This is a genomic window from Kosakonia arachidis (assembly GCF_900116535.1).
In the GTDB taxonomy this organism is placed as follows: domain Bacteria; phylum Pseudomonadota; class Gammaproteobacteria; order Enterobacterales; family Enterobacteriaceae; genus Kosakonia; species Kosakonia arachidis.
Genome location: NZ_FPAU01000001.1, coordinates 458,655 through 511,676, shown reverse-complemented (window position 1 = coordinate 511,676; position 53,022 = coordinate 458,655). Strand labels below are relative to the sequence as shown.

Genomic DNA, 53,022 nt, shown 5'->3' with positions numbered 1-53,022 from the left:
TTGGGGTATCGCCAAGCGGTAAGGCAGTGGATTCTGATTCCACCATTCCGAGGTTCGAATCCTCGTACCCCAGCCACTTAATGCAAAAAAGCTCGCTTCGGCGGGCTTTTTTGCATTGTTGCCCCCCGGAATTGGTAGCAATTATCCTGCTAAAATATGTGGTAATTTAAACTATTACTCAGCAGGGATGACATCATGAACTACCAGACAACAGCCTTCCCGGTCTACTCTCCGCGCTACATCCTGTTAGGCGTATTTTGCCTGGCGCTGGCTTTTTTCGGCCTCTCTGCCCCCTTTTTGTATGTGCTGCTAATGGGGATTGTGTTTCCGGTGCTGGTTTCGATGCGACTGCACACGCTCAGCCAGCATGACCAGGCCACGCTACTCAGGGAAATATCCGACTGGAAAGTGTACATGCAAGGCATTCCGCTGCAAGAGCAACGTGCTTCGCTTAAAAACCCCTGTTTTCATAAGCCAGAACGTCTTCAGCAGTTCTACTGGCGAGGCTTTATTGCCCGGTTCATTTTGCAGTTAATGACCCTCGCGCTGTTGATACAGCAGACGCGGGAAATGGAGTGGACAAGCTATGCAGGGATCGCAGCAGTGGCGGCATTTATACTTCTGCTACTGCCGATCTACCATACCCTGACAACAATGCGTGATATGCGCGCCGGTGCATGGGCATTACAGCGTGTTGAAGCGGCTGATGGTTACCAGGCGTTTTTCCAGCAGAAAATGCGCGTGCGCACCGCGCTGGACGTACTGTTTTCGTTACACTAATGCGAACGAAAGGCCGCAAGCACTGGATACTCGCGGCCCAACGTTAACGTCTATAACCCTAAAGCATATTTCAGCGCCTGACGTTTCAGCACTCCGGCATGTTCCGCCGCCATCAGACCAATATTACGCAACAACCTGACTGGGCCAAGGTTATTGCTGAACCCGGCATAGAACAGATCCATACCGCTTTGCATAATAAAGTTATCCGCCATTCGACGCGTCTGATAACGTTTTAAAATCGTGTAACTGGCCCAGGCTTCACCGTGTGTACGCGCCCCGGCAAGCACTTCCAGCAAGGCATCAACATCGCGATAGCCCAAATTGACGCCCTGCCCGGCCAACGGATGAATGGTATGTGCCGCATCGCCCACCAGCGCAAGGCCAGGGCGAACATATTGCAACGCATGACGGCGCGCCAGCGGGAATGCCGCCGCCACAACCGGCTTCACACGCCCCAGTCGTGGAGGAAAGTTGTGGGTGATCTCCCGCTCCAGTTGCACCATAGAGAGCGTCTGTAACTGGCGAATACGCGCAGGTGTGTCATACCACACCAACGATGCCCAATTGCCAAACAGCGGTAAAAAGGCATGCGGCCCGTCGGGAGTAAAATGTTGCCAGGTACTCTCGCCTGCTTCAGCTTCGCACTCCACGGTAATCAACATACAGGATTGCTGATACTGCCAGGCGTGAATGCCAATTCCGGCTGCCTGCCTAACACGGGAGTTCGCACCATCCGCGCCGACCACCAACTTCGCCATTAGCGGCTCGCCCTCTTCAAAGGTCAACTGATGATGATCGCCATCCGTATGCAGTCCGCTGAGTGCCGCAGGCACACGTAACGTTACCTGCGGATGCGCCTCCAGCGCGTCCCATAGCGCACGTTGCAGGACATTGTTTTCAACCATATAACCGAGCAACGGCAATTTCAGTTCGCGGGCATCAAATATCACATGCGCGTTTTCCCACTCCCATGTTTCCAACTGGCGATACGGGTGGCAGCGCATCGCCTGCACACGTTCCCAGACACCCAACCCGCGCAGTAACGCCACAGATGCGGCGCTAATCGCCGAAATACGCACATCCGGCTGCGCCGTCGCATCAAACGCAGGCGGAGCATGCTGTTCAATCACCGTAACGCTAAATCCATGTTGTGCCAGCCCCAGCGCCAGCGCTCCGCCGACCATGCCACCGCCAACGACGGCGACTTCAGTGTGATGTGTCATGGCTAATTTTCCTTAAACGAGAATCCCTTAAGTTTACCGGATTTTCTCTCTCTTGCGTCTGACATCGGTCATACTGGTCAGCACGCGACCAAAGCATTACAATACGCGGCCTGCAATCCTGGCTTATACCCGTCATACTCGGTGTATATGAACTTAAGCAAGAGCAAGTCAATGACTAAAAAACTCCACATAAAAACCTGGGGCTGTCAGATGAATGAATACGATTCATCAAAGATAGCCGATCTGCTGGATGCCACACACGGCTATCAACTGACCGAAGTGGCGGAAGAGGCGGATGTGCTGCTGCTCAATACCTGCTCGATCCGCGAAAAGGCTCAGGAAAAAGTTTTCCATCAGCTGGGTCGCTGGAAGCTGCTGAAAGAGAAAAATCCCGATCTGATTATCGGTGTCGGCGGCTGCGTAGCTTCACAGGAGGGCGATCACATTCGTCAGCGCGCCCACTACGTTGACATTATTTTTGGGCCACAAACGCTGCATCGCCTGCCGGAGATGATCAACTCCGTACGCGGCAACCGTAGCCCGGTCGTCGATATCAGCTTCCCGGAAATTGAAAAATTCGATCGACTGCCGGAGCCGCGCGCCGAAGGCCCGACCGCTTTTGTCTCTATCATGGAAGGCTGCAACAAATACTGTACGTACTGCGTAGTGCCTTACACCCGTGGTGAAGAAGTTAGCCGCCCGTCTGACGACATTTTGTATGAAATCGCGCAACTGGCGGCGCAGGGCGTGCGTGAAGTGAACCTGCTCGGTCAGAACGTTAATGCCTGGCGCGGTGAGAGCTTCGACGGCAGCACCGAGACCTTTGCAGAACTGCTGCGTCTGGTCGCCGCGATCGACGGCATTGACCGTATCCGTTTCACCACCAGCCACCCGATTGAATTCACCGACGATATCATTGATGTCTACCGTGATACGCCGGAGCTGGTGAGCTTCCTGCACCTGCCAGTGCAGAGCGGTTCCGACCGCGTGCTGAACATGATGGGCCGTACGCACACCGCACTGGAATATAAAGCAATTATTCGCAAGCTGCGCGAGGCGCGCCCGGATATCCAGATAAGTTCCGACTTTATCGTTGGCTTCCCTGGCGAAACCACCGACGATTTCGAAAAGACCATGAAGCTGATCGCCGATGTCAATTTTGACATGAGCTACAGCTTTATCTTCTCTGCACGTCCGGGGACACCGGCCGCCGATATGGTGGACGATGTGCCGGAAGAGGAGAAAAAACAGCGCCTCTATATTTTGCAAGAGCGCATTAACCAGCAGGCGATGGCCTGGAGCAGGCGTATGCTCGGTACTACCCAGCGCATTCTGGTAGAAGGCACCTCACGCAAGAACATCATGGAGCTGTCCGGTCGCACCGAAAATAATCGCGTGGTGAACTTTGAAGGCTCGCCGGAGATGATCGGCAAATTCGTCGATGTGGAAATCGTTGACGTCTATCCAAATTCCCTGCGCGGCGTACTGGTTCGCACCGAAGACGAAATGGGTATGCGCGTCGCGGAATCCCCGGCATCGGTGATTGCACGTACGCGTAAAGAGAACGACCTCGGCGTCGGCATGTACCAGCCGTAATGCCACTGGCCTGCCATTTCTGGCAGGCCTTGCTTTTCCCCTGCCTGCCCCAACATCATGCGCTATGCTTGCGACTTCTTACTATGCCGTGAATAATTCCCTGATGGGCAGAACCCGCGACACACTGAAAAGAGGAACAGTTTGAACATAGATACGCGTGAAATTACCCTTGAGCCAGCGGACAACGCACGTCTGCTAAGTCTGTGCGGCCCGTTTGACGACAACATCAAACAACTGGAGCGGCGGCTGGGCATCGAAATCAACCGTCGCGATAATCACTTCAAACTCACCGGACGCGAAATCTGCGTCAACGCAGCGACCGACATTCTGCGCACGCTGTATGTCGATACTGCGCCAATGCGCGGTCAGACGCAGGATATCGAACCGGAACAAATTCATCTGGCAATCAAAGAAGCCCGCGTGCTGGAACAGAGCGCCGAGAGCGTACCGGACTACGGCAAAGCTATCCATATCAAAACCAAGCGTGGCGTTATTAAACCGCGTACGCCAAACCAGGCGCAGTACGTCGCCAATATTCTCGATCACGATATCACCTTCGGCGTAGGCCCGGCGGGTACAGGGAAAACCTACCTTGCAGTTGCAGCGGCGGTAGATGCACTGGAACGCCAGGAAGTGCGCCGTATTCTGCTAACACGTCCGGCGGTTGAGGCGGGGGAAAAACTGGGTTTCCTGCCTGGCGATCTCAGCCAGAAAGTGGATCCATACCTGCGCCCGCTGTATGACGCGCTGTTTGAAATGATCGGTTTCGAACGCGTGGAAAAACTGATTGAGCGCAACGTTATTGAAGTTGCGCCGCTGGCCTACATGCGCGGGCGGACATTAAACGACGCCTTCATTATTCTTGATGAAAGCCAGAACACTACCATCGAACAGATGAAGATGTTCCTGACGCGTATCGGCTTTAACTCGAAAGCGGTAATCACTGGCGATATTACCCAAATCGACCTGCCACGCAATACCAAATCCGGTCTGCGCCATGCGATTGAAGTGCTGGCGAATGTCGATGAAATTAGCTTTAACTTTTTCCATAGCGAAGACGTGGTCCGCCATCCGGTCGTTGCCCGCATCGTTATCGCCTACGAGGCATGGGAAGAAGCCGAACAGAAACGTAAAGCAGAACTGGCTGCCGAACGTAAGCGCGAAGCACAGGAGCAGGAACAGAAATGAGTCAGGTGATCCTCGATTTACAGTTGGCGTGTGAAGATAACAGCGGCCTGCCAGAAGAAGCGCAGTTTCAGAAATGGCTGGACGCTGTTATCCCGCAGTTTCAGGAAGAAGCGGAAGTCACCATTCGCCTGGTCGACAACGCGGAAAGCCACGAACTGAATCTGACTTATCGCGGGAAAGATAAGCCGACCAATGTGCTGTCATTCCCTTTTGAAGCGCCGCCCGGCATCGAAATGCCGCTGCTCGGCGATCTGATTATTTGCCGCCAGGTGGTGGAACAGGAAGCGCAGGAGCAAGGTAAACCGCTGGATGCACACTGGGCGCACATGGTTGTGCATGGTAGTCTACACCTGCTTGGTTACGACCATATTGCGGACGATGAAGCGGAAGAAATGGAAGGGATCGAGACAGAGATAATGCTTGCTCTGGGCTATGAGGATCCGTACATTTCCGAGAAAGAGTAACCGGAAAGCCTACGCCTCCACTCTTAACTGCCGTCCGGCGCTGAGTTTACGCGTGACGAGCGACAAATTAACCAACATGAGAACCCACACGACGCCATGAGCGACGATAACTCACACAGTAGCGACACAACCAACAGCAAGAAGGGATTCTTCTCCCTTTTACTAAGCCAGCTTTTCCACGGCGAACCGAAAAACCGTGACGAATTACTGGCTCTGATCCGAGACTCAGGGCAGAACGAGCTTATCGACAACGATACGCGCGACATGCTTGAAGGGGTGATGGATATCGCGGACCAGCGCGTGCGCGACATCATGATCCCCCGTTCACAAATGATCACTCTGAAACGCAACCAGACGCTGGACGAATGCCTTGATGTCATTATCGAATCTGCACATTCGCGCTTTCCGGTGATCAGTGAAGACAAAGATCATATCGAAGGGATTCTGATGGCCAAAGATTTGCTGCCCTTTATGCGCAGCGATGCCGAAGCCTTCAGTATGGAAAAGGTGTTACGCCCGGCAGTGGTGGTACCGGAAAGTAAGCGTGTGGATCGCATGCTGAAAGAGTTCCGTTCCCAGCGCTACCATATGGCTATCGTGATTGATGAGTTTGGTGGTGTTTCCGGTCTGGTGACGATTGAAGACATTCTGGAGCTGATCGTCGGCGAAATTGAAGATGAGTACGACGAAGAAGAGGATATCGACTTCCGCCAGCTCAGCCGCCATACCTGGACGGTGCGCGCACTGGCACCGATTGAAGACTTCAATGAAACCTTCGGCACCCACTTCAGCGATGAAGAAGTGGACACCATCGGTGGGCTGGTGATGCAGGCGTTTGGTCATCTCCCGGCGCGCGGAGAAGCGATTGACATTGATGGTTACCAATTCAAAGTCGCTATGTCCGACAGCCGACGTATCATTCAGGTCCATGTCAGAATGCCGGATGATTCGCCGCAACCAAAACTGGATGAGTAATGTAAATGGTATTTGCCTCACTGTTTGAGCGCCAGCGCGTGCGTCTGCTGCTGGCACTGTTATTCGGAGCCAGCGGAACGCTGGCTTTTTCTCCTTATGACTTCTGGCCCGCTGCCCTTATATCTCTGATTGGCCTGCAAGGATTAACCCTCAATCGTCGCCCGCTGCAGTCAGCCTGGATTGGCTATTTCTGGGGGCTGGGGCTGTTTGGTAGCGGCGTACACTGGGTTTACGTCAGTATTGCGCAGTTCGGCGGTATGCCTGGTCCGGTCAATGTTTTCCTTGTGGTATTGCTGGCCGCCTATTTGTCGCTGTATACCGGTCTGTTCGCCGGAATTTTGTCACGCCTTTGGCCGCAAACCAGCTGGCTGCGCGTAGCTATCGCCGCACCTGTGGTGTGGCAACTTACTGAATTTTTGCGCGGCTGGGTACTTACCGGATTTCCATGGCTGCAGTTTGGCTACAGCCAGATTGACGGTCCGCTGAAAGGGCTGGCACCGGTAATGGGCGTCGAAGCCATCAACTTCCTGCTGATGGTAGTTAGCGGCCTGCTGGTTCTGGCACTGGTGAACAAAAGCTGGCACCAGTTAGTAATTGCGGTACTGCTGTTCGCCCTGCCGTTCCCGCTGCGCTATATCCAGTGGTATCAGTTGCTGCCACAGCGCACCACGCAAGTTTCGCTGGTACAGGGGAATATTCCCCAGGCGCTGAAGTGGGACGAAAAACAACTGTACAACACGTTGAAAATCTACAGCGATGCCACTGAGCAGGTGATGGGTAAATCGCAGCTGATCATCTGGCCGGAGTCCGCTATTCCGGACCTGGAAATTAATCAGCAGCGATTTTTAACCGCCATGGATGACCTGCTGCGGGCGCATGACAGTACGCTTATCACTGGCATTGTCGATGCGCGGCTGAATAAGCAAAACCGTTACGATACCTACAACACCATTATCACGCTGGGTAAAGACAGCGCCTACAGCTACAGTTCCTCCGATCGCTACAACAAGAACCATCTGGTACCGTTTGGCGAATTCGTACCGCTGGAGTCGATTTTGCGCCCGCTGGCACCGTTCTTCGATCTACCGATGTCTTCATTCAGCCGCGGAGCCTATGTGCAGCCGCCATTGACGGCGCACGGCCTGAAACTGACGGCGGCTATCTGTTATGAGATCATCCTTGGCGAACAGGTACGTGACAACTTCCGCCCGGATACCGATTTCCTGCTGACCATTTCTAACGATGCGTGGTTCGGCAAGTCTATCGGCCCGTGGCAGCACTTCCAGATGGCGCGTATGCGCGCGCTGGAGCTGGCGCGTCCTCTGCTGCGCAGCACCAACAATGGTATCACCGCAGTGATCGGCCCGCAGGGCGAGATTCAGGCGATGATCCCGCAGTTTACCCGCGAGGTGCTCACCACCCGCGTCACACCGACATCCGGTTTGACACCATACGCACGCGTAGGTAACTGGCCGGTGTGGATCCTCTCCGCCCTCTTCGGCTTTGCTGCCGTAGTGATGAGCCTGCGCCAGCGCCACCGTTAATCGCCTTCCCCTCCCTCTTTTCCAGGCCGGATAGCGCTGTGCTTATCCGGCCTGGAACGGCTATCCGACACAATCCCGTTTTGGCATGCCATTTGCTTATACATATCAGGCAGCTATGAAATCTGCTTATGTGCAACAGAGTCGCACCGGCAGGGAACATTAGCAGCACCAGTTTGGTGCAATGGAAGATTTTTGCCTTTAAACGGTGCGGCGCGCCTCGCAAAAATAAACAATACCGCAGCAAAATCTTTACATTAAGCCAGACTGAATGTAACAAACACACACGACACTGCACAAAGATGTCGCAGTCTATAAAAAACACAACATACACAATGGGTATCAATGCGTCTCTGGCGCTGACGATAAAGGAGTCTGGATATGCAATTACGTAAACTGGCCGCCGCGATGCTGGTAATGGGAATGTCCGCCGGTCTGGTTCATGCTGAAGATGCAAAACCTGCCGATGCGGCTGCGCAACAGCAAACGACGCTGGATAAAATTGCCAAAAACGGCGTTATCGTCGTGGGTCACCGTGAATCATCCGTACCGTTCTCCTATTACGACAACGAACAGAAAGTGGTCGGCTACTCACAGGATTACTCCAACGCTATCGTTGAAGCGGTGAAGAAAAAACTGAATAAGCCGGATCTGGCCGTTAAGCTGATCCCCATTACTTCGCAGAACCGTATTCCGCTATTGCAAAATGGCACGTTCGATTTTGAGTGCGGTTCTACCACCAACAACCTTGAGCGCCAGCAACAAGCGGCTTTCTCCGACACCATTTTCGTGATCGGTACGCGTCTGCTGACCAAAAAAGGTGGCCCGATCAAAGATTTCGCTGACCTGAAAGGCAAAACGGTCGTCGTAACCTCGGGAACCACGTCCGAAATTCTGCTCAACAAACTGAATGATGAGAAGAAAATGGACATGCGCATCATCAGCGCGAAAGACCATGGCGACTCTTTCCGTACACTGGAAAGCGGCCGTGCAGTAGCCTTTATGATGGATGATGCTCTGCTGGCAGGCGAACGGGCGAAAGCGAAGAAACCAGACAATTGGGAAATCGTCGGTACGCCGCAGTCCCACGAAGCGTACGGCTGCATGCTGCGTAAAAACGATCCTGAGTTTAAAAAGCTGATGGATGACACCATTGCTCAGTTGCAAACCTCCGGCGCAGCAGAGAAGTCCTACGACAAATGGTTTAAAAGCCCGATTCCGCCAAAAAACATGAACATGAACTTTGCGTTGTCTGACGACATGAAAGCGCTGTTCAAAGCACCGAATGACAAAGCTCTTAACTAATTAAAACCATTAGGGGCGGGTTTACCTGCCCTCTCGATTGTCGAAGTAGCACGGACAGACTATACGTTGAATGGTCGTTCCCCACTCAGCGCGAAAACTCGCTCTTCATACAATCTTTGAGGGTAGCGCTGCTACCCTTTTTTTTTCCGGAGTAGATTTATGTCCATAGACTGGAACTGGGGAATATTCCTGCAACAAGCCCCGTTCGGCAACACCACCTACCTTGGCTGGCTATGGAGTGGTTTTCAGGTCACCATCGCACTTTCCATCGCGGCCTGGATTATCGCTTTTCTTGTCGGTTCACTGTTTGGCATCCTGCGAACTGTCCCTAACCGTTTCCTGTCCGGCATTGCCACCTGCTATGTCGAACTGTTCCGTAACGTTCCGCTGATCGTGCAGTTCTTTGCATGGTATCTGGTGGTACCGGAACTGCTGCCGGAAAATATCGGCATGTGGTTCAAACAGGAGCTCGATCCGAACATCCAATTTTTCGTCTGTTCAATGCTTTGTCTGGGGCTGTTCACCGCCGCTCGCGTATGCGAACAGGTTCGAGCGGCGATCCAGTCGCTGCCGCGCGGTCAAAAGAACGCCGGTCTGGCCATGGGGCTGACGCTGTCGCAAACCTACCGTTATGTGCTGCTGCCAAATGCATATCGCGTGATTGTGCCGCCAATGACGTCCGAAATGATGAACCTGGTGAAAAACTCTGCTATCGCTTCCACCATCGGTCTGGTTGATATGGCGGCGCAGGCAGGGAAACTCCTGGATTACTCCGCGCACGCGTGGGAATCCTTTACTGCAATCACCGTAGCCTATGTCCTGATTAACGCAGTCATTATGCTGGTGATGATGCTGGTAGAACGTAAAATTCGCCTGCCGGGCAATATGGGAGGCAAATAAACATGTACGATTTTGACTGGAGTTCTATTGTTCCTTCACTGCCCTATCTGCTCAATGGTTTGGCCATCACGCTGAAAATTACCGTGACTGCCATCGTGGTAGGGATTGTCTGGGGCACCCTGCTGGCAGTAATGCGTTTGTCGACGTTTGCGCCGCTACGCTGGTTCGCCAAGAGCTACGTGAATGTCTTCCGCTCCATTCCACTGGTGATGGTGTTGCTGTGGTTCTATCTGATTGTGCCGGGTTTCCTGCAAAACGTTCTGGGGCTGTCGCCTAAAACCGATATCCGTTTGATTTCGGCAATGGTGGCGTTCTCAATGTTCGAAGCGGCTTACTATTCGGAAATTATTCGCGCCGGTATCCAGAGTATCGCGCGCGGGCAATCCAGCGCTGCGCTGGCGTTGGGTATGACGCACTGGCAGTCGATGCAGTTAATCATCCTGCCGCAAGCGTTTCGCGCAATGGTTCCGCTGCTGTTAACGCAAGGAATCGTACTGTTCCAGGACACCTCTTTGGTGTATGTCCTGAGCCTCGCGGACTTCTTCCGTACGGCATCTACCATTGGCGAGCGTGATGGTACCCAGGTCGAAATGATCCTGTTTGCCGGCGCCGTGTATTTTGTTATCAGTCTTAGTGCTTCGCTGTTGGTCAGCTGGCTGAAGAAAAGGACCGTCTAATGATTTCCCTGAAAAATGTTTCTAAATGGTATGGTCACTTTCAGGTGTTGACCGACTGCTCCACCGAAGTGAAAAAAGGCGAAGTGGTGGTGGTGTGCGGCCCGTCAGGTTCCGGTAAATCCACACTGATTAAAACCGTTAACGGCCTGGAGCCAGTACAGAAAGGTGAAATCATCGTCAACGGCACCCAAGTAAACGACAAGAAAACCGATCTGGCAAAACTACGCTCACATGTCGGCATGGTATTCCAGCATTTTGAGCTCTTCCCACATCTGTCGATTATCGACAACCTGACGCTGGCACAGGTTAAAGTGCTGAAGCGTGATAAATCCGCCGCGCGGGAAAAAGGCTTAAAATTGCTTGAACGTGTTGGTCTGTCGGCACACGCTAACAAATTCCCGGCGCAGCTCTCCGGCGGTCAGCAGCAGCGTGTGGCAATCGCTCGCGCTCTGTGTATGGATCCGGTGGCAATGCTGTTTGATGAACCGACGTCAGCGCTCGATCCGGAGATGATCAACGAAGTGCTGGACGTGATGGTCGAACTGGCAAACGAAGGGATGACGATGATGGTGGTAACCCACGAAATGGGCTTTGCCCGCAAAGTGGCAAACCGCGTGATCTTTATGGATGAAGGGAAAATCGTTGAGGATTCAGAGAAAGACGCTTTCTTCAATAATCCAAAGTCCGAACGGGCAAAAGATTTCCTCGCCAAAATCCTGCACTAACAAATTAACGCCTGCCAGTATTGGCAGGCGTTTCTGCCTTAAGGTTCAAAGGGGCGTCGCTGGAACTGATCGTGTCCGCATTTCGGGCACAGCGGCAACACATCCGGGGTATATACCGCCAGGTGGAAGTGGCACTTCTCACATACCAAATTCCCCAGCCCTACCACTTCACCACTGTGGTAGACGCCGTGATGATTGAGATCCTGGAAGACTTCGCGCCATTCAAGCTGCGTTTTATCAGTGATATCCGCCAGTTCCTGCCAGATACTCTCTTTAATTACCCGCATAAAAACGCTGTCCGTCACGTCTTCCTGACTTTCCTTATAGCTGCGGGCAAATTCTTCGAGATCGCGGCGGATAGCCCGCATCAGTTCGTCGATCTCGGTGCGAGTTAACTCACCGGTCTGTGAGACGCGCTGGCGCGCCTGATCAACCAATGCATCAATATCGCGCTCTCCATTGCGCAAACGTTCGGTTAACGTCGCTACCAGTTCACGGTAAAAATGAGCAACCTTGTTCATCGTTTCGCCTCCCGGCTCAGTAACTCTCTCTAATGATAGACGTTATTTACCGTGTGTAGTGCTAACTGCGCCGCACTGTTGGCAAAAAGCCAACGGCAAAAGCGCCGGGCTATTTCATTCCCGGCTCGCGGAAAGGCTGTTTTGAGGCTGACGTTTGGGCTATGCTATGCCGATCTGAAAAACCACGTAACAACGCTACATTTGTAGCTGTAGCAAAAACAGGACTACTGGCTGCCATGCAAGAGCAATACCGCCCGGAAGAGATAGAATCCAAAGTACAGCGTCACTGGGAAGAAAAACGCACATTCGAAGTCACTGAAGACGAGAGCAAAGAAAAATACTATTGCCTGTCGATGCTTCCCTATCCTTCTGGCCGACTACACATGGGCCACGTCCGTAACTACACCATCGGCGACGTGATTTCTCGCTACCAGCGTATGCTGGGTAAAAACGTATTGCAGCCAATTGGCTGGGATGCGTTCGGTCTGCCTGCAGAAGGTGCGGCAGTGAAAAACAACACTGCGCCAGCGCCGTGGACTTACGACAACATCGCCTATATGAAGAACCAGCTCAAAATGCTGGGCTTCGGCTACGACTGGAGCCGCGAGCTGGCGACCTGTACCCCGGAATACTACCGCTGGGAACAGAAGTTCTTCACCGAGCTGTACAAAAAAGGTCTCGTTTACAAGAAAACCTCTGCAGTGAACTGGTGCCCAAACGACCAGACTGTACTGGCGAACGAACAGGTTATCGACGGCTGTTGCTGGCGCTGCGATACCAAAGTTGAGCGTAAAGAGATCCCACAATGGTTTATTAAAATCACCGCCTACGCTGACGAACTGCTGAACGACTTGGATAATCTGGATCACTGGCCGGATACCGTGAAAACCATGCAGCGCAACTGGATTGGCCGTTCTGAAGGTGTGGAAATCACCTTTGACGTTCAGGGTAGCGACCAGAAGCTGACAGTCTATACAACCCGTCCGGATACCTTTATGGGCGCGACCTATCTGGCCGTTGCCGCAGGTCATCCACTGGTGCAAAAAGCCGTTGCCAGTAACACAGAGCTGGCCGCTTTCATCGATGAATGCCGCAATACTAAAGTGGCAGAAGCCGATATGGCGACGATGGAGAAAAAAGGCGTAGATACCGGCTTTAAAGCGATTCATCCACTGACCGGCGAAGCGATCCCCGTCTGGGCGGCAAACTTCGTACTGATGGAGTACGGCACCGGCGCGGTCATGGCCGTTCCGGGTCACGATCAGCGCGACTACGAATTTGCCACCAAATACAGCCTGCCGATCAAGGCTGTTATCCTGGCGGCGGATGGTTCAGAGCCGGATCTGTCCGAGCAGGCGTTGACTGAAAAAGGCACGCTGTTCAACTCTGGTGAGTTCAGCGGTCTCAGCTTTGAAGAAGGCTTCAATGCGATTGCCGACAAGCTGGCAGCAAAAGGCGTGGGCGAACGTAAAGTGAACTTCCGTCTGCGCGACTGGGGCGTTTCCCGTCAGCGTTACTGGGGTGCGCCGATTCCGATGGTTACCCTCGAAGACGGTACAGTGGTTCCGACGCCTGAAGATCAACTGCCAGTGATCCTGCCGGAAGATGTGGTCATGGACGGCATCACCAGCCCGATCAAAGCCGATCCGGAATGGGCGAAAACGACCGTTAACGGTCAGCCAGCGCTGCGTGAAACCGATACTTTCGACACCTTTATGGAGTCTTCCTGGTACTACGCGCGTTACACCTGTCCGCAGTACAGCGAAGGCATGCTCGACCCGAACGCGGCGAACTACTGGCTGCCGGTCGATATTTACATTGGCGGTATCGAACACGCCATCATGCACCTGCTCTACTTCCGCTTCTTCCATAAACTGATGCGCGATGCGGGCATGGTGAACTCTGACGAACCGGCTAAACAGTTGCTATGTCAGGGTATGGTGCTGGCGGATGCGTTCTATTACGTTGGCGTAAACGGCGAGCGTAACTGGGTCTCGCCAAAAGACGCGATCGTTGAGCGCGACGACAAAGGCCGTATCGTGAAAGCGAAAGATTCGGCAGGCCATGAGCTGGTTTACACCGGCATGAGCAAAATGTCCAAGTCGAAAAATAACGGTATCGACCCGCAGGAAATGGTTGAACGTTACGGCGCGGATACCGTTCGTCTGTTCATGATGTTCGCCTCTCCGGCTGACATGACGCTGGAGTGGCAAGAATCCGGCGTGGAAGGGGCGAACCGGTTCCTGAAACGCGTATGGAAACTGGTTTACGAGCACACCAGCAAAGGCGCGGTTGCGCCTCTGGATCTGGCCGCACTGAACGACGAGCAGCAGGCGCTACGCCGCGATGTTCATAAAACCATTGCTAAAGTTTCCGATGATATCGGCCGTCGTCAGACCTTCAACACCGCGATCGCTGCGATTATGGAGTTGATGAACAAACTGGCGAAAGCGCCGCAGGAAAACGAACAGGATCGCGCGCTGCTGCAGGAAGCCCTGCTGGCCGTGGTTCGTATGCTGAACCCGTTCACGCCGCACGCCAGCTTTACGCTGTGGCAGGCGCTGGGCGGCGAAGGCGATATCGATAATGCACCGTGGCCGGTAGCGGACGAGAAAGCGATGGTGGAAGACACCACGCTGGTTGTCGTCCAGGTAAACGGCAAAGTGCGTGGTAAAATTACCGTTGCCGTGGACGCCACCGAAGAACAGGTGCGTGAACGCGCTGGCCAGGAACACCTGGTGGCGAAGTATCTTGATGGCGTTACCGTTCGTAAAGTGATTTACGTACCGGGTAAACTGCTCAATCTGGTCGTTGGCTAAGCGCGGGAGGAAGCGTGCGATATCTGGCAACATTGTTATTGTCACTGGCGGTGCTGGTCACCGCCGGATGTGGCTGGCATCTGCGTAATACCACGCAAGTGCCGGGCGAAATGAAAACGATGATTTTCGATTCCGGCGATCCCAATGGTCCGCTGAGCCGTGCCATTCGTAACCAGTTGCGCCTGAACGGTGTCGAACTGCTGGAGAAAAGCACACTGCGTCAGGATGTACCTTCGCTGCGTCTGGGCGCGGTGACGTTTGCACGTGATACGGCGTCGATCTTCCAGGATGGCCGTACCGCAGAGTATCAGATGGTACTGACCGCGAACGCCAGCGTGCTGATCCCAGGGCATGATATCTACCCGATCAGCACAAAAGTGTTCCGTTCATTCTTTGATAACCCGCAGACAGCGCTGGCAAAAGCCGCCGAGCAGGACATGATTATTCAGGAAATGTACGACAAAGCGGCAGAACAGTTGATTCGTAAACTGCCGAGCGTCTACACGGCTGATGCGGCTGCGATGCATCACACCAAAACACCTGCCTCTCCCTCTGTTTCCGTAACACCGGGTAGCTAATGCTCAGGTTGTATCCGGAACAACTCCGCGCGCAGCTCAATGAAGGGCTGCGCGCGGCGTATCTGCTGCTCGGTAACGATCCACTGCTGTTGCAAGAGAGCCAGGACACCGTGCGCCAGGTTGCCGCTACGCAAGGCTTTAGCGAACATCACACGTTTACACTGGATGCCAGCACCGACTGGGACGCTGTTTTTTCCATCTGCCAGGCGCTCAGCCTGTTCGCCAGCCGTCAAACCCTACTGTTGCTGCTGCCGGAGAACGGCCCAAACGCCGCCATTAATGAACAACTGGCAAAGTTGGTTTCGTTGCTGCATGAGGATCTGATCCTGATGGTGCGCGGCAACAAATTGACGAAAGCACAAGAAAACGCAGCATGGCTGACGCAGTTGAATAACCACGCCGTGCAAATTAGCTGCCAGACGCCAGAGCAGGCGAATCTCCCCCGCTGGGTCGCCGCGCGGGCGAAGCAAAACAAACTGGAGCTGGATGACGCCGCAAATCAGCTGCTTTGCTATTGCTATGAAGGCAATCTTCTGGCACTGGCGCAGGCGCTTGAACGGCTGTCACTGCTGTGGCCGGATGGCAAATTAACACTGCCGCGTGTGGAACAGGCAGTGAACGACGCGGCGCATTTTACCCCGTTTCACTGGGTTGATGCGCTGCTCGCAGGCAAGAGCAAACGTGCGTTGCATATTCTGAATCAGTTGCGGCTTGAAGCGTGCGAGCCAGTGATCCTGCTGCGCACGGTGCAGCGCGAATTGCTGCTACTGGTCACGCTTAAGCGCCACGCTGCCCATACGCCGCTGCGTACGCTGTTTGATAAACATCGGGTCTGGCAAAATCGCCGTGGCATAATGGGTGATGCGCTAAACCGCCTGAGCGCCGAGCACCTACGCCAGGCGGTGCATCAGCTCAGCCGTATTGAGCTGATTGTGAAGCAGGACTTTGGTCAGTCGGTGTGGGCCGAGCTGGAAGGGTTTTCTCTGCTACTCTGTCATAAGGCATTAGCAGACGTTTTTATTGATGGTTGATATGAATCAGTTGCAGGCACTGTTTGGTGGTACGTTCGATCCTGTCCATTATGGGCATCTGAAGCCAGTTGAAGCGCTGGCGAATCAGGTTGGGCTATCACGAGTGATTATTATGCCCAATAACGTGCCGCCGCACCGTCCGCAACCGGAAGCCTCCAGCCAGCAACGCAAAACCATGCTCGAACTGGCCATCGCCGACAAACCGCTATTTATCCTCGATGAGCGGGAACTGCGCCGCGACACACCTTCTTATAGTGCGCTAACGCTGAAGGAGTGGCGAGAGGAACAGGGGCCACAGCGCCCGCTGGCGTTTATCATCGGTCAGGATTCATTGCTCACCTTCCCGAGCTGGCACCACTACGAAACCATCCTGGATAACTGCCATTTAATTGTTTGCCGCCGCCCCGGCTACCCGCTGGAGATGGCGCAGGAAGAACACCAGCAATGGCTTGATGACCATCTCACCCAGCATGTCGATGAATTACACACACAGCCTGCGGGAAAAATCTATCTGGCTGAAACACCATGGTTTAATATCTCCGCAACGCTTATCCGCGAGCGGCTTGAGCACGGCGAAAACTGTGATGATCTGCTGCCTGCCGCCGTGCTCGAATATATCAACGCTCAGGGGTTGTACCGCTAAGCGCCTGGCGCATCGCCATCATCAGCCGATCATTTTCCTCTTTGCTGCGCACCGCAACACGGTAATAGCGATCATCCAGCCCCGGATAGTTCGCGCAATGACGAATTAAAATATGCTGCTCCAGCAGCGCACGCTGTAATTCCACCCCAGGAACATCACAACGCAGAAACAGGTAATTCGCCATACCAGGCCAGACAGTGAGTGCCGGAAAATCGTTCAGTGCGGCGAACAAACGCGGACGCTCACACGCCAGCCACTGCCAGCTCGCCTGCTGATAAGCATGGTCATGCAGGATCACCTCTCCTGCCAGCGCAGCAAACGCATTGATTGACCACGGCATCTGCGCAGCGCGCATCTGTGTTACTTTCTGCACATTGCTGCCCAACAGATAGCCAAGCCGCAAACCGGGAATGGCATAAAACTTGGTCAGCGAGCGTAACACCCACAGATGTGGATTGCCCGCCAGATGGCGGATAAAACCACAGCGTTGCGGGATAAAATCCATAAACGCTTCATCAAGAATAAGCGCAATGCCCAGCGATTTGCAGCGCGCCGAAACGGCCTGCAGCAGGGCGTCATCCGGCAGTAGTCCGGTCGGATTATTTGGCGTGCAGAGAAACAGGCAGTCCAGATCCGGCGTCAGCGCCCCCAGAAAGCGTTCGGTCAGTTGCCAGCCCTCATCTTCGCACAACGGAAAATCGACGATGTCACAACCTGCCAGTCGCAACGCACGGCGATACTCTGCAAACCCTGGCGTGATAAGCATCGCCCGACGCGGTGCCAGCACATTGACCAGTGCGAAAATCACTTCCGTCTCACCGTTACCGGCTAACAACCATGACGCTGGAACCTGATGATGTTCCGCCAGCACTTGATGCAGGCGCTGATACTCCACATCCGGATAGCGCTCAGCCAGCGACATGTTCTCCAGCAATGCATGCCGCAAAGAGTTGGGCATACCCGCCGGATTGATATTAGCGCTGAAATCGAGCAACTGCTCCGGGACAATGCCCAGCAGTGCGGCCGCCTCACGTGTATTGCCGCCATGCGCGCTATGAAACATCGCTCTCTCCGCTTGCTTAAAGCCGCTATTTTAAACGAAAAAGGGATGTGGATTGAGGGGCATGGTAAACTTTGCGCAGAAATCCTGACGGGAGATAGTGATGCGACTCTGGTTGATTCGTCACGGTGAAACTGAAGCAAACGTTGCAGGGCTTTACAGCGGACACGCCCCCACGCCGCTGACACCAAAGGGCCTGGTGCAGGCGCAAACTCTGGGGGAATTACTCAGCGAGGCCCCCTTTGATCACGTACTGTGCAGTGCGCTGGAGCGGGCGCAACAGACGGCAGAACGCGTGCTTGCACGACGGGAAATCACCATTGAAACCACGCCGTTACTGAATGAAATGTTCTTCGGCGACTGGGAAATGCGCCATCACCGCGATTTGGCGCGAGAAGATCCGCAGAACTATGCTGCCTGGTGCAATGACTGGCAGAATGCCATCCCGACCAATGGCGAAGGCTTTCAGGCATTCTCAACGCGTATTGAGCAAGTTATTGCACATCTGGCCGATATTAAGCACCGGCAGAATATCCTGCTGGTGAGCCATCAGGGCGTGTTGAGCCTGTTAATCACACGCCTGTTAAAGATGCCCGCCGCCTCGCTATGGCATTTCCGTGTCGATCAAGGGTGCTGGAGCATGATAGATATACATGACAATTTCGCTACGCTGCGCGTGCTTAATAGCCGCGCCATTTGGAGAGCCGACGACTAATGGCTGTTTTTCAACCATCCCCTTCAACGTGGTGATTCGATCATTGACACGCCACGCAAGGCTGCTATCCTCCGCGCGCAGAAATTGTTTTACAAAAATGGCGATGCAATCACACGTTCATGATGGGATGATACCCCGCTTTTGAAATTGTCGGGTCAGACATTTGTCCCGACAATTGATGCAGTTCAGGTATAATGTCAGGCCGTTCATTAACAGTATATTTTTCACTCACCCAGGGGGAACACTTGCAGGGTAAAGCACTCCAGGATTTTGTTATCGACAAAATTGATGACCTGAAAGGTCAGGACATCGTTGCGATTGACGTGCAAGGCAAATCAAGCATCACCGATTGCATGATTATCTGTACCGGCACTTCCACTCGTCATGTAATTTCTATTGCGGATCATGTGGTTCAGGAATCCCGCGCCGCTGGTCTGATGCCGCTGGGTATCGAAGGCGAAAGTGCCGCCGACTGGGTTGTAGTCGATCTGGGCGATGTCATTGTCCATGTAATGCAGGAAGAGAGCCGTCGCCTGTATGAGCTGGAAAAACTCTGGAGTTAATGCGTGAAACTGCAACTGGTCGCCGTCGGCACAAAAATGCCGGACTGGGTACAGACAGGTTTTACTGAATATCTACGCCGCTTTCCCAAAGATATGCCGTTTGAACTGATTGAGATCCCGGCAGGAAAGCGCGGTAAAAACGCAGATATCAAACGTATTCTCGACAAAGAGGGTGAGCAGATGCTGGCGACTGCAGGCAAGAATCGCATCGTCACCCTTGATATCCCCGGTAAACCCTGGGATACGCCGCAGCTTGCAAATGAACTGGAACGCTGGAAGCAGGACGGACGCGACGTCAGTCTGCTTATTGGCGGCCCGGAAGGGTTATCACCCGCCTGCAAAGCGGCAGCAGAACAAAGTTGGTCCCTCTCTGCGCTGACGCTCCCGCACCCACTGGTGCGCGTGCTGGTGGCTGAAAGCCTGTATCGCGCATGGAGTATTACCACCAACCATCCTTACCACCGTGAGTAATGACGAGTCTTAGGTAGATTAAGCAGCGGATGAAATTACAGAATTCTTTTCGCGACTATACGGCTGAGTCCGCGCTGTTTGTACGCCGGGCAGTGGTCGCCTTTACGGGGATTTTGCTGCTTACCGGCGTGCTGATCGCTAACCTTTATAACCTGCAAATCGTCCGTTTTGCGGACTACCAGACCCGTTCTAACGAAAACCGCATCAAGTTGGTTCCCATCGCGCCAAGCCGTGGCATTATTTACGATCGCAACGGCACGCCGCTGGCGCTTAATCGCACCATTTACCAGATCGAAATGATGCCGGAGAAGGTCGATAACGTGCAGCAAACGCTGGATGCCCTGCGTGACGTGGTGGATCTGACCGATGAGGATATTGCCAACTTCAAAAAAGAACGCTCACGTTCGCACCGCTTCACGTCAATTCCGGTGAAAACCAACCTGACCGAAGTTCAGGTGGCGCGTTTTGCCGTTAACCAGTACCGCTTTCCCGGCGTGGAAGTAAAAGGCTACAAACGCCGCTACTATCCTTACGGCTCCGCGCTGACTCATGTTATCGGCTACGTTTCGAAAATTAACGATAAAGACGTCGAGCGGCTGGATAAAGAGGGCAAACTGGCCAACTATGCCGCCACTCACGATATCGGTAAGCTAGGCATTGAGCGCTATTACGAAGATGTTCTGCACGGCCAGACCGGTTATGAAGAGGTTGAAGTTAACAACCGTGGCCGCGTGATCCGCCAGCTTAAAGAAGTGCCGCCGCAGGCCGGGCACGATATCTACCTGACGCTGGATTTAAAATTGCAGCAGTACATCGAGACGCTGCTTGCCGGCAGTCGTGCGGCGGTGGTAGTCACCGATCCGCGCAATGGTAGCATTCTCGCACTGGTATCGATGCCGAGTTACGATCCCAACCTGTTTGTCGATGGTATCTCCAGCAAAGATTATTCGTCGCTCCTTAATGACCCGAACACACCCTTGATCAACCGCGCCACTCAGGGGGTTTACCCTCCAGCATCAACGGTGAAACCATACGTGGCGGTTTCCGCGCTCAGCGCTGGCGTAATCACCCGCAATAGCAGCCTGTTTGACCCCGGCTGGTGGCAGTTGCCGGGTTCTGACAAACGCTACCGCGACTGGAAAAAATGGGGGCACGGCCATTTGAATGTCACCAAAGCGCTGGAAGAATCAGCCGATACCTTCTTCTATCAGGTCGCTTATGACATGGGCATCGATCGCCTGTCAGAGTGGATGGGTAAATTTGGTTACGGCCACTATACCGGCGTCGATCTGTCGGAAGAGCGCTCCGGTAACATGCCGACGCGCGAGTGGAAACTGAAACGCTTTAAGAAGCCGTGGTATCAGGGTGATACCATCCCAGTGGGAATTGGTCAGGGCTACTGGACGGCAACGCCATTGCAGATGAATAAGGCGATGATGATCCTGATTAACGACGGTATCGTCAAAGTGCCGCACCTGCTGATGAGCACAGTGGAAAATGGTCAACAGGTGCCGTGGAAACAGCCTGTTGAACCCCCGGTCGGCGATATTCACTCCGGCTTCTGGGAGATCGCCAAAGACGGCATGTACGGCATGGCGAACCGCTCGAATGGGACCGGCCACAAATACTTTGCCGATGCGCCGTATAAGATCGCAGCAAAATCCGGTACTGCTCAGGTCTTTGGCCTGAAAGCGAATGAAACCTATAACGCGCACCGGATCGCTGAGCGCTTGCGTGACCATAAACTGATGACTGCGTTTGCGCCGTATGACAATCCGCAGGTCGCCGTCGCGGTGATTCTGGAAAACGGTGGTGCAGGACCGGCTGTCGGGACCATTATGCGCCAGATCCTCGACCACATTATGCTTGGCGATAACAATACCGATTTACCGGCGGAAAACCCCTCAACGGCAGCGACGGAGGACCAATAATCATGACGGATAATCCGAACAAAAAATCGTTCTGGGACAAAATCCATATCGATCCCACGATGTTGCTTATCATCCTCGCACTGCTGTTTTATAGCGCGATCGTGATCTGGAGCGCCAGCGGCCAGGATATAGGCATGATGGAACGTAAAATCGGCCAGATCGCTATGGGGCTGATTATCATGATAGTGTTGGCGCAGGTACCGCCACGCGTCTATGAAGGCTGGGCGCCCTATCTCTACATTTTCTGCATTATCCTGCTGGTAGCGGTGGATGCCTTTGGCGCGATATCAAAAGGCGCGCAACGGTGGCTCGATCTCGGCGTTGTCCGTTTTCAGCCTTCCGAAATCGCTAAAATCGCCGTGCCGCTGATGGTGGCGCGCTTTATTAACCGCGACGTTTGCCCGCCTTCGCTGAAAAATACCGCTATTGCGCTGGCGCTAATCTTTCTGCCAACGCTGCTGGTGGCAGCGCAGCCGGATCTGGGTACCGCGATTCTGGTGGTACTCTCGGGGCTATTTGTCCTGTTCCTTGCTGGTCTGAGCTGGCGGTTGATTGCTATTGCTGCGGTACTGGTTGCGGCATTTATTCCGGTGATGTGGTTCTTCCTGATGCATGATTATCAGCGCCAGCGTGTGATGATGTTGCTCGATCCGGAAACCGATCCGCTCGGCGCAGGCTACCATATTATTCAGTCAAAAATTGCTATCGGTTCCGGCGGTCTGAGCGGCAAAGGTTGGCTGCACGGTACACAGTCGCAGCTGGAGTTCCTGCCCGAACGCCACACCGACTTTATCTTCGCCGTGCTGGCGGAAGAGCTTGGGCTGATCGGGATTCTGATTTTGCTGGCGCTGTATGTGCTGCTGATTATGCGCGGGTTATGGATTGCCGCGCGGGCACAAACCACCTTTGGTCGTGTCATGGCAGGTGGTTTGATGTTGATTTTATTCGTTTATGTGTTCGTAAATATTGGTATGGTGAGTGGCATACTGCCGGTGGTCGGCGTACCGTTGCCACTGATCAGTTATGGTGGTTCCGCCCTGATCGTACTCATGGCCGGGTTTGGTATCGTTATGTCGATCCATACTCACAGGAAAATGTTGTCTAAGAACGTTTAAGAGGTGCGCAATGCGTAAGCAATGGCTGGGGATCTGCATAGCAGCAGGGTTACTGGCAGCATGTTCAAGTGATGATGGGCAGCAGCAGACGACCGTAGCGCCTCAACCAACGGTGTGTACTGGTCCTGTTGTTGAGATCAGCGGAGCGGAGCCTCATTACGAGGCACCGAACGCCACGGCAAATCAGGATTATGAGCGCGACGGCAAGAGCTACAAAATCGTTAAGGATCCTTCCCGTTTCAGCCAGGCCGGTTTTGCCGCCATTTATGATGCTGAGCCGGGCAGCAATCTGACCGCTTCCGGCGAAACATTCGATCCAACGCAACTGACGGCAGCCCATCCGACGTTGCCGATCCCAAGCTACGCACGTATCACTAACCTGGCAAACGGCCGTATGATTGTTGTTCGCATCAACGATCGTGGACCGTATGGCAACGACCGTGTGATCTCTTTATCGCGCGCGGCAGCGGATCGCCTGAACACGTCGAATAACACCAAAGTGCGTATCGACCCTATTATCGTCGCTCAGGATGGTTCACTCTCCGGGCCGGGCATGGACTGTACTAAAGTCGCGCAGCAAACCTATGTGCTGCCCGCGCGTCCCGATCTCGGCGACAGTTCGGGCAGTGTCTCTTCCGCACCGCAGCCTGTACAGCCGCAGGGCAACGTTCAGGCCATCAGTAACGATACGCTAAAAAGCAGCGATGCCGCTGGTGCGCCGGTAAGTAGTGGCGGCTTCCTCGGCGCACCGACACCGCTCCCCAGCGGCGTGCTGGAAGGCAGTGAAACAGCGCAACCAACCGCAGCGGCGACCACGACGCCAGTCGCGCAGACCACCACGCCGGTAACGCAAACCGTGATGCCAGCAACCCGCACCTCGCCGGTTACTGCGCCGGACTCTGTCCAGGGGCATGTGCAAAATTCTGTCACCCCCAGCAGCGCAACAGCCGCCGCCAGCAGTGGCTATATGGTGCAGGTCGGTGCCGTCAGCGATCAGACTCGCGCGCAGCAGTATCAGCAGCGCCTGGCGCAGCAGTTCTCTGTACCGGGCCGCGTGACGCAAAACGGTGCGGTATGGCGTGTTCAGCTTGGGCCATTCAGCACCAAAGCAGACGCCAGTGCACTGCAGCAACGGCTGCAGAATGAAGCGCAGTTACAGTCTTTTATCACTGGCGCGCAGTAACTGGGTAAGGTGTCTGACTTTGTCAGCTTATGTAAGCAGTATTAACAAAGTCATGCTTAAAGTCAGATGCCTGCCGATATAGCTTTTGCTATAGTAAGGCACTTTTTTTAACTCCATCACGGATGTCGTTGTTCGACCATGAAGACCACTTTTTCCGTTCGTTTTGTGCAGCGCCTGGCGCTCACCACCGCGCTGACTGCAGCGTCTCTTACCGTTGCCCATGCTGATGATCTGAATATCAAAACCATGATCCCAGGCGTTCCGCAGATTGACGCGGAATCTTATATCCTGATCGATTACAACTCCGGTAAAGTGCTGGCGGAACAGAACGCCGACGCGCGCCGCGATCCGGCGAGCCTGACCAAAATGATGACCAGCTATGTCATCGGCCAGGCGATGAAAGCAGGCAAGTTTAAAGACAGCGATTTGGTGACTATCGGTAAGGATGCATGGGCGACCGGTAACCCCGTATTCCGTGGATCTTCGCTGATGTTCCTGAAACCAGGCATGCAGGTGCCGGTTTCTCAATTAATTCGCGGTATCAACCTGCAATCCGGCAACGACGCCTGTGTAGCGATGGCCGATTATGTTGCGGGTAGCCAGGATGCTTTCGTCGGTCTGATGAACAGCTACGTGAATGCGCTCGGTTTAAAGAACAGCCACTTCCAGACAGTTCACGGCCTGGACGCTGATGGCCAATATAGCTCCGCACGCGATATGGCGCTGATTGGCCAGGCATTAATCCGCGACGTACCGAACGAATACTCCATCTATAAAGAAAAAGACTTTACCTTTAACGGCATCCGCCAGGCCAACCGTAATGGTCTGCTGTGGGATAACAGCCTGAACGTGGACGGTATCAAAACCGGTCATACCGAAAAAGCGGGTTATAACCTGGTGGCTTCGGCAACGGAAGGTCAGATGCGCCTGATCTCTGCCGTCATGGGTGGTCGTACCTTTAAAGGCCGCGAAACCGAAAGCAAAAAACTACTGACCTGGGGCTTCCGCTTCTTTGAAACCGTCAATCCACTGAAAGCGGGCAAAGAGTTCGCTTCTGAGCCAGCCTGGTTTGGCAACAGCGATCGCGCATCGTTGGGCGTCGATAAAGACGTTTACCTGACCATTCCACGCGGCCGCATGAAAGATCTGAAAGCCAGCTATGTGCTGAACACCAGCGAACTGCATGCGCCACTGCAGAAAAATCAGGTTGTTGGTTCCATTAACTTCCAGTTAGATGGCAAAACCATTGAGCAACGCCCACTGGTGGTGTTGCAGGAGATTCCAGAAGGCAATTTCTTTGGCAAAGTCATTGATTACATTAAATTGATGTTCCATCACTGGTTTGGTTAAAAATTGAACACTTGAAAGTGTGATTTCCGTCCCCATATACTTAGCATCTCAGAAAAACTCCTGCCCATCCGGCAGGAGTTATTATTTTTTACGCCGGAGCTGACATGAAAACCAATCTCAAAGAACTGCTTGAATTCCCGACACCCTTTACTTACAAAGTGATGGGTCTGGCGAAGCCAGAGCTGGTTGATCTGGTGGTTGAAGTGGTGCAGCGCCACGCGCCTGGTGATTACTCTCCGCAGGTAAAACCGAGCAGTAAAGGCAATTACCACTCGGTATCCATCACCATCACCGCCACCCATATTGAACAAGTTGAAACGTTGTACGAAGAACTCGGCAACATTGAAATTGTGCGTATGGTTCTGTAATAGTCTGGCGTTACCCGGAAACATTCGGGTAACGTCTTCGCTGTGATATACTCCCTTCACTCTTTTCTCCGTCGGAGATGCCGTTTTGTCTCAGGACACTATTCTTATCCGCAATCTGGGCCTGCAACCTTACGAGCCAGTGTCCCAACAAATGCATGACTTCACTGATACCCGCGACGATACAGCGCCTGATGAACTCTGGCTGGTAGAGCACTACCCGGTGTTTACTCAAGGCCAGGCCGGTAAAGCTGAACACGTTCTGGCACCTGGCGATATTCCGGTTATCCAGAGCGATCGCGGCGGTCAGGTGACCTATCACGGCCCAGGCCAACAAGTGATGTACGTGCTGATCAACCTAAAACGCCGCAAAATTGGCGTGCGTGAGCTTGTTACGTTGCTGGAAAATACGGTGATCAACACGCTAGCGACGCAGGGTATCAATGCGCAAGCACGTGCTGACGCACCGGGCGTGTATGTGCAGGGGAAGAAGATCTGTTCGCTGGGTTTGCGTATCCGTAAAGGCTGCTCATTTCACGGGCTGGCATTAAATATCGACATGGATCTGGCGCCGTTTATGCGCATCAATCCCTGTGGCTATGCCGGGATGGAAATGACGCAGGTCAGCCAACTGACGGAAAATACTGGCATGGAGAACATAAGGCCAATTCTTGTTCAGCAATTTTTAGCGTTACTAAACAATCCACCACATCAATATATGGATGCTTAATATATCATGTATTTTGACCCGCATTTCGTGCGGGTCATTATTTAACTGGCATGTTAGCGCTTTACAACAGACGCCTTCTTCTCTATTTTCAACCTACCTGCCTTGTCTGGCAAATATGCATTACGGTGCTATTCCGGGCTTCATATGCGTGCTTCAGGCCTGCAATTTCGAGCGCAATGTTCGCATCATGATGAAAAAACTACGTAATGATGATGCATGACAGGATGTTAACTCAAATTAATAATCAACTAAAAAACCAATTCAACTATCATTCATGTTGCGAATGATTATGGAGCACAAGCATGGATAATAATAACCCACCGGAAAAGCGAATAACCGTTCGCCCTGAAGATGCTAAGCCGCAAATCTTCCGGACACTGCGCAATATTGATCTCAACTTACTGACAATTTTTGAAGCTGTATATGTTCATAAAGGGATCGTCAACGCGGCAAAAGTACTTAACCTCACGCCTTCTGCTATTAGCCAATCGATTCAAAAGCTGCGCTTAATATTTCCAGATCCGCTTTTTATTCGTAAAGGCCAGGGCGTTACGCCGACCGCCTATGCCTTGCATTTGCATGAATACATCAGCCAGGGACTGGAGTCGATTCTTGGTGCATTGGATCTTACCGGTAGCTACGACAAACAACGTACCATTACGATTGGCACGCCGCCGTCGATCGGCGCCTTAGTTATTCCGATTATCTTTCAGGCTATTAAGGAGCACGCTCCGCACCTGATGATGCGTAATATTCCGATAAACGACGCAGAAAACCAGCTTAGCCAGTTTCAGACTGATTTGATTATTGATACGAATATTGCCAGTTCGCGCACGCTCAATCATCACGTGTTGTATAGCGACCGGATGATGCTGGTGTGTCGCAAAGGACATCCTTGTCTGAATGAGCCGATCAACGAAGCGGTTTTGCAAAAGTATGAGCACACACTGCTGATGCTGGAAGGGCAAAAACTGAGCGGGCTGCGTCAGCGTGTACAGGATCTTTTTCCGGAACGTCAGGTGAGTTTTAGCAGTTACAATGTGTTTACTATTGCAGCCCTGATCGGCAACAGCGATCTGCTCGGCCTGATGCCGACACGTTTGTTCAAACTTTTCTGTGGTTGCTGGCCACTGGTCGAAATCGATTTTCCGCCGCTTAGCAGCGAACGGGTCGATATATCCTTGTATTACAATAAATTGAGTTTGCGCGATCCGGTACTGGAGAATGTCATTAATGTTATCCGACAGGCTTTTTAACGCCCGTTCTCCCCTGGTGAAAGTGCCTAACGATTGCTGGGCGTTTGGCACAAAACAACAACTATTTTACAAATTGCCCCCGCTGTCAGGCTGCTTTCTACTCGCTGATAATGGTATACTGCGCGCACGTTAATTCAAAAATAGTTGATAAATACAACATTCCCTTGAATTGAAATACTTACTTCGTTATCCGCAACTGGAACACGCACGCTATGAGTAAACCCATTGTGATGGAACGCGGTGTTAAGTACCGCGATGCCGATAAAATGGCTCTTATCCCGGTTAAAAATGTGGCAATCGAGCGCGAAGCTCTGCTGAGAAAACCGGAATGGATGAAAATCAAACTCCCGGCAGATTCTTCCCGTATCCAGGGGATCAAAGCAGCCATGCGTAAAAATGGGCTGCACTCGGTGTGTGAAGAAGCATCCTGCCCGAACCTTGCTGAGTGTTTCAACCACGGAACGGCCACCTTTATGATCCTTGGTGCCATCTGTACACGCCGTTGTCCGTTCTGTGATGTGGCGCACGGCCGTCCGGTGGCACCTGACGCTAACGAACCACAAAAACTGGCGCAGACAATTGCCGATATGGCACTGCGTTATGTGGTGATCACTTCCGTTGACCGTGACGATCTGCGTGACGGCGGTGCACAGCATTTCGCGGACTGCATCACCGCAATCCGTGAAAAAAGTCCATCCATCAAAATTGAGACACTGGTTCCGGACTTCCGTGGCCGTATGGATCGCGCGCTGGATATCCTCACCGCAACGCCGCCAGACGTGTTTAACCATAACCTGGAGAATGTGCCGCGTATCTATCGCCAGGTACGTCCAGGTGCCGATTACAACTGGTCACTGAAACTACTGGAGCGTTTTAAAGAAGCGCATCCGGAGATCCCAACTAAATCCGGTTTGATGGTAGGGCTTGGCGAAACGAATGCTGAAATTATCGATGTGATGCGCGATCTGCGTCGCCACGGTGTAACGATGCTGACGCTGGGGCAGTATTTACAGCCTAGCCGCCATCACCTGCCGGTTCAGCGCTATGTCAGCCCGGATGAGTTTGATGAGATGAAAGAAGAAGCGCTGGCAATGGGCTTTACCCATGCGGCGTGCGGCCCGTTCGTTCGCTCTTCCTATCACGCGGACTTGCAGGCTAAAGGTATTGAAGTGAAGTAACACCTGCTTACACTCCAGACAAAAAAACCGGCCTCAACGCCGGTTTTTTTTCGCCTGTCGGGGCGGTTCACTCTTTGTGAGTGAGTTTTTCTGCTGTCACTTCATCAGCGTCTTTCTTCGCAGCATCGTCATCATTCATGGCTTTTTTGAAGCCTTTGATGGCTGCGCCCAGATCGCCGCCCAGCGTACGCAACTTCTTGGTCCCAAACAGCAGAACAACCAGCGCGGCCACGACCAGCAGCTTGGTAATACTAATTTCACCCATAGATACCTTCTTTCGTAAAACAGGCTGTATAAAACGTCATTATAACCTGACTTCATTAACGATCATTTGACGCGCGCACACAATAGCAATCTGTAACGAGATGAATCAAGTTTTGTTTAAAAAAACATCACAGCAGTTGCGGCGGCGCAAAGCGTCGATTCTGTAAAACGGGAAGTTTCTCTCGCGTTTGTGTTACGCGGTCTGCCGTAACATCAGCATAAATCAGTTGTGGCGCTTCTGCTGCCGCAGCAAGGGTTACACCTTGCGGATCGACAACCCGACTCTGACCGATATTCTTGTTGCCACACTCTCCGGCGGCCACCACGTAACACGTGGTATCCAGCGCCCGGGCAGACAGCAATGTTGCCCAGTGCTGCTCCTTTAGCGGCCCTCGCACCCATGCGGCAGGCAGAACCAGCAGTTGCGCACCCGCAAGCGCCAGTGTCAAAGCCAGCTCCGGAAAACGCAAATCATAACAGGTCATCAACCCGACCTGCATTCCGCCAACCTCAATCAGCGGTGGCAGAATGCTTCCCGCATCCACCCGCGCTGACTCCTGCATATTAAACGCGTCATAGAGGTGGAGCTTTGCATACTCTGCGATGACCTCTCCCCGGCATAACGCCACCAGCGTATTGACAGCCCGCCCTTCCGCAGAGGGAACATGCACCGTCAGTACGGTGGTCATGCTATTCCGGCGGCTCTCTTCAAGAAGCAGGCGCAGAAAGCCACCATCGAGCCTCTGCGCCGATTTTACCGAAAGAAAAGGGTCAGTATCATCCCGGGCCAGTAACGCCTCTGGCAACACCAGTAGCGACGCCTGTTGTTGTGCCGCTTGCGCCATCAGCTCGACGCAAGTTAATGCATTGGTTTTCCAGTCTGGTGTAACAGCAAACTGCCCGGCTGCAACAATCATCGTTTTCCCCTCCGCTGTGCCGCCATAGCCAGAAAGTCGTTACGGCGCTAAACTCAATACTTTAACAAATCAAATAGCAGGATTTCTCAGTGTTACAACTTCTTTTTGCTGTATTTGTCGGTGGAGGTACAGGCAGCGTTGCGCGCTGGATGCTCAGTATGAAGCTAAACCCGACGCATCAGATAATCCCCCTTGGCACCTTAACCGCCAACCTGGTGGGTGCATTTATTATTGGCATGGGGCTGGCGTGGTTCAACCGAATGACGCATATCGATCCGGTGTGGAAAGTGCTGCTTACCACCGGCTTCTGTGGCGGGCTGACGACATTTTCCACCTTTTCGGCTGAAGTGGTGTTTTTGTTGCAGGAAGGTCGGGTCAGTTGGGCGTTGTTGAACGTAGCAGTTAACTTGCTGGGATCGTTTGCAATGACTGCGCTGGCTTTCTGGCTCTTTTCCGCCGTTAATGCTAACTGAAGGCATAAAAAAACCCGCTTTATCAGCGGGTTTTGGAACTCTTGCTTACGTAGCTGAATTAAACAGGCATTACGTTCGCAGCAGAAGGGCCTTTGGCACCGTTAGTGATTTCAAACTCAACGCGCTGACCTTCAGCCAGAGTTTTGAAACCATTGCTCTGGATTGCAGAGAAGTGTACAAACACATCTTTGCTGCCATCTTCCGGAGTAATGAAACCGAATCCTTTGGATTCATTAAACCACTTAACGTTACCTTTAATCTTAGACATCAAAATTACCTTTACATGAAAAACGACACAAATGCTGTGTCGGGTATCAGTACATCAATTGTGGCGACCTTTGTCCAGTCGTTATTCGCTAAAAAGTGATAAATGTCGCTAAGTTTTGTTCTTTGACGCTTTATTCCGCATTTTTTGTCCTGTTTAAGAACTGTGCAGCGTATCGTTCATTGGCACATTGGCACATTGGCAAAAATCAAAACTGAAAGCGCATCCACGCGAAGTAAACGTTTCCGTTATTGTAGGTTCCTGGGATGTAGGTCATCTGGAACGTAACCGGACCATAGCCCATTGAGGCCAGCGGTAACAGCACCGGAATCGGAATGTAATTCCAGTTATCACGCGCCGTTACGCCTACGGTGTAACCGAGTCCAAGATGGAAATTATCATCCGCCAGTGGTCGCCAGGTTTTCTCCCAACCGTAGCCGCCAATCGGTTCCCATTTATTAAACGAGTCTTTAAAGGCCATCAGGTACAAGCCGTGCCAGTTGCCTTTTTCATCCCAGCGATCCTGACCGAATCCGGCACCCCACGGGCGTTCGTTATAACGGTCAGTTTTTACTTTGTCATAGGCAAAACGCGCATGCCAGGTAATGGCCGGAACATAGAGATCGTAATGATCTGGCGCTTGCCAGGTTTGCTTTACGTCGTCGGTAAAATCGGAGAACCAGGACTGCTGAGCTGCGTGCGTCAGGGAAACCACCGAAAACTGGCAAAATATAGCGAAAAGCGTAAAAATTTTATTTTTAACAGACACCGTATGCATTCCATTTTACGTATTGATGTATAGTCTGTAACAGACTATCTGAATAAACGCTTAACGAAATCAGATTAATTCTGAAAATATAACGAAAACTCCTTATTCCGCTACTAACTTACATGTTAAATACAATATGTTACGCCGCAACAATATTGTGGCGTATTTTTTATTAGCGTCGACGGTGTAACAAGTAATAAACCATCGGAATGAGAAACATCGAAAGTAATGGCGCAGTGACCATGCCACCGATCATCGGTGCAGCGATGCGGCGCATCACCTCAGATCCACAGCAACTGCCACACATGATGGGCAACAATCCCGCCATAATGGTCGCGACAGTCATCACCTTTGACCGCATGCACAACACGGCCCCTCATAAATTGCCCGTAGCAGCATCTTATTTCCTTCCTGCGGATCGCATTGACGATTTTTATCCAGCGAGTGGTTAAGAAGAGCACCATAATAACGCCGAACTCCGCTGCGATACGGGCCAGCGCAATAAATCCAACGGCACCGGCAACGGACAAGTTATATCCCAGCAGCCATAATAACCAGACGCCGCCAATCAATGAGAAAGACAATATCCCCATTATTAACAGGGTATCGGTGACACATTTAAAGATAATAAACAGCAAGACCAAAGATAATCATTACTGTTACCGACAAACCGAACTTCAGCGTCGCCGTCGCACGCTCCAGGTATCCAAACTGTCCGAACCCCGACAGCGTCAGACCATGCGGCAACTTAACCCGCTGAGCCACCCGCTGCTGCATCTCTCGGGTTTCCGTCGTGGTGATTGTGGTCGCAGGAATGGCGAATATTCGCCGTTTGAAGTGGTAAAATGCGCGTCAGTTCAGCTAATCGTTGGCCTGATTGTGGTGATTATTGTTACTGAATTTCGGGTTCCGCAAGCTGCGATTTATTAACCAACAATAAACAATCAACACCTCTTATGAAAAAGCGCCTGACCGGCGCTTTTTTTATGCTTTAATAACTCATAGTAATTATCCGGACTCATGCATCAGGAAATGAAATGATTAAAAAGGGACTCTCCATCGGCCTGTGCGTTGCTGCTATCCAGCTCTCTACTGCACACTCTGCGCCGCTCCAGCCCAAACAATATGGTGATTTTGATCGCTATGTGCTGGCACTGTCATGGCAAACAGGGTTTTGCCAGAGTCTGCATGACAGCGGGCGAAGCGAGCCCGATGAATGCCGTCCGCGAAAAGAACCCGCTAATAAAGCGGATTACCTGACGGTACACGGTCTGTGGCCTGCTCTTCCGAAATCCATCGCCATGCGCGGTGTTGACGATCATCGCTGGATGCGTTACGGCTGCGCCACCCGTCCGGTTCCTAATCTTCCAGAAGCCAAAACCAGCCAGAAATGCGCCGCAGCGGAAACCGGTTTATCGTTGGAAGTGGCGAATAAATTGAATGCCGTCATGCCCGGCGCAGGTAGCAATACCTGCCTTGAACGCTATGAATATGCTAAACACGGCGTCTGTTTCGGATTCGATCCGGATGACTATTTCGGTACGATGGTGCGCCTGAATACCGAAATCAAAGCCAGCCCGCTCGGCATTTTTCTCGCAGAAAATTACGGAAAAACCGTCACCCGCGATGCATTCAATGCGGCCGTCGCCAAAGCATACGGCGAACAAAGCGTGAAAGCGGTGAAGCTGACCTGTAGCGGCAATCCAGCATGGCTGACGGGAATACAAATAGCCATCAAAGCCGATGCTATCAATGCCCCGTTGGTTAACGGTTCCCTTTTACCGCAACCGCACCCCGGTAACTGCGGGAACAGTTTTATAATTGATAAAGCAGGTTACTGAGCCAACAACCGGAACATTCATAATTCCGGCAAATGTGCGCCAAATCACTTCACAGTGAGCCGTGCGCTCAGTATCATCCGTTGTAGACAAACCCTCGCTGCCCGTCGGCGAGGGTTTTTCTTTGGATCAATCAAACGACATGGAGTAACTGATGTCCAGACCTGCCATTATGATTAATGAGCTAGACGCCGAGCGTCTTGACCGGTTGTTGGAGCAACCTGATTATGCCAGCCTGCCGGTCGCTGATGCGTTGAATGATGAGCTGGATCGCGCTCAGATGTGTGCGCCGGAAGCGATGCCGACCAACGTGGTAACAATGAACAGCACGGTGAGATTCCGCGAGCTGAAAAGTGGTGAAGAGAGAGTGCGCACGCTGGTGTATCCGGCGCAGATGACCGACAGCGCCACACAGCTTTCCGTGCTGGCTCCGGTTGGCGCTGCGCTGCTCGGTTTACGGGTGGGTGACAGCATTCACTGGCAGTTGCCAGGTGGCACCACCACCGATCTTGAAGTGCTTGAGCTGCTTTATCAGCCCGAAGCGTCAGGCGATTTCCGGCTTTAATTCCCGCTGCTTTTTCCGCAGAGGATGCGCCCGCATCCTCTTTCCGTTCTTGCCATCATATTCCTCATATTTGCCATATACGCAGCAAAAAATTCACGCCATTTATGCTTCAATCAGCACAACATAACCCACAGGGAGAAGCGTTTATGTATCAGACCATTATTATGCCCGTTGATGTTTTCGAAATGGAGCTAAGCGACAAAGCGGTACGCCACGCTGAGTTCCTCGCCCAGCGCGAGGGCGTTATTCATCTTCTGCATGTATTACCCTCTTCCGCCAGCATGAGCCTTCACCGTTTTGCTGCCGATTTGCGCCGTTTTGAAGAGCATTTGCAGCAGGAAGCGCAAAACCGCCTCGACACCATGAAGACCCACTTTTCCATTGAGTCGTCACGCGTCCGCACCCATGTGCGTTTTGGTAACGTGCGCGATGTGGTCAATGAGCTGGCCGAGGAGTTGCTCGCGGATATGGTGGTTATCGCCTCGCGCAATCCGTCCATTACCACTCACCTGCTCGGCTCCAATGCCGCCAACATCGTACGCCACGCGCATATTCCGGTGCTGGTGGTACGGTAAAGATTGCTTGATCGGCAGGAAGTGCTGGCCTTCTGCGGCCTGCCTATTTTGCAGGCCCGGTAAGCAAACAGCCAGGCAGGCTCAGGCACGAACCGTCTTCCGGCGAAAAAAAGAAGCTACCCGAAGGTAGCTTCTTTCATTTGCAGGTTTTGCTTACTTTCTTATTTTGCTTATGCAGACTTAGTGCGAATCAGGTAATCAAACGAACTCAGTGACGCTTTGGCACCTTCACCGGTCGCAATGATAATCTGTTTGTACGGCACCGTTGTGCAGTCGCCTGCCGCAAACACACCTTTCACGCTGGTTTCGCATTTGGCGTCGATAATGATTTCACCCATACGGTTGCGCTCAATCGCGCCTTCCAGCCAGGTCGTATTCGGCAGCAAACCAATCTGCACAAAAATCCCGGCCAGCGCGACCTGATGTACGTCGCCGCTGATGCGATCACGATACTCAAGACCGGTCACTTTACTGCCGTCGCCTTTCACTTCGGTGGTCTGCGCGTTCAGAATGATGTCGACGTTTTTCAGGCTGCGCACTTTATCTTGCAATACCTGGTCGGCTTTCATCTCCGGGGCAAATTCCAGCAGCGTCACGTGCTCAACAATCCCCGCCAGGTCGATAGCCGCTTCCACACCAGAGTTACCGCCGCCGATCACCGCCACACGTTTGCCTTTAAACAACGGGCCATCGCAGTGCGGGCAGTAGGTCACACCTTTAGTACGATACTGATCTTCACCCGGAACGTTCATGTTGCGCCATTTCGCGCCGGTGGCAATGATGATGCTGCGGGCTTTCAGCACCGCACCGGAAACGGTTTCAATCTTATGCAGGCCGCCTTCAACTGCCGCAGGGGTCAGTTTTTTGGCGCTCTGGCTGTCAATCACATCCACGTCATAATCCGCTACGTGCGCTTTCAGTGCGCCCGCCAGTTTCTGGCCTTCGGTTTTCGGTACCGAGATGTAGTTTTCGATATCCACGGTATCCAGCACCTGGCCACCGAAACGTTCCCCCATCAGACCGGTACGAATGCCTTTACGCGCAGAATAGACTGCCGCAGCCGCGCCCGCCGGGCCAGAACCGACGATCAATACATCGTAAGCGTCGCGTTTGTTCAGCTCTTCCGCTGCTCTTTTTTCCGCGCCGGTATCGATCTTGGCGACAATTTCCGTCAGCGTCATACGGCCCTGACCGAACTCTTTACCATTCACGAACACCGCCGGAACGCCCATCACGTTGCGATCGGTGATTTCGTTCTGGAACGTACCGCCGTCAATTGCCGTATGTTTGATGCGCGGGTTCAGCACGGCCATCAAGTTCAGCGCCTGCACCACATCCGGGCAGTTATGACAGGAGAGCGAATAATAGGTTTCAAATTCAAAATCACCGTCGAGATCGCGGATCTGCTCCAGCAGCGCCTGTGCCTCTTTCGACGGATGCCCACCGGTCCACAGCAGCGCCAGCACCAGTGAGGTAAATTCGTGGCCCAGCGGTGACCCGGCAAAACGCGGGCCGCTGGTTGAGCCTGGGTTGGTGATCAGAAATGACGGTTTACGCACCGCCAGGCTGTTGTCTTCTTTAAAAGAAACTTTGTCAGACAGTTCAGCGATTTCGCCCAGCAGGGCTTTGATTTCTGCCGATTTCGCGCTGTCATCCAGCGTAGCAATCAACTCAACAGGTTTAGTCAGTTTCTCAAGGTAGGCCTTGAGCTGGGTTTTCATTGTGGCGTCGAGCATTTTTGGTCCCTCGCTTAAAACATCATCATGCAAGCCGCGTTGTTCATGGCTGCATCAATGCAACTTGCATCATGGTGCTGAATAAAACGGGCACCCAAAAGCACCCGTTTGCGGAATAATCTTCCCAGTATTTCGCGTCAGAGCAAGGCGGCTAGCCTGAGAGTCCCCGGGAGCTTACACCAGTAAGTGACCGGGGTGAGCAGGTGACGCCAACACCGCTATGACGTGAAAGACGCCGAGAAATTTAGATCTTGCCGACCAGGTCTAAGGAAGGAGCCAGAGTCGCTTCGCCCTCTTTCCATTTCGCCGGGCAAACTTCACCTGGGTGAGAAGCAACATACTGAGCTGCTTTGATTTTACGCAGCAGATCAGACGCGTCACGGCCGATGCCTTCAGCGGTTACTTCGATGGCCTGGATGATGCCCTGCGGGTCAACAACGAAAGTGGCACGGTCAGCCAGGCCTTCGTTTTCACGCATGTTTTCGAAGTTACGGGTCAGGGCGCCAGTCGGGTCGCCGATCATCGCGTATTTGATTTTCGCGATAGTTTCAGAGCTGCTGTGCCACGCTTTGTGGGTAAAGTGGGTATCGGTAGAAACAGAGTAAACGTCTACGCCCAGTTTCTGCAGCTCTTCGTAGTGGTCAGCCACGTCACCCAGTTCAGTCGGGCATACGAAAGTGAAGTCAGCCGGGTAGAAGAAGAAGACGCTCCAGCGGCCTTCAGTATTTTTCTCGGTTACTTCAATGAACTCACCGTTTTTGAACGCCTGGTTTTTGAAAGGTTTGATCTTGGTGTTAATTAAGGACATCTATACTTCCTCCGTGTTTTCGTTGGGGTGTAAGTTAACGAACTTTGTTTGATAGGGCCAATGTGTTTGCTTTATCAAATCAATAAGCGTTAGCTAACAGACCTTAACGAGCAACCATGTGAACGACTGATCTGCCGAAAGTAAAAAGGCCACCGCGACGGGTGGCCTCGATACCTGAAATACCCGTGGGTGCTTCAGCGCCAGCAAGCTGGCTATGCGTTGCGCTCATAACCTAAAGGCCATCAAGCCATTCGATTAGAACACTGCTGGCGGCTGACGACAACGTTTCATTTCGCGATCCTGCCGATGATTGTGATAGGTTTCCCCTAAGTCGAATATTAACCATTTAATTAGTAAGGATTTTTATGCTTAAGCGCCTGTTAATGCTGGCTTTGCTACCCCTGACACTGCATGCCGAGGAGCTACCCGCTCCGGTAAAGGCCATACAAAAACAAGGAATCACCATCATCAAATCCTTTGATGCGCCAGGCGGTATGAAGGGCTATCTCGGTAAATACCAGGAGATGGGCGTCACCATTTACGTCACGCCGGATGGGAAGCACGCCATCTCTGGCTATATGTACGATGAGGCGGGTACCAACCTCAGTGAGAAGTTAATCACCAAGGAGATCTACGCCCCGGCGGGCCGCGCGCTGTGGCAGCAGATGGAAAAAGCCGACTGGATCCTCGATGGCAAAAAAGAAGCGCCGCGTGTGGTGTATATTTTCGCCGATCCCTACTGCCCGTACTGCAAACAGTTCTGGCAGCAGGCGCGACCGTGGGTGGAATCCGGCAAAGTGCAGTTGCGCACCTTACTGGTTGGCGTGATCAAACCGGAAAGCCCGGCGGCGGCTGCAGCCATCATGAGCGCGAAAGATCCGGCGAAAAGCTGGCACGATTATGAGCAGTCCAACGGCAAGATGGCGCTGACGCTACCGAAATCCGTGCCGCCGGAAATGATGAAAAAGCTCAATATCAACCAGAAGCTCATGGACGATCTCGGCGCGAACGCCACGCCAGCGATTTACTATATGAACGAAGATAACGTGTTGCAGCAGGAAGTCGGCTTGCCGGACGCGGAAAAACTGAAAACCATTATGGGCGATAAATAACGGCGACGCAGACCGCGCCGCCGGAGTGTATTACAGCTTACACAGGCGCTCTGCCGCTGCCAGCAGCGTCGATTCCTGTTTTGCGAAGCACAGGCGAATCAGCTTATGCGGGAAGGGATCGGCGCAGAACACCGACAGCGGGATCGCTGCCACGCCCACTTCTTTGGTCAGCCATTGGCAGAAACTTACGTCATCCAGATCAGAAACCGCGCTGTAATCCGCCAGCAGGAAGTAAGTGCCCTCACACGGTAAAATCTCCAGCTTGCTGTTGCTGAGCGCATTCACCAGCACATCACGACGCGCGCGGTAAAATTCCGGCAACTGGCGATAATGTTCCGGCTCGGCGCGCAGCATATCCGCCAGCGCCAATTGCGCCGGGGTGTTGACCGAGAAAGTCAGATATTGATGCACCTTACGCAGCTCGGCGCTGATGGCGGCAGGCGCGACACAGTAACCCACTTTCCAGCCAGTCATATGGTAGGTCTTACCGAACGACGATACCGCCACCGCGCGCTCACGCAGTTGCGGATGTGCCAGCACGCTGGCATGCCCCTGTTCGGCAAAACAGATGTGCTCGTACACTTCATCGCTCAGCACATAGATTTCACGATCGGCAATCGCCTGCCACAGGGCGGCAAAATCCGCTTTGCGCCACACCGTTGCCGACGGGTTGTGCGGCGTATTCAGAATCACCAGCCGCGTACGATCGCTAAGTTGCGCGACAAACTGCTGCCAGTCGACACGAAAGTGCGGCGGCTGCAAGGCAATGCGTTTCAGCACACCACCAGATAGCTCCACCGCAGGCGCGTAACTGTCATAGCTCGGATCAAAACAGATCACTTCATCGCCCTGACGCACCAGCGCAGTGATCGCCGCGTACAGCGCTTCTGTCGCCCCGGCGGTCACGGTAATATCCGTGTTCACATCCGGTTTATGGCCGTACAGTTCCGCCGTTTTATCGGCAATGGCTTCGCGCAGCGCCTGCACACCGGTCATTGGCGCATACTGATTCGCCCCCTGCGCCACATGAAACGCCAGACGCTCCTGCAAATAGCGCGGGCCATCGAAATCCGGGAAGCCCTGCGACAAATTAATGGCGTTGTGCTGCTGCGCCAGCGCGCTCATTTGCGTGAAGATAGTGGTGCCTAAGGCGGGGAGTTTACTTTGCGGAATCAATGCGTTATTGCTCATCGTTATGTGCCTGCTTGTAATACGCGTGTTGCTGCCACTATAACACGATGTTAGTATTTGGCAATCAAGACGCTTAGACGTCTATACGATAACAATATTCCTTATAAGGAAGGGTTATGACAGACAACCTGCAACTCGAACAACTCGTCGCCGCTTGCCACTGGATCGGTGCAAAAGGCTGGGCACCCGCCACCGGCGGTAATATGTCCGTTCGCCAGGATGCCGACTGGTGCTGGCTGAGTGAATCTGGCAAAGACAAAGGCAGCCTGACGACAGCGGATTTTTTGCAGGTCTCCATTGCTGACAACCACGCGCCCTCCGGTCGCAAACCCTCAGCGGAAACCGGCCTGCACACTTTGATTTATCGTCTCTACCCGCAAGCTAACGCCGTGTTGCATGTACACACAGTGAACGCCACGGTGCTCTCGCGGGTGGAGAAATCCCCTGCCCTGCTGCTGAACGGCTTTGAAATGCAAAAATCCCTCAGCGGCCAAACCACGCACCTCGACACTGTGCCGGTAGCGATTTTCGATAACGATCAGGACATCGACGCGCTGGCCGCACGCATTGCCGACTACGCGCAGACGAACTCACTGCGCTATGGTTTTCTGCTGCGCGGCCACGGGCTAACCTGCTGGGGGCGCGATGTCGCCGAAGCTCGTCGCCATCTGGAAGGACTGGAATTTTTATTTGAATGCGAAATGCAGCGTCGCCTGCTGGAGAAACCATGATCCGCGCCATCGTTACCGATATTGAAGGCACCACCAGTGACATCCGCTTTGTGCACAACGTCCTGTTCCCTTACGCCCGCGAACGCCTGGCGGCGTTTGTCACGGCAGAGCAGTACAAAGAGCCGGTCAGCACCATACTCAATAATCTGCGTGAAGAAGTGGCGCAGCCGGGGGCAAGCACTGCCGAACTGATTGAGGTGCTGTTTGCTTTTATGGATGAAGATCGCAAATCGACGGCGCTGAAGGCATTGCAGGGGATCATCTGGCGCGACGGCTATGTAAATGCTGATTTCAAAGGCCATCTCTACCCGGACGTACTGCCTGCTCTGGAAAAATGGAAAGCGCAGGGCATTGATCTGTATGTATATTCCTCTGGCTCAGTGGCAGCGCAAAAACTGTTATTTGGCTATAGCGACGAAGGTGATATTACTTCTCTGTTCAGCGGGTATTTCGACACGCTGGTCGGCGCGAAACGGGACGTGCAGTCGTACCGCAATATTGCGACGCAGATCGGGCTACCACCCGCTTCCATTCTGTTCCTCTCCGATATTCATCAGGAGCTGGACGCCGCCGAAGCAGCAGGTTTTCGCACCACACAACTGATTCGCGGCGATGATGACGCAGCCAGCCATCATCACCAGGTTCACTCTTTCAGCAACATTAAGCCGGAGCAGATCCCTTCATGAGCGCACTGACGATTTATACAGACAAAGATGCCAGCACGCCGGTGTGGCACAGCACAGAGGCCAGTGAAATTCAGCAGCAGCTAAACGCGAAAGGTGTGCGTTTTGAGCGCTGGCAGGCCGACCGCAATCTGGGCGCGAACCCGACGCCAGACACGGTGATCACCGCTTACCAGCACGCCATCGACCAACTGGTGGCCGAAAAAGGCTATCAGAGTTGGGATGTGATCAGCCTGCGCGCCGACAACCCGCAAAAAGAGGCGATGCGCGCCAAATTCCTCAACGAACACACCCACGGTGAAGATGAAGTCCGCTTCTTCGTTGAAGGCGCGGGCCTGTTCTGTCTGCACATCGGCAGCGAGATCTACCAGGTGCTGTGCGAGAAGAACGACCTGATTTCCGTACCCGCCGGCACCCCGCACTGGTTTGATATGGGATCGGAGCCGAACTTTACGGCGATCCGGATTTTCGATAATCCCGAAGGCTGGATCGCGCAGTTTACCGGGAGTGATATAGCGGCAGGATATCCGAAGTTGGATTAACTTGTATTAGCTCAGACTTGAGCTGGCATTGTCATAGCACAGAGCTTAACCGAATCTGACAGGCAGCTCTGTGCCAGAGGCGGACTTTTACTGGCTGTTGCCAATGTTTCACTTTTCACTACGAGGGAACACTATTATCTTCGTTAGGGCCACGGAATGAGGCCCATGATTTACTCCAAGCCGTAGTATTTCAGTGCAGCTTCAGTGAGAACTTTAGTTGCAACTGCCATTCCGACCTTCCAGGTTCCATCGGCAGCTTTTCTTATATTTGATGCAATCCAATTTTTTGCGCCTTTTCCAAAAGGTTCTTCAGAACTTGATGGTGCTTCAGACGCTACAATCCGTGCGAACTCACTGGCATCCTGTTCAGGAATGCCGGATTTTTTCAGGTAGTTTATGACCGATTCTTTATTATGTGATTGGATATTTACGTTAATAGTTGATTCACTGCCACCGGATATAGCATTACCAACATTCCCATAAATTATTTGTTGTGTTATTTGCTGTGCTTTTGACGCATTATTTTTATCCATGTTCTGAGTACCAAAAGTGATGTGCGCTGCCGCGGGAATTGACTTTTCAAGCTCAATTGTTAATTCAAGAACTCTATTACGAACGGCTTGTGAAATTTCTGATAATGACACGGATGAAATACTGCCAGTGATATCATTGCATGCATAGCCATTATAAATATTTCCTTGTAAAGCAAGAATTAGATTTGATGCGTTAATCTCAAGAGTCCCACCGTTTGCGCTACCTTTAACTAGTTCGCCAACGGCAGCAATGCTTTCCCTGACGGAAAAGCTATTCCAACTATCATCCGCATATTTTTTTATTAATATTGGAGGGATGGGTGCATTTTTTATCCCTGAACCAAAGGGGCCGAAAAATGTGCCCCTATACGTTACGCCTACAATTCTGTATTCGGGAAGCACGGCATCCGGCGGATAGCCTTCTGATTCATGCTTTACCCACTCTTCTAAATCGTTACTTCCTAATCTTGCTGCTAGGAGTCGGAGTTTAAGCAGTATAGGACCCAAGCTGGAGCCATCTTGCACCACAGATTCTTGGATCTGGTGTAACAGGGACATTGCTCATCTCCGTATTAAAGCCTGTGAAGACAGTTTATATGCACAAGCATAGACTTCAATGAATTAATTGCATTCAGCATTTTTATTGATGGGGGTGAGTATATCTGTTAGCGTTGATATGCCCTAATTGCCCTGCGGTCGGATGCGAGTTTACGGGTGGTTTACCGAAGCGCCGCAAACAACGAAAAAAACCGGGGCGTCTAGCTTTAAGTTCCAACTTTATGTCCGCTCTTCGCTCGTAGCAGACCTTTAGTCCCCTGATCTCCTCCCTGAAAACAGGGACAGTCAAAACTGAAGTATTCGGACTTTCTTCCATCTCACCGGGAGGCACATCGCCATGAAAAAGACCCATTATACCGAAGAGCAGATTGCATTCTGTTCGAGTCAACACTCAGTTCAAGTCTGAGCTAATACAATTTACAGGGTACTTAATTCAATACCACGCCGATCCAACTCCCTGCGCAACAGCCGCTTAATCCACCCGGCTTTATTATCATCGCCGTCTTCTTTCATTGCGATAGCCAATCTTTCGGACAGATCAGCATCCAGACGGAGTTGTACAACGAGCCTTTCTTTTTGGTTGTCTTTGGTTGACATTAATTCTCATTCCTACAGATATTTCGTGCCAAGACTGAGTGCGCACTCTTTCCTAAATTCAAAAAACGGCTCAATTAAATTGATAATCAAAGAGCCATATTTTTTATATCAATCCTTCAACTCAATCCCTTTCGCCTGCAACTCTTTCCTGATTATCCGCTTGATCCAGGCAGAAAGCGTTGCATCTCCATCGGCTTTCAATGCCTGCTGCATGGCTTCTTCCAGCGCAGGTTCGACCCGCAGTGCGATCTGTTTGTTGCCCTTTTTTTTGAATGATACGGTTGACATGTGTCAGACACCATTTTAGAGTAGCGATGTGAGCAAGTGTATGACACTTGTCTTACAAAAACAACGAAGCCCACAGATGCTACCAACACCTGCGGGCCTCTAACCACATCATTACTGGAGGTAATGTATGGCTATTGCCAATGGTACCACGTACGGATATTTAACGCCCAACCCCTTCTCTGTTAACGCTTTTGTTTGCCTTCACGCTGTTCGTCTCTCCGCTTCGCAGGAGGTGCGCAATGCTGCCTGACGCCGATATCCTCTCCTCTGAACTGCGCGATATTTTCCGGAAACTGGATCTTTCTCAACTCAGCGCGGAAGAAACTTTTCAACTGGCAAATGGCTGTGAAGAGCATATCGCCGGGCTTTGCCACGGTCTGCACTTTCTGGGCAAAACCTTTGTCTCATTTGCCGACAGCGACGTGCTGGAGTTTTCTCGCGAAAGTCTGTGCCAGTTAGGCCACGGGCTAAAATCCACCGCCACCCTGCTCCCGGCGTTGATGGAACTTCATCAAATCACTGAACGGAAAATTATCGCAGAGGATTATCTGCGCTAACCCGACAGGGCTCCCACGGCGTGTAGTCAACGTTTTTGGGAGCCTGCCCGGTTTTTCGTTTCATATCCCTTGCGACAGATACCCGGTTTAGGTTGCAATTCGCGCTGTCTGATCTTATCGTTATGTACGGATATTATCCGTACATAAGTTAATAAAGATTATTGGCTGGTCTGTATAAATTCAGGCCACCGGGGAGAAAACCGCTATGCCCGCACTGAAAAAACAGCGCATAGATCTGCGACTAACGGATGAGGATAAGAAAATGATCGAAGAAGCGGCGGCAATGACCAATCAGACGGTCACACAGTTTCTGGTTAACAGCGCTTCTGAACGCGCCGCGGAAGTGATTGAACAGCACCGTCGCCTGATTCTCAGCGAGGAATCATGGAACCGGGTTATGGATGCTATCGAAAACCCACCCGCACCGAATAACAAGCTTAAACGTGCCGCAAAACGTCTGCAAAACATGGAGTGAACCGTGGACAACCTGACCATCGAGATGTTCTCAGGAGAGACAGCGTATGAAACAGGAGGTTTTGATTGTGGTGAGGTATCGCTCAACGCTTTTTTAACCCACCATCTCAAACGCCAGCACGATGGCAAAATTTTACGTGCCTGGCTCCTCGTAACGAAAACGCCCAGGCCGCGCATTTTAGGCTATTACACCTTGTCTGGCGGCAGTTTCGAAAAAGAACGACTGCCCACGAAAACGCAGCAAAAAAAGGTGCCCTATTGCAACGTCCCCTGCGTCATATCAGGTCGGCTCGCTATTGATAAGTCACTCCAGGGAAACGGCTGGGGAGAAATCCTGGTGGCACACGCCATGAAGGTGGTTTTCAATACCTCACTTACCATCGGTATACATGGGTTATTTGTCGAAGCACTCACTGGCAAAGCCAAAAAATTCTATGAAAAGCTCGGCTTTATTCCGTTAACCGATGGCAACCCGCATTCGCTGTTCTATCCAACAAAATCTATTGAACGCCTGTTCGAAGAGTAAGCTATCTCCAGCGGCGGTGGGTAACGCCGTTCGTTAACGTATCCCCTGCAATATATCCCCCGGCTCCAGCCCCACCAGTCTCGCCAAATGCACAAACTCCACCACATCTAATCTTCTTTCACCACTCTCGATTTTGGCGATAAAAGATTGTGGGCGACCCAGCGCTTCGGCAAGTTGTACCTGAGTGATGCCACGTTCTTTACGAGCTTTTTTGAGCGCTGTGATCACGCGCTGATACTCTTCTGAATAGACGGATGCCATACGATCGATTCCATGATAAATATCCCGAAATCGAATATCTCCCCGTTGCCTTTTTATCCCAAAACAGGATAATTGAACGCATAATAACGACGTGTAAGGAGAACACAATGGAAAGTCATAACTGGCATCATGCAGACATCATTGCCGCGCTGAAAAAACGTGGAACCAGTCTGGCCGCACTGTCCCGAGAAGCAGGGCTGGCATCATCAACACTGGCAAATGCTTTACAGCGCCCCTGGCCGAAGGGCGAATCAATTATTGCGAAAGCACTTGAACTGGAACCTGAAACTATCTGGCCAGAACGCTACAGAGATAAGAAAGGGAACAAGATCGAACGACGTTTTCACAAGTCTTTCCGCTAATGATGAACAATAAAAAAACATCAGACGATTTTCTCATTCGCCCTCTCCCCAATGTGGAGAGGGATAAATGCACTCAGCTTATCCTGAATGAAGATTCATGGAATCGAGTAATAAACGCACTGGCAAACTCACCCGAACCCAATGCAAAACTCAAACTCGCGGCCAGGCGCCTGCAACGTCTGGAATTCTGAGTCAATGGTAAGCTGATCGTTTCAAAGTTCATTATTTTACCCTCCCTACTTGCAATCACCCCCTCTACCAGCTTAAGAGAGGCGAAGTGTCTGGTGATCAATGGGGCTAGTCTACACACCATGCTCTTCTGCCCACCGCACCAGCGTCAGCGAGATGAGTTCCGGGCCATTGTTCATTCGCAGTTTCAGTGGATAGCCCCGGTTTGCAGGGATGCTTACAAGTTGACTGGTCTGTAAAGGGAATCATTTCTTTAATTTTAGATTTTAATAAAGCACCTTTAAAAGTGCTTTTAAGAAACCTATAATTAAATCTCTTAACAGGAGGATACATTATGGCATTTCAGATTTTAACCACCACTGCGGCCAGCATTACAGAGCTTAAACGCGATCCTATGGGTACCTTCAATGCAGGAGAAGGTGCAGCGGTAGCCATCCTGAATCGCAACGAACCCGCTTTTTACTGTGTGCCACCTGCCCTGTATGCACAGCTGATGGAAATTCTGGAAGATCAGGAGTTGGGTCGTATTGCAGATGAGCGAATCGGTGAGGCTGTAATCGAGGTCAATATTGATGACCTATAAGCTGGCCTTTAATGAATCAGCGCTGAAAGAATGGAAAAAACTGGGCCATACTGTGCGGGAACAATTCAAAAAGAAACTCACTGAACGCCTGCAAAACCCACGGGTACCCGCATCACAACTCTATGGACGTAAAGACCAGTTTAAAATCAAGCTCCGTGGCGCGGGCTACCGACTGGTTTACAGTGTCAACGATGACATTGTGACAGTCACCGTTATTGGTGTGGGTAAACGAGAAAATGACGATATCTATAATGTAACCCGACACAGAAATTAATCGCTCCAGGTACCCAATTAGGGCGGCATGACAGTTATCCTTCCATCTTATCCGCAAGCGTCTTTCTCCTGTTTAGGCTGAAGATAGGGTCTAAATTCTCATCGGAATGATGGACACCACGATGGGCTTTATCAGTAAATTACCGTTTGGCGTTAACACAAAAGGAGCGAAACATGTCGGGTGATTTTTACTGGATCAATGAACCGCAACAGTGGCGCGACGCGCAAGGCAAAATCGAGGTGCTCACCGATGGTAACACCGATTTTTGGCGCAAAACCTGGTACGGGTTTGAGCGCTTCAGCGGCCATGGATTTGTGCGTAATGTGACGGGCGATTTCACCTTTCAGGTGCGGATCCAGGCGCATTTTTCAGCGCTTTACGATCAGGCAGGTGTGCTGCTGGTGGCGGATGAGCAGAACTGGCTAAAAGCCGGGATTGAGTTTAATGACGGTGCGCCCGCCATCGGCAGCGTGCTAACTCAGGGATTTTCGGACTGGGCGACCGGTATTTTCACCGGCAATGCGGGGGATTTCTGGCTACGACTGAGCCGAAAAGGCGATGCATTACGGCTGCAATATTCCACCGACGGACGCATCTGGCCACTGCTGCGGCTGTGCCATTTCCCCCATCCGCACTGTGCAGTCGGCGTGATGTGTTGCACGCCGGAGCGACGCGGGCTGGCCGTAAGTTTTACTGAAATGGCGTTAACACCGCTGCTGGAGAAAGATCTGCACGATCTCAGCTAATGATTTGCCCCGCTTTCTCTGCTCACAAAATCCCACAAGCCATGTTCACATTGCGCGGGTAGGATCACGCCAGGCGCTCCAGAGGATGTCATCACAGCGCCATTTTCAGCATATTTTCCACGGGTATCTGCCTTCGGCACATTCAGGTGCGCGTTCCTGAAAAGAGCGTCGCAGATTCTCTTATGTTGCCGGAATGCCTTTGCTGGCATCCAGATAGCCTGAGATGGCGCAGTACACACGCTGGCACAATCGATCAATGTTGGTTTCGCCGTGGCGTCCGGCGCTGTCTATCATGCCGTGAGCAATGGCCACCAGATCACGGCTTACTAACATCACATTTTCTGCCACATAAGCATCATTCCGTGCCAGCAAGGAGGCGATGACGTCCTGTGCCCGTTTTTGTACGTTCTCCTGCCCTTCGCTCAGTACCAGTATTTTTTCGGCCAGATCCAGTTGCTGTGCAAGACGCGGTCGTTTCAACTGATATGTCACCGCAGCCGCAATGGCCAGCCTGATCCCCGTTGCCCAGTCACGAGTTTCTCGTGCCAGGTCTAACTCGTGACATAAATGCTCGGTTTCTCGCGCGATCAATGCCGCCGTGATGGCTTCTTTTGACGCGAAGTATTGATAGCAGGTGCCGATGCTGATGCCTGCCCTCTCTGCGATGATATTGGTGGTATAGCCGTCTAAACCTCGCTCTTCAAGAATGCGAGCAGCCGCATCGAGGATGAAGCCTACCGTTGCCGCTGATCGGCGTTGCACAGGCATTTTTCGGGGCTTGACGGTGCGTTTCGGGTCTAGTTTTTCCATAGTGAGAATGCGAGTACGAAAACTGAGTAATTGCTCACACAATAGCACACCGTGATTATATCGTTAGGAGATAGCTGTGAGTTTTCATTCTTTCATACACGCGTTGCCGCACTGGCTTGACCGCCAGGTCACGTCCGGACGTCTTTACCTCGCCATCGCCGTAGCCCTTTTATTGCAGCTTGCCATGATGCCGCTTGATCAGCATCTGCATGCTGTCTCTGGCGGGCTTGGTAAGCCATCGCTGGTTTTCGGTTCCAGTACCGGCGAATTACGCCAGCACCTGCAGGCCTTTGGTGCTGATGGTCGTAGCACGCTGGCAAGACTGTATATTATTGATTTGTTTTTTCCCTCTGCGCTGGCAGTGGTCGCCATTCAGGCAGGCTGGCTGGCTTTTCGCCGCGTGCTGCCCGGACTTGCGTTGCTGTTGGTTGGGATTGCCGTTAGCTTCGATCTGCTCGACCTGCTGGAAAAAGTCTTATCCTTTTCAATTCTGGCCCGATATCCGCAGATCGAAACAGGGGTACTTGCCTGCACTGTGGCAATTACCACCGTTAAACTCATCTGCCTTGCCGCAATATATACAGGACTTCTGGCTTCCCTGGTGTCCTGGCTGATAACACGTAATAAAGAGTATGCCGGTATATCGAACCGCAGATAGGAATTCACATCAGCCATTAGACTGATTTTCTCCACGCCTCTCCGCTTCAAGGACAATTTAGTCTGCGATGCGCTCGGGCCGATGATCAGCCACGACCGGCTGATCATCGGCCCATTGGGGCGAAATTCTGTGGCAGAGCCGGTGACGGCTTCACCGGGCCACGGTGACCTTATGCCGCTGCGCGGCATGCGAAGTGAGCTTGCCCGCATAGCTCACCGGCTATCAACAGAGACCATGGGGTTGTCAATTTTCCTATCGGGCATGATGTAAGGAGACAAATATCCCGGGAGAAAAAAGGGAGACCCTCCTGTTTCCCGGCCAGAACCAACGTGCATGATCGGTCACAATGATTAATCTTGAGGCGGGACAGCTCGTTAATACGGCCAAACCGGACCCGACGTCACAGCCATCTGTGCAGTAGGTAATGCATTGATCTCCATAAGTACCGGAATTATACCTTCATCAACCTAACCAGCCGGTGCCGGTGCCGGATCCTCTGATCCTTTTTGAAACGTCCCTGTCCGCCGATGCAGACAACCTCATCCGGCAGCAGAAACGCGATGGATCATGCCAGGGTTAGGTAGTAAAAACCGGAGGGACCACACCTGCAGTCATCTTTATCTTGAAACAGTCCCATTCCGGTTAAGTTGGCATCAATTTAAGCATTCGCAGAAAATCAGTAAGCGCCTCCGCACCGCCGGATAATTCTGGATTTATGCTGATCAATGAGTTTTGGCTTCTACTTTGCGACCAGGTTATCTGCAAGCAGCTCTGCTGTATTTTGCTCTTCACGCAGCTTTAACTGATCCCATACCCGGAAGAAAGGGTAATAAATGACCATTGAAACTGAAAGATTAACAATCTGTAACACGGTACCTGAAATGTGCCCGCCCGTTGCCAGATAGCCGCTGATAAATATTGGCGTCGTAAAGGGCAATGCAATTCCTGCAGGAGGGGCAACAAGACCCGTACTCATGGCCAGCCATGAGATAATGACTAACAGTACAGGTGTAATAATAAAGGGCACAAAAAAGTATGGATTAAGAACCAGTGGCAGACCGAAAACAAGGGGTTCACTGATGTTGAAGAGTGCGGCCGGCCCGGCAATTTTGCCTAACTGTTTAAGCTGACGACTGCGGGAACGGACAATCATAAAAATAGCTAAACCAAGTAATGCTCCCGTCCCACCAGGTGCAATCCACAAATCATAAAACTGCTGTGTGAAGATGTGAGGGATTGGCAGATTATGCTGAAATGCCTCAAGGTTTTCACTCATGTTAGATAACCAGACCGGCTGTATGAAAACCAGTACGATTGCGTCGCCATGCAAGCCAAGCGTCCAGAGAATGCCGATTAACAGAACTGATAAAATCATTCCCGGCAGGGTGCCTCCGATATGGTGCATCGGGATGCCAATAACAGTCGAAACAAGGCTGTTCACATCACCAAATGGAGATGCCTCAACTGCCAACCGGATGAGTAATACCATTGCGAGTACACAGAAACCAGGTATCAGTGCCAGAAAGGATTTAGCCACGGCGGGTGGAACGCCCTCAGGCATAGCAATAACCAGATTACGGTTATGTATGAACCGGTAGATCTCGGTAGAAAGAATTGCAATCAGAATGGCCACGAATAATCCCTGGCTTCCGACCATCGCAATCGGCAGTACACCTGTCACCAGGCTCGCCGGGGCTCCGGCTACAGGCGCAAATAGCGTATGCTGCGGTATGGTCATTACAAATGCTACCAGTGACATCGCTCCACTGGTCAATGGATCAAGATTACGGTATTTCTCAGCTAATCGGTAAGCAATACCGAAGCTGGAGATAAGCGCCATAATGTCATAGGTTGCTTTGACCGGATAAAGCAGCTTGTTTTGCCAGCCACTGCCAAACAGGTCAGCCATTAAATGCCCCCATGCCGGTACGGGCAAATAGGCGAAAATAAGAAAGAAACTTCCAATCAGCATAAATGGCATATTGAGAATAATGCCATCACGTACGGATAACAGGTGCTTTTGACCAGCGATTTTAAGTGCTACTGGCAACACATTACGTTCAATAAATGACTGGCGACTGGACATGAGGTCTCCTCAGGAATCAAGGTCTGATATTAATGGGATGAAAACTGGGGAAGATAGGCTTTATTGAGCGTGAGCACTTCATCAAGTAACGCTTCTGCACGGGTTATATCCCCTACCAACGGATTTCCCAGAAGTGCCAGAAGTGCCTGATGACGATCGCCGTGTACAGCCGCCTCGATGGTTAACTGCTCAAAAGCTTTAATCTGCTGTGTAAGGCCATTCATCAGGGGCGGTAATGAACCAAAGGCAATAGGATGTGCGCCCTGAGCATCAACGATACAGTTGGTTTCTACTACAGCAGAATCAGGAAGACCCTGTATAGCGCCATTATTGCGACAATTAACGACCAGATTTTTACCACTGTTATTGTAAATCGAACTGATCACTTCTACTGCGACTTCTGAGTAGTAGGCGCCGCCGCGGAAGCTCAACTGCTCAGGTTTATGCGCCAGTTGAGGGTTGGCATAAAGCTTAAACAGTTCAGCTTCCACCTTCATAACCTGCTCAGCCCGTGTGCCCTCATTACCGACTTTCGCTTTCTTCTGCTCTTCGGCAAGCATTTCCGGCGTTTGCCAGTAATAACGATGATAGGGACACGGAATTGCACCCAACGCGCGCAGAAACGCTGGCGACCATGGCAGCTCTTTGATGTTATTCATGGTCAGCGTTTCACCATCACATAAACTCGAAATAACCTGGTCTGTCACGTCCTGGCCACGCAGAGTAACCTGTGTTACCCACACAAGATGATTGAGACCTGCAAAGCGCAGATTAACTTCATCCCAGGGTGCTTTCAGCATATCGGCAATCATATGATGCATATTAACCGGTACGTTACAGACACCGATGACCTTGGCATTGCTGTAACGTGAAACCGCTTCTGTGACAATACCGGCAGGATTAGTAAAGTTGATGATGAAAGCATCCGGTGCTAGTTTTTCCACTTTGCGCGCCACATCCAGCAATACCGGGATCGTTCTCAGTGCTTTGGCAAAACCGCCAACACCTGTGGTTTCCTGTCCCAGTAAACCATATTTCAGACCCAGACGTTCATCAGCGGCACGAGCAGCCAGTTGGCCTACCCGGAGTTGAGTTAACACAAAACTCGCACCGGTTATAGCTTCATCAAGTGAGAAATGGACGCTAACCTTGACCTGTTTCAGGGCATTTTTATCGAGCATGCGTCGCGCCAACTCAGCAATAATATTGACCTTATTACGCCCCTGTTCCGTGTCTACAAGCGCAAGCTCAGTGACAGGTAACTGGTTATAGCGGTTAATTATTCCTTCCATTAGTTCCGGTGTGTAGCTGCTACCGCCGCCAATAATAGCGATTTTAAACATGACTGCCTCCCGGAGCTGTACGACGGTAAAGCTCAATAATTTCAGAAGCCAGATCCTGAATCAGCATCGCATTCATCAGGTGATCCTGAGCGTGGACAAGAACCAGCGTGACCGGCAGTTTGCCGCTACCAGCATCTTCACTTATCAGTGCAGTCTGTTGTTTATGCGCAATAACAATGCTCTCCTTCGCGTCACTAAGTTGTTGCTGAGCACCAATAAAATCATACTCACGCGCCTGACGAAGCGCGGTAAGTGCTGCGCTGCGAGCTGCTCCTGCCTGCACCAGCAGGAGCATGATTACGTCCTCAAAATCCAGCCTTTTATTCTCAGTCATGCGCACCCTCTCTCAAAATTAATGGTTATGTCAGTTCTGTCGGGTCAGTAAGCAAGGATGATCAGACCGGATAAAGCGCCAGCGCTTTATCCAGAACCTGCTCGGCCCGCATCATGCCGTAATCCATCATGTCAATAACGGCTACGGCTTTGCCCTGCGGAGCAGCAATTGCCGAAAGCCGTGCTGCTTCATACTGAACCTGCGGCCCCAGCAGAATTACATCAGCCTCTTCGAAGGAGCGTTCGAAATCCGCCACGGGAATGGCCCGGAGAATCACTTCCAGCCCCCGTTCTCTTGCAACATCCTGCATTTTGCTTACCAGCATGCTGGTAGACATTCCTGCTGCACAACAAAGTAAGATTTGCATTATTTATCCCCCGTTAGTTGATGGCGTTATTAGTGAGGGAATTTATGTCAGCTGTAAATCCCCACACGTCAGAGGAAATTCCAATAGAAATATTTATACTCTTTTAATTCATACACATAGATTC

The 53,022-nt window shown here is 52.0% G+C and carries 62 protein-coding genes, 1 tRNA gene and 1 pseudogene; 44 read left to right on the top strand and 20 right to left on the bottom strand.

What is annotated here, in order from left to right:
• Position 1 precedes the first annotated feature (1 nt).
• Positions 2–76 (top strand) — tRNA-Gln (locus BM427_RS02495).
• Positions 77–195: 119 nt separating this feature from the next.
• A complete protein-coding gene (locus BM427_RS02490) occupies positions 196–780 on the top strand; it encodes a hypothetical protein (RefSeq protein ID WP_090118917.1) in 585 nt (194 codons plus the stop codon).
• A gap of 50 nt (positions 781–830) precedes the next feature.
• Here the strand turns inward: BM427_RS02490 and ubiF are convergent, their stop codons facing one another.
• On the bottom strand, positions 831–2,003 hold the full coding sequence (gene ubiF, locus BM427_RS02485; protein ID WP_090118915.1) for a 3-demethoxyubiquinol 3-hydroxylase: 1,173 nt from the start codon (positions 2,001–2,003) through the stop codon (positions 831–833).
• 171 nt (positions 2,004–2,174) lie between these two features.
• Between ubiF and miaB the strand changes: the two genes are divergently transcribed.
• From miaB to BM427_RS02440, 9 genes are all read left to right on the top strand, one after another.
• Complete coding sequence (gene miaB / locus BM427_RS02480; protein ID WP_090118913.1) at positions 2,175–3,599, top strand: tRNA (N6-isopentenyl adenosine(37)-C2)-methylthiotransferase MiaB; 1,425 nt, start codon at positions 2,175–2,177, stop codon at positions 3,597–3,599.
• Positions 3,600–3,740: 141 nt separating this feature from the next.
• The gene (locus BM427_RS02475) at positions 3,741–4,787 is read left to right on the top strand and encodes a PhoH family protein (protein WP_090118911.1); all 1,047 of its coding nucleotides are present in this window, start codon (positions 3,741–3,743) and stop codon (positions 4,785–4,787) included.
• Entirely contained in the window at positions 4,784–5,251 is a 468-nt protein-coding gene (gene ybeY / locus BM427_RS02470) for an rRNA maturation RNase YbeY (protein ID WP_090118909.1), read from the top strand. Before BM427_RS02475 ends, ybeY begins: the two co-directional genes overlap by 4 nt.
• Before the next feature lie 96 nt (positions 5,252–5,347).
• Positions 5,348–6,226, top strand: a complete 879-nt coding sequence (corC, locus tag BM427_RS02465; RefSeq protein WP_090118907.1) for a CNNM family magnesium/cobalt transport protein CorC — start codon at positions 5,348–5,350, stop codon at positions 6,224–6,226.
• Positions 6,227–6,231: 5 nt separating this feature from the next.
• Positions 6,232–7,770: an apolipoprotein N-acyltransferase gene (lnt, locus tag BM427_RS02460; protein ID WP_090118906.1), complete on the top strand. Its 1,539-nt coding sequence runs from the start codon at positions 6,232–6,234 to the stop codon at positions 7,768–7,770.
• A 378-nt stretch (positions 7,771–8,148) separates the two neighbouring features.
• A complete protein-coding gene (locus BM427_RS02455; protein ID WP_090118903.1) occupies positions 8,149–9,072 on the top strand; it encodes an amino acid ABC transporter substrate-binding protein in 924 nt (307 codons plus the stop codon).
• 159 nt (positions 9,073–9,231) lie between these two features.
• On the top strand, positions 9,232–9,972 hold the full coding sequence (locus tag BM427_RS02450; RefSeq protein WP_090118901.1) for an amino acid ABC transporter permease: 741 nt from the start codon (positions 9,232–9,234) through the stop codon (positions 9,970–9,972).
• A gap of 2 nt (positions 9,973–9,974) precedes the next feature.
• The gene (gene gltK, locus BM427_RS02445; protein ID WP_090118899.1) at positions 9,975–10,649 is read left to right on the top strand and encodes a glutamate/aspartate ABC transporter permease GltK; all 675 of its coding nucleotides are present in this window, start codon (positions 9,975–9,977) and stop codon (positions 10,647–10,649) included.
• Positions 10,649–11,374, top strand: coding sequence for an amino acid ABC transporter ATP-binding protein (locus BM427_RS02440; RefSeq protein ID WP_090118897.1), 726 nt, complete (start codon positions 10,649–10,651; stop codon positions 11,372–11,374). Before gltK ends, BM427_RS02440 begins: the two co-directional genes overlap by 1 nt.
• Positions 11,375–11,412: 38 nt before the next feature.
• Here BM427_RS02440 and BM427_RS02435 read toward each other — a convergent pair whose 3' ends face one another.
• Complete coding sequence (locus BM427_RS02435; protein WP_090118895.1) at positions 11,413–11,895, bottom strand: zinc ribbon-containing protein; 483 nt, start codon at positions 11,893–11,895, stop codon at positions 11,413–11,415.
• Between the two features lie 236 nt (positions 11,896–12,131).
• Here BM427_RS02435 and leuS point away from each other — a divergent pair, with 236 nt between their 5' ends.
• From leuS to nadD, 4 genes are read left to right on the top strand one after another with little or no spacing between them, the layout of a single operon-like run.
• Positions 12,132–14,714 (top strand): leucine--tRNA ligase, encoded by a 2,583-nt coding sequence (gene leuS / locus BM427_RS02430; protein ID WP_090118893.1) that lies wholly within the window; start codon positions 12,132–12,134, stop codon positions 14,712–14,714.
• 14 nt (positions 14,715–14,728) lie between these two features.
• Positions 14,729–15,292 carry an LPS assembly lipoprotein LptE gene (lptE, locus tag BM427_RS02425; protein WP_090118890.1) on the top strand — a complete coding sequence of 188 codons (564 nt, stop codon included), beginning with the start codon at positions 14,729–14,731 and terminating at the stop codon, positions 15,290–15,292.
• Positions 15,292–16,323: a DNA polymerase III subunit delta gene (gene holA, locus BM427_RS02420; protein ID WP_090118887.1), complete on the top strand. Its 1,032-nt coding sequence runs from the start codon at positions 15,292–15,294 to the stop codon at positions 16,321–16,323. The genes lptE and holA overlap by 1 nt, the downstream gene beginning before the upstream one ends.
• Positions 16,316–16,966 (top strand): nicotinate-nucleotide adenylyltransferase, encoded by a 651-nt coding sequence (gene nadD, locus BM427_RS02415; protein WP_090118885.1) that lies wholly within the window; start codon positions 16,316–16,318, stop codon positions 16,964–16,966. The genes holA and nadD overlap by 8 nt, the downstream gene beginning before the upstream one ends.
• Here the strand turns inward: nadD and cobD are convergent.
• Positions 16,941–18,029 (bottom strand): threonine-phosphate decarboxylase CobD, encoded by a 1,089-nt coding sequence (gene cobD, locus BM427_RS02410; protein WP_090118883.1) that lies wholly within the window; start codon positions 18,027–18,029, stop codon positions 16,941–16,943. The two genes, nadD and cobD, sit on opposite strands and share 26 nt — an antisense overlap.
• Before the next feature lie 100 nt (positions 18,030–18,129).
• On the opposite strand from cobD, the gene BM427_RS02405 reads away from it, so the two are divergent.
• The 11 genes from BM427_RS02405 to lipA all read left to right on the top strand — a co-directional run bounded on the left by BM427_RS02405 (position 18,130) and on the right by lipA (position 28,883).
• Complete coding sequence (locus BM427_RS02405; RefSeq protein WP_090118881.1) at positions 18,130–18,741, top strand: adenosylcobalamin/alpha-ribazole phosphatase; 612 nt, start codon at positions 18,130–18,132, stop codon at positions 18,739–18,741.
• 245 nt (positions 18,742–18,986) lie between these two features.
• A complete protein-coding gene (rsfS, locus tag BM427_RS02400; protein ID WP_090118879.1) occupies positions 18,987–19,304 on the top strand; it encodes a ribosome silencing factor in 318 nt (105 codons plus the stop codon).
• 3 nt (positions 19,305–19,307) lie between these two features.
• Positions 19,308–19,775, top strand: coding sequence for a 23S rRNA (pseudouridine(1915)-N(3))-methyltransferase RlmH (gene rlmH / locus BM427_RS02395; RefSeq protein ID WP_090118878.1), 468 nt, complete (start codon positions 19,308–19,310; stop codon positions 19,773–19,775).
• A 29-nt stretch (positions 19,776–19,804) separates the two neighbouring features.
• Positions 19,805–21,706, top strand: coding sequence for a peptidoglycan DD-transpeptidase MrdA (gene mrdA / locus BM427_RS02390; protein WP_090118876.1), 1,902 nt, complete (start codon positions 19,805–19,807; stop codon positions 21,704–21,706).
• A gap of 2 nt (positions 21,707–21,708) precedes the next feature.
• The gene (gene mrdB, locus BM427_RS02385; RefSeq protein ID WP_090118874.1) at positions 21,709–22,821 is read left to right on the top strand and encodes a peptidoglycan glycosyltransferase MrdB; all 1,113 of its coding nucleotides are present in this window, start codon (positions 21,709–21,711) and stop codon (positions 22,819–22,821) included.
• Positions 22,822–22,831: 10 nt separating this feature from the next.
• Positions 22,832–24,004: an endolytic peptidoglycan transglycosylase RlpA gene (gene rlpA / locus BM427_RS02380; RefSeq protein ID WP_090118872.1), complete on the top strand. Its 1,173-nt coding sequence runs from the start codon at positions 22,832–22,834 to the stop codon at positions 24,002–24,004.
• A 138-nt stretch (positions 24,005–24,142) separates the two neighbouring features.
• The gene (dacA, locus tag BM427_RS02375; protein ID WP_090118870.1) at positions 24,143–25,354 is read left to right on the top strand and encodes a D-alanyl-D-alanine carboxypeptidase DacA; all 1,212 of its coding nucleotides are present in this window, start codon (positions 24,143–24,145) and stop codon (positions 25,352–25,354) included.
• Between the two features lie 104 nt (positions 25,355–25,458).
• Positions 25,459–25,722 carry a DUF493 family protein YbeD gene (gene ybeD / locus BM427_RS02370; RefSeq protein ID WP_007373847.1) on the top strand — a complete coding sequence of 88 codons (264 nt, stop codon included), beginning with the start codon at positions 25,459–25,461 and terminating at the stop codon, positions 25,720–25,722.
• An 85-nt stretch (positions 25,723–25,807) separates the two neighbouring features.
• The gene (lipB, locus tag BM427_RS02365; RefSeq protein ID WP_090118868.1) at positions 25,808–26,449 is read left to right on the top strand and encodes a lipoyl(octanoyl) transferase LipB; all 642 of its coding nucleotides are present in this window, start codon (positions 25,808–25,810) and stop codon (positions 26,447–26,449) included.
• 302 nt (positions 26,450–26,751) lie between these two features.
• Entirely contained in the window at positions 26,752–27,705 is a 954-nt protein-coding gene (locus BM427_RS02360; RefSeq protein WP_090118866.1) for a YbeF family transcriptional regulator, read from the top strand.
• Between the two features lie 212 nt (positions 27,706–27,917).
• On the top strand, positions 27,918–28,883 hold the full coding sequence (gene lipA, locus BM427_RS02355) for a lipoyl synthase (RefSeq protein WP_090118864.1): 966 nt from the start codon (positions 27,918–27,920) through the stop codon (positions 28,881–28,883).
• Between the two features lie 67 nt (positions 28,884–28,950).
• Here lipA and tatE read toward each other — a convergent pair whose 3' ends face one another.
• Together tatE and BM427_RS02345 are read right to left on the bottom strand one after the other, a co-directional pair.
• A complete protein-coding gene (gene tatE / locus BM427_RS02350; protein ID WP_007373842.1) occupies positions 28,951–29,148 on the bottom strand; it encodes a twin-arginine translocase subunit TatE in 198 nt (65 codons plus the stop codon).
• A 127-nt stretch (positions 29,149–29,275) separates the two neighbouring features.
• A complete protein-coding gene (locus BM427_RS02345) occupies positions 29,276–30,064 on the bottom strand; it encodes a deaminated glutathione amidase (protein ID WP_090118862.1) in 789 nt (262 codons plus the stop codon).
• A gap of 89 nt (positions 30,065–30,153) precedes the next feature.
• Between BM427_RS02345 and crcB the strand changes: the two genes are divergently transcribed.
• A complete protein-coding gene (gene crcB, locus BM427_RS02340; RefSeq protein ID WP_090118860.1) occupies positions 30,154–30,537 on the top strand; it encodes a fluoride efflux transporter CrcB in 384 nt (127 codons plus the stop codon).
• 58 nt (positions 30,538–30,595) lie between these two features.
• Here the strand turns inward: crcB and cspE are convergent, their stop codons facing one another.
• From cspE to BM427_RS02325, 3 genes and pseudogenes are all read right to left on the bottom strand, one after another.
• Positions 30,596–30,805 carry a transcription antiterminator/RNA stability regulator CspE gene (gene cspE, locus BM427_RS02335; RefSeq protein WP_007373839.1) on the bottom strand — a complete coding sequence of 70 codons (210 nt, stop codon included), beginning with the start codon at positions 30,803–30,805 and terminating at the stop codon, positions 30,596–30,598.
• A gap of 205 nt (positions 30,806–31,010) precedes the next feature.
• Positions 31,011–31,580: a lipid IV(A) palmitoyltransferase PagP gene (pagP, locus tag BM427_RS02330; RefSeq protein WP_090118858.1), complete on the bottom strand. Its 570-nt coding sequence runs from the start codon at positions 31,578–31,580 to the stop codon at positions 31,011–31,013.
• Between the two features lie 163 nt (positions 31,581–31,743).
• Positions 31,744–32,351, bottom strand: a pseudogene (locus tag BM427_RS02325) (efflux RND transporter permease subunit); the annotation flags it as partial.
• On the opposite strand from BM427_RS02325, the gene BM427_RS02320 reads away from it, so the two are divergent.
• From BM427_RS02320 to uspG, 4 genes are all read left to right on the top strand, one after another.
• On the top strand, positions 32,310–32,501 hold the full coding sequence (locus BM427_RS02320) for a hypothetical protein (protein WP_090118856.1): 192 nt from the start codon (positions 32,310–32,312) through the stop codon (positions 32,499–32,501). The pseudogene BM427_RS02325 and the gene BM427_RS02320 sit on opposite strands and share 42 nt — an antisense overlap.
• A 107-nt stretch (positions 32,502–32,608) precedes the next feature.
• Complete coding sequence (rna, locus tag BM427_RS02315) at positions 32,609–33,412, top strand: ribonuclease I (RefSeq protein WP_090118854.1); 804 nt, start codon at positions 32,609–32,611, stop codon at positions 33,410–33,412.
• Between the two features lie 151 nt (positions 33,413–33,563).
• Positions 33,564–33,974 (top strand): nucleoside diphosphate kinase regulator, encoded by a 411-nt coding sequence (rnk, locus tag BM427_RS02310; RefSeq protein WP_090118852.1) that lies wholly within the window; start codon positions 33,564–33,566, stop codon positions 33,972–33,974.
• Positions 33,975–34,120: 146 nt separating this feature from the next.
• Complete coding sequence (uspG, locus tag BM427_RS02305) at positions 34,121–34,549, top strand: universal stress protein UspG (protein ID WP_090118850.1); 429 nt, start codon at positions 34,121–34,123, stop codon at positions 34,547–34,549.
• 170 nt (positions 34,550–34,719) lie between these two features.
• Here uspG and ahpF read toward each other — a convergent pair whose 3' ends face one another.
• Positions 34,720–36,285: an alkyl hydroperoxide reductase subunit F gene (gene ahpF, locus BM427_RS02300; protein ID WP_090118848.1), complete on the bottom strand. Its 1,566-nt coding sequence runs from the start codon at positions 36,283–36,285 to the stop codon at positions 34,720–34,722.
• A gap of 244 nt (positions 36,286–36,529) precedes the next feature.
• Positions 36,530–37,093, bottom strand: coding sequence for an alkyl hydroperoxide reductase subunit C (ahpC, locus tag BM427_RS02295; RefSeq protein ID WP_090118846.1), 564 nt, complete (start codon positions 37,091–37,093; stop codon positions 36,530–36,532).
• A 365-nt stretch (positions 37,094–37,458) separates the two neighbouring features.
• Here ahpC and dsbG point away from each other — a divergent pair, with 365 nt between their 5' ends.
• On the top strand, positions 37,459–38,205 hold the full coding sequence (dsbG, locus tag BM427_RS02290) for a thiol:disulfide interchange protein DsbG (RefSeq protein WP_090118844.1): 747 nt from the start codon (positions 37,459–37,461) through the stop codon (positions 38,203–38,205).
• 30 nt (positions 38,206–38,235) lie between these two features.
• Here dsbG and BM427_RS02285 read toward each other — a convergent pair whose 3' ends face one another.
• Positions 38,236–39,396 carry a pyridoxal phosphate-dependent aminotransferase gene (locus BM427_RS02285; protein WP_090118842.1) on the bottom strand — a complete coding sequence of 387 codons (1,161 nt, stop codon included), beginning with the start codon at positions 39,394–39,396 and terminating at the stop codon, positions 38,236–38,238.
• 116 nt (positions 39,397–39,512) lie between these two features.
• Between BM427_RS02285 and BM427_RS02280 the strand changes: the two genes are divergently transcribed.
• The 3 genes from BM427_RS02280 to BM427_RS02270 are packed head-to-tail and all read left to right on the top strand — an operon-like array spanning position 39,513 to position 41,352.
• Positions 39,513–40,127, top strand: coding sequence for a methylthioribulose 1-phosphate dehydratase (locus tag BM427_RS02280; RefSeq protein WP_090118840.1), 615 nt, complete (start codon positions 39,513–39,515; stop codon positions 40,125–40,127).
• Entirely contained in the window at positions 40,124–40,813 is a 690-nt protein-coding gene (gene mtnC, locus BM427_RS02275; RefSeq protein WP_090118838.1) for an acireductone synthase, read from the top strand. Before BM427_RS02280 ends, mtnC begins: the two co-directional genes overlap by 4 nt.
• On the top strand, positions 40,810–41,352 hold the full coding sequence (locus tag BM427_RS02270) for a 1,2-dihydroxy-3-keto-5-methylthiopentene dioxygenase (RefSeq protein ID WP_090118836.1): 543 nt from the start codon (positions 40,810–40,812) through the stop codon (positions 41,350–41,352). The genes mtnC and BM427_RS02270 overlap by 4 nt, the downstream gene beginning before the upstream one ends.
• 170 nt (positions 41,353–41,522) lie before the next feature.
• Here the strand turns inward: BM427_RS02270 and BM427_RS02265 are convergent, their stop codons facing one another.
• The 3 genes from BM427_RS02265 to BM427_RS02255 form a co-directional block, all read right to left on the bottom strand.
• The gene (locus BM427_RS02265; protein ID WP_090118835.1) at positions 41,523–42,443 is read right to left on the bottom strand and encodes an AbiTii domain-containing protein; all 921 of its coding nucleotides are present in this window, start codon (positions 42,441–42,443) and stop codon (positions 41,523–41,525) included.
• A gap of 417 nt (positions 42,444–42,860) precedes the next feature.
• Positions 42,861–43,040 carry a hypothetical protein gene (locus BM427_RS02260; protein ID WP_090118833.1) on the bottom strand — a complete coding sequence of 60 codons (180 nt, stop codon included), beginning with the start codon at positions 43,038–43,040 and terminating at the stop codon, positions 42,861–42,863.
• 108 nt (positions 43,041–43,148) lie between these two features.
• Positions 43,149–43,328, bottom strand: coding sequence for a hypothetical protein (locus tag BM427_RS02255; protein ID WP_090118831.1), 180 nt, complete (start codon positions 43,326–43,328; stop codon positions 43,149–43,151).
• Positions 43,329–43,567: 239 nt separating this feature from the next.
• On the opposite strand from BM427_RS02255, the gene BM427_RS02250 reads away from it, so the two are divergent.
• The 3 genes from BM427_RS02250 to BM427_RS02240 all read left to right on the top strand — a co-directional run bounded on the left by BM427_RS02250 (position 43,568) and on the right by BM427_RS02240 (position 44,885).
• Positions 43,568–43,885, top strand: coding sequence for a hypothetical protein (locus BM427_RS02250; protein WP_090118829.1), 318 nt, complete (start codon positions 43,568–43,570; stop codon positions 43,883–43,885).
• A gap of 205 nt (positions 43,886–44,090) precedes the next feature.
• Positions 44,091–44,360, top strand: a complete 270-nt coding sequence (locus BM427_RS02245; RefSeq protein ID WP_090118827.1) for a type II toxin-antitoxin system TacA family antitoxin — start codon at positions 44,091–44,093, stop codon at positions 44,358–44,360.
• A 3-nt stretch (positions 44,361–44,363) separates the two neighbouring features.
• Entirely contained in the window at positions 44,364–44,885 is a 522-nt protein-coding gene (locus BM427_RS02240; protein WP_090118825.1) for a GNAT family N-acetyltransferase, read from the top strand.
• A 33-nt stretch (positions 44,886–44,918) separates the two neighbouring features.
• Here the strand turns inward: BM427_RS02240 and BM427_RS02235 are convergent, their stop codons facing one another.
• Complete coding sequence (locus BM427_RS02235; protein WP_090118824.1) at positions 44,919–45,146, bottom strand: helix-turn-helix domain-containing protein; 228 nt, start codon at positions 45,144–45,146, stop codon at positions 44,919–44,921.
• A gap of 107 nt (positions 45,147–45,253) precedes the next feature.
• On the opposite strand from BM427_RS02235, the gene BM427_RS02230 reads away from it, so the two are divergent.
• From BM427_RS02230 to BM427_RS02215, 5 genes are all read left to right on the top strand, one after another.
• Positions 45,254–45,508, top strand: coding sequence for a helix-turn-helix domain-containing protein (locus tag BM427_RS02230; protein ID WP_090118822.1), 255 nt, complete (start codon positions 45,254–45,256; stop codon positions 45,506–45,508).
• Entirely contained in the window at positions 45,508–45,699 is a 192-nt protein-coding gene (locus BM427_RS25910; RefSeq protein WP_367888880.1) for a type II toxin -antitoxin system TacA 1-like antitoxin, read from the top strand. The genes BM427_RS02230 and BM427_RS25910 overlap by 1 nt, the downstream gene beginning before the upstream one ends.
• Before the next feature lie 332 nt (positions 45,700–46,031).
• Positions 46,032–46,280, top strand: a complete 249-nt coding sequence (locus BM427_RS02225) for a type II toxin-antitoxin system Phd/YefM family antitoxin (protein ID WP_090118820.1) — start codon at positions 46,032–46,034, stop codon at positions 46,278–46,280.
• Positions 46,270–46,554: a type II toxin-antitoxin system RelE family toxin gene (locus BM427_RS02220; protein WP_090118818.1), complete on the top strand. Its 285-nt coding sequence runs from the start codon at positions 46,270–46,272 to the stop codon at positions 46,552–46,554. Before BM427_RS02225 ends, BM427_RS02220 begins: the two co-directional genes overlap by 11 nt.
• Positions 46,555–46,727: 173 nt before the next feature.
• Positions 46,728–47,300, top strand: coding sequence for a DUF1349 domain-containing protein (locus tag BM427_RS02215; RefSeq protein ID WP_090118817.1), 573 nt, complete (start codon positions 46,728–46,730; stop codon positions 47,298–47,300).
• Positions 47,301–47,480: 180 nt separating this feature from the next.
• Here the strand turns inward: BM427_RS02215 and BM427_RS02210 are convergent, their stop codons facing one another.
• On the bottom strand, positions 47,481–48,062 hold the full coding sequence (locus BM427_RS02210; RefSeq protein ID WP_167518523.1) for a TetR/AcrR family transcriptional regulator: 582 nt from the start codon (positions 48,060–48,062) through the stop codon (positions 47,481–47,483).
• A 124-nt stretch (positions 48,063–48,186) separates the two neighbouring features.
• Here BM427_RS02210 and BM427_RS02205 point away from each other — a divergent pair, with 124 nt between their 5' ends.
• Positions 48,187–48,768 carry a hypothetical protein gene (locus BM427_RS02205; RefSeq protein ID WP_090118812.1) on the top strand — a complete coding sequence of 194 codons (582 nt, stop codon included), beginning with the start codon at positions 48,187–48,189 and terminating at the stop codon, positions 48,766–48,768.
• Positions 48,769–49,507: 739 nt separating this feature from the next.
• On the opposite strand, the gene celB is transcribed toward BM427_RS02205, so the two are convergent.
• From celB to BM427_RS02185, 4 genes are all read right to left on the bottom strand, one after another.
• Positions 49,508–50,854 carry a PTS cellobiose transporter subunit IIC gene (gene celB / locus BM427_RS02200; protein ID WP_090118810.1) on the bottom strand — a complete coding sequence of 449 codons (1,347 nt, stop codon included), beginning with the start codon at positions 50,852–50,854 and terminating at the stop codon, positions 49,508–49,510.
• A 29-nt stretch (positions 50,855–50,883) separates the two neighbouring features.
• Positions 50,884–52,197, bottom strand: coding sequence for a 6-phospho-beta-glucosidase (locus BM427_RS02195; protein WP_090118808.1), 1,314 nt, complete (start codon positions 52,195–52,197; stop codon positions 50,884–50,886).
• Positions 52,190–52,531, bottom strand: coding sequence for a PTS lactose/cellobiose transporter subunit IIA (locus BM427_RS02190; protein WP_090118806.1), 342 nt, complete (start codon positions 52,529–52,531; stop codon positions 52,190–52,192). Before BM427_RS02190 ends, BM427_RS02195 begins: the two co-directional genes overlap by 8 nt.
• Positions 52,532–52,592: 61 nt before the next feature.
• Complete coding sequence (locus BM427_RS02185; RefSeq protein ID WP_090118804.1) at positions 52,593–52,901, bottom strand: PTS sugar transporter subunit IIB; 309 nt, start codon at positions 52,899–52,901, stop codon at positions 52,593–52,595.
• Positions 52,902–53,022: the final 121 nt, after the last annotated feature.

What these genes read in the sequence shown, in the direction of transcription:
- BM427_RS02260 (WP_090118833.1), bottom strand. Translation starts at nt 43,040, where the DNA reads ATGTCAACCAAAGACAACCAAAAAGAAAGGCTCGTTGTACAACTCCGT.
- celB (WP_090118810.1), bottom strand. Translation starts at nt 50,854, where the DNA reads ATGTCCAGTCGCCAGTCATTTATTGAACGTAATGTGTTGCCAGTAGCA.
- ybeD (WP_007373847.1), top strand. Translation starts at nt 25,459, where the DNA reads ATGAAAACCAATCTCAAAGAACTGCTTGAATTCCCGACACCCTTTACT.
- BM427_RS25910 (WP_367888880.1), top strand. Translation starts at nt 45,508, where the DNA reads ATGATGAACAATAAAAAAACATCAGACGATTTTCTCATTCGCCCTCTC.
- BM427_RS02455 (WP_090118903.1), top strand. Translation starts at nt 8,149, where the DNA reads ATGCAATTACGTAAACTGGCCGCCGCGATGCTGGTAATGGGAATGTCC.
- BM427_RS02225 (WP_090118820.1), top strand. Translation starts at nt 46,032, where the DNA reads ATGGCATTTCAGATTTTAACCACCACTGCGGCCAGCATTACAGAGCTT.
- BM427_RS02405 (WP_090118881.1), top strand. Translation starts at nt 18,130, where the DNA reads ATGCGACTCTGGTTGATTCGTCACGGTGAAACTGAAGCAAACGTTGCA.
- ybeY (WP_090118909.1), top strand. Translation starts at nt 4,784, where the DNA reads ATGAGTCAGGTGATCCTCGATTTACAGTTGGCGTGTGAAGATAACAGC.
- BM427_RS02435 (WP_090118895.1), bottom strand. Translation starts at nt 11,895, where the DNA reads ATGAACAAGGTTGCTCATTTTTACCGTGAACTGGTAGCGACGTTAACC.
- mtnC (WP_090118838.1), top strand. Translation starts at nt 40,124, where the DNA reads ATGATCCGCGCCATCGTTACCGATATTGAAGGCACCACCAGTGACATC.
- corC (WP_090118907.1), top strand. Translation starts at nt 5,348, where the DNA reads ATGAGCGACGATAACTCACACAGTAGCGACACAACCAACAGCAAGAAG.
- miaB (WP_090118913.1), top strand. Translation starts at nt 2,175, where the DNA reads ATGACTAAAAAACTCCACATAAAAACCTGGGGCTGTCAGATGAATGAA.
- holA (WP_090118887.1), top strand. Translation starts at nt 15,292, where the DNA reads ATGCTCAGGTTGTATCCGGAACAACTCCGCGCGCAGCTCAATGAAGGG.
- BM427_RS02255 (WP_090118831.1), bottom strand. Translation starts at nt 43,328, where the DNA reads ATGTCAACCGTATCATTCAAAAAAAAGGGCAACAAACAGATCGCACTG.
- ahpC (WP_090118846.1), bottom strand. Translation starts at nt 37,093, where the DNA reads ATGTCCTTAATTAACACCAAGATCAAACCTTTCAAAAACCAGGCGTTC.
- cobD (WP_090118883.1), bottom strand. Translation starts at nt 18,029, where the DNA reads ATGTTTCATAGCGCGCATGGCGGCAATACACGTGAGGCGGCCGCACTG.
- BM427_RS02440 (WP_090118897.1), top strand. Translation starts at nt 10,649, where the DNA reads ATGATTTCCCTGAAAAATGTTTCTAAATGGTATGGTCACTTTCAGGTG.
- gltK (WP_090118899.1), top strand. Translation starts at nt 9,975, where the DNA reads ATGTACGATTTTGACTGGAGTTCTATTGTTCCTTCACTGCCCTATCTG.
- pagP (WP_090118858.1), bottom strand. Translation starts at nt 31,580, where the DNA reads ATGCATACGGTGTCTGTTAAAAATAAAATTTTTACGCTTTTCGCTATA.
- rna (WP_090118854.1), top strand. Translation starts at nt 32,609, where the DNA reads ATGATTAAAAAGGGACTCTCCATCGGCCTGTGCGTTGCTGCTATCCAG.
- mrdA (WP_090118876.1), top strand. Translation starts at nt 19,805, where the DNA reads ATGAAATTACAGAATTCTTTTCGCGACTATACGGCTGAGTCCGCGCTG.
- dacA (WP_090118870.1), top strand. Translation starts at nt 24,143, where the DNA reads ATGAAGACCACTTTTTCCGTTCGTTTTGTGCAGCGCCTGGCGCTCACC.
- tatE (WP_007373842.1), bottom strand. Translation starts at nt 29,148, where the DNA reads ATGGGTGAAATTAGTATTACCAAGCTGCTGGTCGTGGCCGCGCTGGTT.
- BM427_RS02345 (WP_090118862.1), bottom strand. Translation starts at nt 30,064, where the DNA reads ATGATTGTTGCAGCCGGGCAGTTTGCTGTTACACCAGACTGGAAAACC.
- dsbG (WP_090118844.1), top strand. Translation starts at nt 37,459, where the DNA reads ATGCTTAAGCGCCTGTTAATGCTGGCTTTGCTACCCCTGACACTGCAT.
- BM427_RS02250 (WP_090118829.1), top strand. Translation starts at nt 43,568, where the DNA reads ATGCTGCCTGACGCCGATATCCTCTCCTCTGAACTGCGCGATATTTTC.
- BM427_RS02215 (WP_090118817.1), top strand. Translation starts at nt 46,728, where the DNA reads ATGTCGGGTGATTTTTACTGGATCAATGAACCGCAACAGTGGCGCGAC.
- lnt (WP_090118906.1), top strand. Translation starts at nt 6,232, where the DNA reads ATGGTATTTGCCTCACTGTTTGAGCGCCAGCGCGTGCGTCTGCTGCTG.
- BM427_RS02195 (WP_090118808.1), bottom strand. Translation starts at nt 52,197, where the DNA reads ATGTTTAAAATCGCTATTATTGGCGGCGGTAGCAGCTACACACCGGAA.
- BM427_RS02360 (WP_090118866.1), top strand. Translation starts at nt 26,752, where the DNA reads ATGGATAATAATAACCCACCGGAAAAGCGAATAACCGTTCGCCCTGAA.
- mrdB (WP_090118874.1), top strand. Translation starts at nt 21,709, where the DNA reads ATGACGGATAATCCGAACAAAAAATCGTTCTGGGACAAAATCCATATC.
- ubiF (WP_090118915.1), bottom strand. Translation starts at nt 2,003, where the DNA reads ATGACACATCACACTGAAGTCGCCGTCGTTGGCGGTGGCATGGTCGGC.
- rnk (WP_090118852.1), top strand. Translation starts at nt 33,564, where the DNA reads ATGTCCAGACCTGCCATTATGATTAATGAGCTAGACGCCGAGCGTCTT.
- nadD (WP_090118885.1), top strand. Translation starts at nt 16,316, where the DNA reads ATGGTTGATATGAATCAGTTGCAGGCACTGTTTGGTGGTACGTTCGAT.
- leuS (WP_090118893.1), top strand. Translation starts at nt 12,132, where the DNA reads ATGCAAGAGCAATACCGCCCGGAAGAGATAGAATCCAAAGTACAGCGT.
- BM427_RS02280 (WP_090118840.1), top strand. Translation starts at nt 39,513, where the DNA reads ATGACAGACAACCTGCAACTCGAACAACTCGTCGCCGCTTGCCACTGG.
- rlpA (WP_090118872.1), top strand. Translation starts at nt 22,832, where the DNA reads ATGCGTAAGCAATGGCTGGGGATCTGCATAGCAGCAGGGTTACTGGCA.
- BM427_RS02490 (WP_090118917.1), top strand. Translation starts at nt 196, where the DNA reads ATGAACTACCAGACAACAGCCTTCCCGGTCTACTCTCCGCGCTACATC.
- BM427_RS02285 (WP_090118842.1), bottom strand. Translation starts at nt 39,396, where the DNA reads ATGAGCAATAACGCATTGATTCCGCAAAGTAAACTCCCCGCCTTAGGC.
- ahpF (WP_090118848.1), bottom strand. Translation starts at nt 36,285, where the DNA reads ATGCTCGACGCCACAATGAAAACCCAGCTCAAGGCCTACCTTGAGAAA.
- BM427_RS02270 (WP_090118836.1), top strand. Translation starts at nt 40,810, where the DNA reads ATGAGCGCACTGACGATTTATACAGACAAAGATGCCAGCACGCCGGTG.
- cspE (WP_007373839.1), bottom strand. Translation starts at nt 30,805, where the DNA reads ATGTCTAAGATTAAAGGTAACGTTAAGTGGTTTAATGAATCCAAAGGA.
- BM427_RS02450 (WP_090118901.1), top strand. Translation starts at nt 9,232, where the DNA reads ATGTCCATAGACTGGAACTGGGGAATATTCCTGCAACAAGCCCCGTTC.
- lipA (WP_090118864.1), top strand. Translation starts at nt 27,918, where the DNA reads ATGAGTAAACCCATTGTGATGGAACGCGGTGTTAAGTACCGCGATGCC.
- BM427_RS02245 (WP_090118827.1), top strand. Translation starts at nt 44,091, where the DNA reads ATGCCCGCACTGAAAAAACAGCGCATAGATCTGCGACTAACGGATGAG.
- BM427_RS02235 (WP_090118824.1), bottom strand. Translation starts at nt 45,146, where the DNA reads ATGGCATCCGTCTATTCAGAAGAGTATCAGCGCGTGATCACAGCGCTC.
- uspG (WP_090118850.1), top strand. Translation starts at nt 34,121, where the DNA reads ATGTATCAGACCATTATTATGCCCGTTGATGTTTTCGAAATGGAGCTA.
- BM427_RS02230 (WP_090118822.1), top strand. Translation starts at nt 45,254, where the DNA reads ATGGAAAGTCATAACTGGCATCATGCAGACATCATTGCCGCGCTGAAA.
- BM427_RS02220 (WP_090118818.1), top strand. Translation starts at nt 46,270, where the DNA reads ATGACCTATAAGCTGGCCTTTAATGAATCAGCGCTGAAAGAATGGAAA.
- BM427_RS02320 (WP_090118856.1), top strand. Translation starts at nt 32,310, where the DNA reads ATGCGGCAACTTAACCCGCTGAGCCACCCGCTGCTGCATCTCTCGGGT.
- BM427_RS02265 (WP_090118835.1), bottom strand. Translation starts at nt 42,443, where the DNA reads ATGTCCCTGTTACACCAGATCCAAGAATCTGTGGTGCAAGATGGCTCC.
- BM427_RS02190 (WP_090118806.1), bottom strand. Translation starts at nt 52,531, where the DNA reads ATGACTGAGAATAAAAGGCTGGATTTTGAGGACGTAATCATGCTCCTG.